This is a genomic window from Nonomuraea sp. NPDC049141, assembly GCF_040648415.1.
Taxonomy (GTDB): domain Bacteria; phylum Actinomycetota; class Actinomycetes; order Streptosporangiales; family Streptosporangiaceae; genus Nonomuraea.
Genome location: NZ_JBEZDR010000003.1, coordinates 1 through 56,774, shown reverse-complemented (window position 1 = coordinate 56,774; position 56,774 = coordinate 1). Strand labels below are relative to the sequence as shown.

Annotated in this window: 53 protein-coding genes and 1 pseudogene (1 of these 54 running past the window's edge); 32 read left to right on the top strand and 22 right to left on the bottom strand. The window is 69.5% G+C overall.

Translation table 11 applies throughout. The features are described 5' to 3' along the window. Both AB0B91_RS08880 and AB0B91_RS08875 read right to left on the bottom strand, forming a co-directional pair. Positions 1-1,278, bottom strand: the start of a protein-coding gene (locus tag AB0B91_RS08880) for a poly(A) polymerase (RefSeq protein WP_358317635.1). 1,593 nt of this gene lie to the left of the window's left edge; the window shows 1,278 of its 2,871 coding nt (coding positions 1-1,278); it begins with the start codon at positions 1,276-1,278; the stop codon falls past the left edge of the window. Next, complete coding sequence (locus AB0B91_RS08875) at positions 1,278-3,059, bottom strand: RNA ligase family protein (RefSeq protein WP_358317633.1); 1,782 nt, start codon at positions 3,057-3,059, stop codon at positions 1,278-1,280. Before AB0B91_RS08875 ends, AB0B91_RS08880 begins: the two co-directional genes overlap by 1 nt. Positions 3,060-3,243: 184 nt before the next feature. On the opposite strand from AB0B91_RS08875, the gene AB0B91_RS08870 reads away from it, so the two are divergent. Continuing rightward, the gene (locus AB0B91_RS08870; RefSeq protein ID WP_358317631.1) at positions 3,244-3,474 is read left to right on the top strand and encodes a hypothetical protein; all 231 of its coding nucleotides are present in this window, start codon (positions 3,244-3,246) and stop codon (positions 3,472-3,474) included. Here AB0B91_RS08870 and AB0B91_RS08865 read toward each other — a convergent pair. Both AB0B91_RS08865 and AB0B91_RS08860 read right to left on the bottom strand, forming a co-directional pair. Further along, the gene (locus AB0B91_RS08865) at positions 3,464-4,006 is read right to left on the bottom strand and encodes a hypothetical protein (protein ID WP_358317629.1); all 543 of its coding nucleotides are present in this window, start codon (positions 4,004-4,006) and stop codon (positions 3,464-3,466) included. The two genes, AB0B91_RS08870 and AB0B91_RS08865, sit on opposite strands and share 11 nt — an antisense overlap. A gap of 9 nt (positions 4,007-4,015) precedes the next feature. After that, complete coding sequence (locus AB0B91_RS08860; protein WP_358317627.1) at positions 4,016-4,795, bottom strand: hypothetical protein; 780 nt, start codon at positions 4,793-4,795, stop codon at positions 4,016-4,018. Between the two features lie 28 nt (positions 4,796-4,823). On the opposite strand from AB0B91_RS08860, the gene AB0B91_RS08855 reads away from it, so the two are divergent. Beyond that, positions 4,824-5,474 (top strand): TetR/AcrR family transcriptional regulator, encoded by a 651-nt coding sequence (locus tag AB0B91_RS08855; RefSeq protein WP_358317625.1) that lies wholly within the window; start codon positions 4,824-4,826, stop codon positions 5,472-5,474. Here the strand turns inward: AB0B91_RS08855 and AB0B91_RS08850 are convergent. After that, a complete protein-coding gene (locus AB0B91_RS08850) occupies positions 5,398-5,880 on the bottom strand; it encodes an Lrp/AsnC family transcriptional regulator (RefSeq protein ID WP_358317623.1) in 483 nt (160 codons plus the stop codon). The genes AB0B91_RS08855 and AB0B91_RS08850 overlap by 77 nt on opposite strands. Positions 5,881-5,914: 34 nt before the next feature. Here AB0B91_RS08850 and AB0B91_RS08845 point away from each other — a divergent pair, with 34 nt between their 5' ends. From AB0B91_RS08845 to AB0B91_RS08835, 3 genes are all read left to right on the top strand, one after another. Then, positions 5,915-6,832, top strand: coding sequence for an EamA family transporter (locus tag AB0B91_RS08845; protein WP_358317621.1), 918 nt, complete (start codon positions 5,915-5,917; stop codon positions 6,830-6,832). Continuing rightward, positions 6,820-7,797: an aldo/keto reductase gene (locus tag AB0B91_RS08840; RefSeq protein WP_358317619.1), complete on the top strand. Its 978-nt coding sequence runs from the start codon at positions 6,820-6,822 to the stop codon at positions 7,795-7,797. Before AB0B91_RS08845 ends, AB0B91_RS08840 begins: the two co-directional genes overlap by 13 nt. 152 nt (positions 7,798-7,949) lie before the next feature. Next, positions 7,950-8,552 (top strand): hypothetical protein, encoded by a 603-nt coding sequence (locus AB0B91_RS08835; RefSeq protein WP_358317617.1) that lies wholly within the window; start codon positions 7,950-7,952, stop codon positions 8,550-8,552. 86 nt (positions 8,553-8,638) lie between these two features. Here AB0B91_RS08835 and AB0B91_RS08830 read toward each other — a convergent pair whose 3' ends face one another. The 4 genes from AB0B91_RS08830 to AB0B91_RS08815 form a co-directional block, all read right to left on the bottom strand. Then, positions 8,639-8,941, bottom strand: a complete 303-nt coding sequence (locus AB0B91_RS08830; RefSeq protein WP_358318328.1) for an ester cyclase — start codon at positions 8,939-8,941, stop codon at positions 8,639-8,641. Positions 8,942-9,003: 62 nt separating this feature from the next. Further along, positions 9,004-9,978 (bottom strand): hypothetical protein, encoded by a 975-nt coding sequence (locus tag AB0B91_RS08825; RefSeq protein ID WP_358317615.1) that lies wholly within the window; start codon positions 9,976-9,978, stop codon positions 9,004-9,006. Further along, positions 9,975-10,520, bottom strand: coding sequence for an RNA polymerase sigma factor (locus AB0B91_RS08820; protein WP_358317613.1), 546 nt, complete (start codon positions 10,518-10,520; stop codon positions 9,975-9,977). The genes AB0B91_RS08825 and AB0B91_RS08820 overlap by 4 nt, the downstream gene beginning before the upstream one ends. A gap of 123 nt (positions 10,521-10,643) precedes the next feature. Continuing rightward, positions 10,644-11,108 (bottom strand): nuclear transport factor 2 family protein, encoded by a 465-nt coding sequence (locus AB0B91_RS08815; RefSeq protein ID WP_358317611.1) that lies wholly within the window; start codon positions 11,106-11,108, stop codon positions 10,644-10,646. 208 nt (positions 11,109-11,316) lie between these two features. Between AB0B91_RS08815 and AB0B91_RS08810 the strand changes: the two genes are divergently transcribed. From AB0B91_RS08810 to AB0B91_RS08760, 11 genes are all read left to right on the top strand, one after another. Further along, positions 11,317-12,051, top strand: a complete 735-nt coding sequence (locus AB0B91_RS08810; RefSeq protein WP_358317609.1) for a GntR family transcriptional regulator — start codon at positions 11,317-11,319, stop codon at positions 12,049-12,051. A gap of 170 nt (positions 12,052-12,221) precedes the next feature. Continuing rightward, entirely contained in the window at positions 12,222-14,576 is a 2,355-nt protein-coding gene (locus AB0B91_RS08805) for an aldehyde dehydrogenase family protein (RefSeq protein WP_358317607.1), read from the top strand. 112 nt (positions 14,577-14,688) lie between these two features. Continuing rightward, entirely contained in the window at positions 14,689-15,588 is a 900-nt protein-coding gene (locus AB0B91_RS08800) for an L-lactate permease (RefSeq protein WP_358317605.1), read from the top strand. Between the two features lie 13 nt (positions 15,589-15,601). Then, positions 15,602-15,673 carry a hypothetical protein gene (locus tag AB0B91_RS08795; RefSeq protein ID WP_358318327.1) on the top strand — a complete coding sequence of 24 codons (72 nt, stop codon included), beginning with the start codon at positions 15,602-15,604 and terminating at the stop codon, positions 15,671-15,673. 53 nt (positions 15,674-15,726) lie between these two features. Then, on the top strand, positions 15,727-16,587 hold the full coding sequence (locus tag AB0B91_RS08790) for an alpha/beta hydrolase (RefSeq protein ID WP_358317603.1): 861 nt from the start codon (positions 15,727-15,729) through the stop codon (positions 16,585-16,587). Positions 16,588-16,674: 87 nt separating this feature from the next. Further along, on the top strand, positions 16,675-19,332 hold the full coding sequence (gene lanL / locus AB0B91_RS08785) for a class IV lanthionine synthetase LanL (RefSeq protein WP_358317601.1): 2,658 nt from the start codon (positions 16,675-16,677) through the stop codon (positions 19,330-19,332). 250 nt (positions 19,333-19,582) lie between these two features. Beyond that, positions 19,583-21,346, top strand: coding sequence for an ABC transporter ATP-binding protein (locus AB0B91_RS08780; RefSeq protein WP_358317599.1), 1,764 nt, complete (start codon positions 19,583-19,585; stop codon positions 21,344-21,346). A gap of 16 nt (positions 21,347-21,362) precedes the next feature. Then, complete coding sequence (pip, locus tag AB0B91_RS08775) at positions 21,363-22,049, top strand: prolyl aminopeptidase (RefSeq protein WP_358317597.1); 687 nt, start codon at positions 21,363-21,365, stop codon at positions 22,047-22,049. Positions 22,050-22,059: 10 nt separating this feature from the next. Next, positions 22,060-22,266: a hypothetical protein gene (locus AB0B91_RS08770; protein ID WP_358317595.1), complete on the top strand. Its 207-nt coding sequence runs from the start codon at positions 22,060-22,062 to the stop codon at positions 22,264-22,266. Positions 22,267-22,324: 58 nt separating this feature from the next. Beyond that, positions 22,325-22,777, top strand: coding sequence for a hypothetical protein (locus AB0B91_RS08765; protein WP_358317593.1), 453 nt, complete (start codon positions 22,325-22,327; stop codon positions 22,775-22,777). 79 nt (positions 22,778-22,856) lie between these two features. Further along, positions 22,857-23,507 (top strand): DNRLRE domain-containing protein, encoded by a 651-nt coding sequence (locus tag AB0B91_RS08760; RefSeq protein ID WP_358317591.1) that lies wholly within the window; start codon positions 22,857-22,859, stop codon positions 23,505-23,507. 42 nt (positions 23,508-23,549) lie between these two features. On the opposite strand, the gene AB0B91_RS08755 is transcribed toward AB0B91_RS08760, so the two are convergent. From AB0B91_RS08755 to recO, 3 genes are all read right to left on the bottom strand, one after another. Further along, positions 23,550-27,050: a S8 family serine peptidase gene (locus AB0B91_RS08755; RefSeq protein ID WP_358317589.1), complete on the bottom strand. Its 3,501-nt coding sequence runs from the start codon at positions 27,048-27,050 to the stop codon at positions 23,550-23,552. 150 nt (positions 27,051-27,200) lie between these two features. Further along, entirely contained in the window at positions 27,201-28,028 is an 828-nt protein-coding gene (locus AB0B91_RS08750) for an isoprenyl transferase (protein ID WP_358317587.1), read from the bottom strand. Beyond that, positions 27,971-28,705 carry a DNA repair protein RecO gene (gene recO, locus AB0B91_RS08745; protein WP_358317585.1) on the bottom strand — a complete coding sequence of 245 codons (735 nt, stop codon included), beginning with the start codon at positions 28,703-28,705 and terminating at the stop codon, positions 27,971-27,973. The genes AB0B91_RS08750 and recO overlap by 58 nt, the downstream gene beginning before the upstream one ends. A 153-nt stretch (positions 28,706-28,858) precedes the next feature. Here recO and AB0B91_RS08740 point away from each other — a divergent pair, with 153 nt between their 5' ends. Further along, complete coding sequence (locus AB0B91_RS08740) at positions 28,859-30,367, top strand: CDP-alcohol phosphatidyltransferase family protein (protein WP_358317583.1); 1,509 nt, start codon at positions 28,859-28,861, stop codon at positions 30,365-30,367. Beyond that, positions 30,364-31,086: a DUF5941 domain-containing protein gene (locus AB0B91_RS08735; RefSeq protein WP_358317581.1), complete on the top strand. Its 723-nt coding sequence runs from the start codon at positions 30,364-30,366 to the stop codon at positions 31,084-31,086. The genes AB0B91_RS08740 and AB0B91_RS08735 overlap by 4 nt, the downstream gene beginning before the upstream one ends. 134 nt (positions 31,087-31,220) lie before the next feature. On the opposite strand, the gene AB0B91_RS08730 is transcribed toward AB0B91_RS08735, so the two are convergent. Both AB0B91_RS08730 and AB0B91_RS08725 read right to left on the bottom strand, forming a co-directional pair. Continuing rightward, a complete protein-coding gene (locus AB0B91_RS08730; protein ID WP_358317579.1) occupies positions 31,221-31,454 on the bottom strand; it encodes a helix-turn-helix transcriptional regulator in 234 nt (77 codons plus the stop codon). After that, positions 31,454-32,152: a DUF2975 domain-containing protein gene (locus AB0B91_RS08725; RefSeq protein ID WP_358317577.1), complete on the bottom strand. Its 699-nt coding sequence runs from the start codon at positions 32,150-32,152 to the stop codon at positions 31,454-31,456. Before AB0B91_RS08725 ends, AB0B91_RS08730 begins: the two co-directional genes overlap by 1 nt. A gap of 499 nt (positions 32,153-32,651) precedes the next feature. On the opposite strand from AB0B91_RS08725, the gene AB0B91_RS08720 reads away from it, so the two are divergent. From AB0B91_RS08720 to AB0B91_RS08710, 3 genes are all read left to right on the top strand, one after another. Next, complete coding sequence (locus tag AB0B91_RS08720; protein WP_358317575.1) at positions 32,652-33,989, top strand: hypothetical protein; 1,338 nt, start codon at positions 32,652-32,654, stop codon at positions 33,987-33,989. Further along, positions 33,986-34,786 carry a hypothetical protein gene (locus AB0B91_RS08715; protein WP_358317573.1) on the top strand — a complete coding sequence of 267 codons (801 nt, stop codon included), beginning with the start codon at positions 33,986-33,988 and terminating at the stop codon, positions 34,784-34,786. Before AB0B91_RS08720 ends, AB0B91_RS08715 begins: the two co-directional genes overlap by 4 nt. Positions 34,787-34,969: 183 nt before the next feature. After that, the gene (locus tag AB0B91_RS08710) at positions 34,970-36,370 is read left to right on the top strand and encodes a glycoside hydrolase family 16 protein (protein ID WP_358317571.1); all 1,401 of its coding nucleotides are present in this window, start codon (positions 34,970-34,972) and stop codon (positions 36,368-36,370) included. A gap of 9 nt (positions 36,371-36,379) precedes the next feature. Here AB0B91_RS08710 and AB0B91_RS08705 read toward each other — a convergent pair whose 3' ends face one another. Continuing rightward, on the bottom strand, positions 36,380-37,576 hold the full coding sequence (locus AB0B91_RS08705) for a hypothetical protein (protein ID WP_358317569.1): 1,197 nt from the start codon (positions 37,574-37,576) through the stop codon (positions 36,380-36,382). Positions 37,577-37,638: 62 nt separating this feature from the next. On the opposite strand from AB0B91_RS08705, the gene AB0B91_RS08700 reads away from it, so the two are divergent. Beyond that, positions 37,639-38,595: a 2-oxoglutarate and iron-dependent oxygenase domain-containing protein gene (locus tag AB0B91_RS08700; RefSeq protein WP_358317567.1), complete on the top strand. Its 957-nt coding sequence runs from the start codon at positions 37,639-37,641 to the stop codon at positions 38,593-38,595. A gap of 141 nt (positions 38,596-38,736) precedes the next feature. Here the strand turns inward: AB0B91_RS08700 and AB0B91_RS08695 are convergent, their stop codons facing one another. Continuing rightward, positions 38,737-39,357, bottom strand: coding sequence for a hypothetical protein (locus AB0B91_RS08695; protein ID WP_358317565.1), 621 nt, complete (start codon positions 39,355-39,357; stop codon positions 38,737-38,739). 380 nt (positions 39,358-39,737) lie between these two features. Next, positions 39,738-42,089 carry a GH1 family beta-glucosidase gene (locus tag AB0B91_RS08690; protein ID WP_358317563.1) on the bottom strand — a complete coding sequence of 784 codons (2,352 nt, stop codon included), beginning with the start codon at positions 42,087-42,089 and terminating at the stop codon, positions 39,738-39,740. Between the two features lie 91 nt (positions 42,090-42,180). Here AB0B91_RS08690 and AB0B91_RS08685 point away from each other — a divergent pair. The 5 genes and pseudogenes from AB0B91_RS08685 to AB0B91_RS08665 form a co-directional block, all read left to right on the top strand. Next, a pseudogene (locus AB0B91_RS08685) lies at positions 42,181-42,615 on the top strand (Lrp/AsnC family transcriptional regulator); the annotation flags it as partial. Positions 42,616-42,691: 76 nt separating this feature from the next. Beyond that, entirely contained in the window at positions 42,692-43,642 is a 951-nt protein-coding gene (gene ddaH, locus AB0B91_RS08680; RefSeq protein WP_358317561.1) for a dimethylargininase, read from the top strand. A gap of 1 nt (position 43,643) precedes the next feature. After that, positions 43,644-44,852, top strand: a complete 1,209-nt coding sequence (rocD, locus tag AB0B91_RS08675; RefSeq protein WP_358317559.1) for an ornithine--oxo-acid transaminase — start codon at positions 43,644-43,646, stop codon at positions 44,850-44,852. Between the two features lie 177 nt (positions 44,853-45,029). Next, complete coding sequence (locus tag AB0B91_RS08670; RefSeq protein WP_358317557.1) at positions 45,030-45,398, top strand: hypothetical protein; 369 nt, start codon at positions 45,030-45,032, stop codon at positions 45,396-45,398. Positions 45,399-45,433: 35 nt separating this feature from the next. After that, entirely contained in the window at positions 45,434-46,240 is an 807-nt protein-coding gene (locus tag AB0B91_RS08665; RefSeq protein ID WP_358317555.1) for a hypothetical protein, read from the top strand. Here the strand turns inward: AB0B91_RS08665 and AB0B91_RS08660 are convergent. Genes AB0B91_RS08660 through AB0B91_RS08645 form a run of 4 tightly spaced genes read right to left on the bottom strand, consistent with a single transcriptional unit; the run spans position 46,237 to position 50,405 of the window. Continuing rightward, positions 46,237-47,460, bottom strand: a complete 1,224-nt coding sequence (locus AB0B91_RS08660) for a CU044_5270 family protein (protein ID WP_358317553.1) — start codon at positions 47,458-47,460, stop codon at positions 46,237-46,239. The two genes, AB0B91_RS08665 and AB0B91_RS08660, sit on opposite strands and share 4 nt — an antisense overlap. Then, on the bottom strand, positions 47,453-48,064 hold the full coding sequence (locus tag AB0B91_RS08655) for an RNA polymerase sigma factor (protein WP_358317551.1): 612 nt from the start codon (positions 48,062-48,064) through the stop codon (positions 47,453-47,455). Before AB0B91_RS08655 ends, AB0B91_RS08660 begins: the two co-directional genes overlap by 8 nt. Positions 48,065-48,107: 43 nt before the next feature. Continuing rightward, positions 48,108-48,836, bottom strand: a complete 729-nt coding sequence (locus AB0B91_RS08650; protein ID WP_358317549.1) for a class I SAM-dependent methyltransferase — start codon at positions 48,834-48,836, stop codon at positions 48,108-48,110. 21 nt (positions 48,837-48,857) lie between these two features. Beyond that, positions 48,858-50,405 carry an alkaline phosphatase D family protein gene (locus tag AB0B91_RS08645; protein ID WP_358317547.1) on the bottom strand — a complete coding sequence of 516 codons (1,548 nt, stop codon included), beginning with the start codon at positions 50,403-50,405 and terminating at the stop codon, positions 48,858-48,860. A gap of 245 nt (positions 50,406-50,650) precedes the next feature. Between AB0B91_RS08645 and AB0B91_RS08640 the strand changes: the two genes are divergently transcribed. Next, positions 50,651-51,928, top strand: a complete 1,278-nt coding sequence (locus tag AB0B91_RS08640; protein WP_358317545.1) for a Glu/Leu/Phe/Val dehydrogenase — start codon at positions 50,651-50,653, stop codon at positions 51,926-51,928. Between the two features lie 65 nt (positions 51,929-51,993). Here the strand turns inward: AB0B91_RS08640 and AB0B91_RS08635 are convergent, their stop codons facing one another. Further along, positions 51,994-53,148 (bottom strand): transposase, encoded by a 1,155-nt coding sequence (locus tag AB0B91_RS08635; RefSeq protein WP_358317543.1) that lies wholly within the window; start codon positions 53,146-53,148, stop codon positions 51,994-51,996. Between the two features lie 24 nt (positions 53,149-53,172). Here AB0B91_RS08635 and tnpA point away from each other — a divergent pair, with 24 nt between their 5' ends. The 4 genes from tnpA to AB0B91_RS08615 all read left to right on the top strand — a co-directional run bounded on the left by tnpA (position 53,173) and on the right by AB0B91_RS08615 (position 56,600). Beyond that, positions 53,173-53,601: an IS200/IS605 family transposase gene (tnpA, locus tag AB0B91_RS08630; protein ID WP_358317541.1), complete on the top strand. Its 429-nt coding sequence runs from the start codon at positions 53,173-53,175 to the stop codon at positions 53,599-53,601. A 184-nt stretch (positions 53,602-53,785) separates the two neighbouring features. Next, positions 53,786-53,980: a hypothetical protein gene (locus tag AB0B91_RS08625; protein WP_358317539.1), complete on the top strand. Its 195-nt coding sequence runs from the start codon at positions 53,786-53,788 to the stop codon at positions 53,978-53,980. Between the two features lie 251 nt (positions 53,981-54,231). Continuing rightward, positions 54,232-55,599, top strand: coding sequence for an APC family permease (locus tag AB0B91_RS08620; protein ID WP_358317537.1), 1,368 nt, complete (start codon positions 54,232-54,234; stop codon positions 55,597-55,599). A 5-nt stretch (positions 55,600-55,604) separates the two neighbouring features. Further along, positions 55,605-56,600: an acetamidase/formamidase family protein gene (locus AB0B91_RS08615; RefSeq protein ID WP_358317535.1), complete on the top strand. Its 996-nt coding sequence runs from the start codon at positions 55,605-55,607 to the stop codon at positions 56,598-56,600. Positions 56,601-56,774 lie beyond the last annotated feature (174 nt).

Below are 56,774 nucleotides of genomic sequence, written 5' to 3'. Positions count from 1 at the left end.
GAACGCCGACTCCGGCACGAACCCGAAGAGCAGGTTGACGTGCGGCGGCCAGCGGTCAACCTGCGGATCGTGCGTCCGGCGGAGCGCCTGGATGGGTGGCCACAGCTCCTCCGGCGGAATCCACGCCACCGCCGTGCGCGCGGTCGGCGGCAGGTCCAGCACCCTGGCGGGCGCGCTGTCCATGACGTCGAGCACGGTCTCCACCCCGTAGTGGTCGGAAACGTACAGCCCGCCGGGATCGGGCGTGTCGCCGCGCAGGGCGGCCGCGACGGTCCGGGGACGGCCGCGCATCAGCACGCGGTCCAGCCGGGCGGCCCGCCCGGACAGTGAGGACAGCGCCGCCAGCGGGTTGGCACGCGGGTCGAACGTGGGCGTGTCGTCGCCGGACCCGTACGCCTCCGTCCAGGCGTCGCGGAGCCCGAGGGCCGACGCGGGGACGTCCGTGCCGTCGTTGAAGTCGCCCATCAGGACCAGGTCACCCTCGACGCCGGCCAGCCCTTCGGCGATCCGGGCGAGTTCGGCCCGCCGCCGCGCCGCGCCGTCGGCGGTGTGGTCGCTGGTCAGGTGGGTGGTGGCGACGACGAGCGGACCGGCGGCGGTCTCGGCGGCGAGCGCGGCGACCGCCTTGTGCGGGCCGAGCCGCTGCCAGGCCGCCTCCCGGACGGGCAGCCGGCTGAGCAGCAGCAGCCCGCTGTCGGCGACGTCCTCGCCATCCGGGTCGCTGCCGACGGTGTAGCGGGCCCGCACCCAAGGGGCCGCCAGCAGGAGCGACAGCAGCGCGGGCTCGACCTCCTGCAGCGCGATGACGTCGGCGTCGGCCGCTTCCAGGGTCGCCAGCAGCAGGGGCCGGCGCCGCGCGGTGTCGATACGGTCGCTGTCGTAGCGGTCCCAGAGGGTGTTCCAGGTCAGGAGGCGGACGGCCCCTACGGTGGACGACTCCACCGTGGACCCCGTGCTCGGCCGCCAGCCGACGGCCGGGTCCCAAGTGTGCGGGGTTCTGGCGCTGAAGACGGGCGCGCGCAGGCGGCGCGGGGCGCGTACCCGGCCCGCGTCGCAGGTGTCGATCCGATCCAGTCCGGTGGCGCGGTCCCATACCAGCTCGCCGTCCGCCTCGACGAACAGCACCCGGTGCCACGGAACGTCGCCGCCGGGCACGAAGATCGGCAGCGGGATGCGCTTGGGGTCGGCGCCCCGCTGGCCGACACCGAGCACGAAACGCGACGGGTCGAAGCGCGGATCCCAGCGGACCCAGTGGTAGAGCTCCTCGCTGGTACGCATCAAGCCTCACCCCCGTCCAGGTCTTCGATGGTTCCGGACGCGCCGACGTACCAGGTGCGATGGGCCTGACCCGGATAAGGCGGGACGAACCGCCGCACCTGAGCGGCCAGCACGTGCGGCGGCACCGGATGGGTACGACGGGCGTTGCGCCGGTGCAGTTCGTCCTCCTCCACCAGCGCGACGGCGTGCGTCGTCAGCGCGTCGCGGCGGCGCGCGACGGCGTGGACCAGGGAACGCTGGTGCTGGTTGAGCGAGGTGGCGTCCCAGACCACGGTGCCACCGGCCGCCAGGGCGGCATCGAGCCGAGCCAGTCCCTCGCCGAGCACGTCCCGGTTGGCCCGCTGGTCCGCCCGCGAGCCCCTGGCATCGCGCAGATCGTCCAGTGACAGATACGCGTCGATCTCCGGCAGGCCGGCCGCGAACGTGCTCTTCCCGCTGCCCGACGGTCCGACCAGATGCACCAGCCGGGGGAACCGCCTCGACCGCCACCGCCAGGTTGCCGCCACGGCCTCCTCGACCGTGGTGACCCTCCCCCTGGCCCAGGCGTCACGCGCCTCCGCCCAGCACCGCTCGGCCGCCTCCTCACCGAGGCCGGCCAGTGCCTCGCGCATACCGGCCCGCAACGGCTCCAGCGGCCCCAGCCCGAGCAGCCCGGCCTCCTCGGCATGCAGGACCGACCATTCGACCTGCTCACGCTCCTGTTCGGCCTCATCGTCCACGCGCCCCGCCAGCACGGCCGCCGCCACGGCGTGCAGCACACCCAGGTCAGCGGCCAACGCCATGCGCCCCAGCCCGGCACGCCGCCCCTCGTCCGGGTACGGCCGGCGCAGCGCGCCGTGCAGCCCGGCCAGGTCCGCGACCCGCCGCGCCAGCCGCATGCCCAGCGGCCTCGCCAGCCGGGCCGCCAACCGGGCCCGGGGTATGGACCGCAGCGCCACGGCCAGCACGCCCGCCAGCCGGGCGTCCCCGCACCGGCCGAGCACGTTCAGCCGAGCCGACACCTCGGCCACCGCCTCCGGGAGGACGTCCTTCGCTTCGGCTCGGGCGAGATCCTCTGCTTCGGCTCGGGCGAGGTCCCCTGGTCCGGCTCGGGTGAGTTCCACCGCGGCCAGCAGGGCGTTCACCTCGCAGTCCGCGCCCGAGCGCACCGACCACAGCGCCGCCCCCGGGCCGAGCGCGTTCGGCACGACGCTCGCGTGCATCCAGTGCGTGCCGGTCCGCACGTGCTCGCGACGCACCCACTTGGCCACCCGCCCCGCGAACTCCCCCCGCCCGAACCCCTCGACGGCCCGTACCACGTAACCCTCTTGCCGCTCCGCGTTCAGCCGCAATCCCCGCAGCGCCCGCTCGTCGAAGACGCCGCGCCACAGCACCGGCGGGACGGGAATGCCCAGCCCACGCAGGAAGGTGACCGTGCGGTCCCAGTCCAGGCACCGATCGCCGTCCCAAACCGAGAAGCCGTAGAACCAGCTCTCCAGCCCCTGGTACGCGATGGAGTGCCGGGCGTACATGTTCTCCCCGCACACCCGCCACCCCGCCGGGATCCGTTCACCGATCCGTCCTTGCAGACCCTTGACCCACGCCCGGGAGGGATGGTGAGCCGAGTCCAGCGACCGGGCATGCATCCCGTCCGCGTACAGGGTGGTGTTCTCTCCGTCGAGCTTCTCCGTGACCACGACCTCGCGCCCGCGCAGCCCGGACAGATCTCCCGCGCGGACGTCGTCCGGTGTCACGCCAGGTGACCAGGGCAGGTGAGGGGTACGCGGATAGTGCACGCGCATGATCTCTCCCCTGCCGCCCCTTGAAGCTGGAGCCAGCCACTGTACAAGCGGCAAGAAAGCGCCTCCATCGAATAAGCTGCCGCTCCCCCGCGCTCGACCTTTACAAAGTAGACGAAAACCGACAGGCTGCCGGCGTCTGGAGCATCGGCCGCGAGTTCTGGCGATGCCACACGACGGACCAGGGATGCAACGGCGTCGGATCGACGATCGATTGTGGGGAGACGTCACCGGGGACACCGTGGCGCACGTGGGAGGGCAGGTCATGCCCGGGGTGTTCAACCTTGACCGCGAGGAGATGCTGCGCTCGTTCCGCAAGCTCGCGGATGTCGACGCGGAGTTGGCCTGCGTCGGCCACGGCGAGCCCATCAAGAACGCCCACATCGCCCTCCCCGCGACCGTCGGCCTCATCCCCTGATCTCGGGCCCTGTGCCCTCGGCCGCCCAGTGCGGGGTATGCGATTCGATCGCCTCCGGCAGGTGAATCCGCCCGTTCGAGAGAACAAGCGGTTCGATCTCCACGCTCTCGCAGAAGCGCAGGTAACCCACGAAGAACTCGCTACCGTCGGTCTGCGCGTTGGCCGAGCACCGGCCGAGCCATTCCAGCAGCGTCCGGAGCTGATAGAACGCGTCGGGATGCACTTCTTGGCGTACCGTCAGCGCCCAGCCATCAGAACGCTCCCGCCCGGCCAGCTCGGCGACGAGCACGCCGCCCACCAACAGTGCGGCGCCGCGCTGCGTGAACGCGGGCTCTGGTTCCGCCGTCTCCCATTCGCAATCGGGGTCGTCGGGATCACCGAGCGGGTAGGCCTCCAGATAGTTGTCGGTGCCGATCGGCAGCCGCTCGGGTCGCGGCCCCTGCCCCACATGCCACCGCAGCTCGGCGAGCTCGTCATCGGTGATGTCAGGGCGAAGGTCCACCGTCAGCGCGAGTTCGTAGATGTCCGCCATCGGCCCACCTTATTGAGCCGAACCGATCTCACAGTGGCGGGCGAGGGCGTGGAAGGCCTCCTTCGGCTCCCAGGGCATGCCGGGGTAGGTGTGGCCCTGGGTGCCGTCGAGCATCTTGACGATGCCGTACGAGCCGAGGTCGAGGTCGTCGCGGGGGTTGTCGCGGTGCGGGAGTTCGAACCCGGCGAAGCTGAACCAGAAGACGGTGTCCATGCCCACCTCGTCGAAGACGGTCAGCAACTCGTCCATGTAGCGGACCTGCTCGCCCTCGTCGCGTACGGTGCCGGGCTTGACGCGGCCGTCTTCGACGACGGTCCACCCGCCGGCGCCCCAGTCGCCCGCGCCCTGGAAGGTGCAGCAGCCGGCTTCGGTGACGGCGACGGGCTTGCCGTGGGTGAAGTGCTCCTCCAGGTCCGCGCGGTAGGTGGCGGCGTTGTGCTGGTTGCGGTAGGCGTCCACGCCGACGATGTCGAAGGGTGTCCAGTCGACGTACTCGATGGGGATGGACGCGTAGCTGATCGGGCCGCCGAAGCGGGGGCGTACGGAGGCGGCGACGCGGGCGAGGAAGGCGTTGACGGGATCGGGTATCGAGGCCAGCGCCGCGGCGCGCTCCTCCGGCGAGGCGCGCAGGACCTGCATGCGCTCGGTGAAGGTGTCGCCGGGCAGGTAGCCGCGGGCGAACAGACTCAGCTCGCACCCGGTCACGAACACAACGTCGGCGCCCTGGCGGCGGAGCGCTTCGGCGCGGTCGGCGCAGTCGTCGAAGTAGGGCAGCATCTCCCGCGCCACTGTCGCAGGGTCGAAGACGCTGCGGGTGGTGTCGCCGTTGGGGAAGGTGCCGGCGGCTCTGCTGGAGGCGGCCTGGCAGGAGCTGCGCGCCGTCGGCTACCACGAGCTCACCTACGACGCCGTGGCCGCGCGCGCTCGGACCAGCAGGACGGTGCTCTATCGCCGCTGGCCGCACCGACGTGACCTGGTCCTGGCCGCCCTACGCCACCAGGCGCCGCCCATGCCGCCGCCCGTTCCCGACACCGGCTCTCTGCGTACCGACCTGCTGACCCAGTTCCGCATGGTCAGCACACGCATGATCGAACTTTCTCCGATCCTCCAGGCGATCGGCGACGGCAGGGCAGACGGCAGCGAGCTCACCGACTACCTTCACGAGCGCGTCGGCCAGGCCGGCAAGCGTGAGATGGACCTCCTGCTTCAACGCGCCGTGCTGCGCGGCGAGATCGACCGGGTCCGGATTCCGGCCAGAGCCGCCGTGGCACCCTTCACACTCGTCGCCGTCGAGACGCTGCTCAACCACCGCCCGTTGCCTGAAGACGCGCTCGCCGAGATCGTCGACGACATCGTCCTGCCGTTGATCGCGCACCACACGGGCCCGAGTCTCACTCCAGGGGCAGAGGACGGCGCGGCACGGGAGCGGTGTGAATCAGCGACGTGGTCGTCTGACCGTAGGGCGTGAACAGGTCGAGGATCGGTTCGAGTTCGTCGACCGCCCGCAGGTGCATCGTGAAGTAGAAGCAGTCGTCGCCGGTCATCCGGTAGCACTCGACGATCTGCGGAACCTCCTGGGCGATCTTGGAGATGCGGTGCAGTTCCCGGATCGCCGGGCGGATCCGGACCATCACCGTGACCGGAAAACCCAGCGCCCGCGGGTCGACCTCGGCGTGATAACCGGTGATCACTCCCGTCTCCTCCAGCCGCTGCACCCTCTCGGCCACCGCGGGGGCCGACAGGGCGACCCGCCGGCCCAGCTCGGCGAAGCTCAGTCTGGCGTCGACCTGCAGCTCGGCGAGAATACGAAGGTCGAGGGCGTCCATTCCCTTGGGTTCGTACGCCCGCTCGGGTCTGATCCTTCGATTCGCCATTCTCCTAAATTACGGGCTGGCCAACGATGGGGGCATGTCGCCCACCGGCCCTCGTGCCGTACTCTCCGCGGCGCCTCCATGGACCTACTTCCTGGGAAGCGCCGTCTTCCACTACCTCGGCCCGGCTTTCGCCGTGCTCCTGTTCAGCAGGCTCGCCCCGCTCGGGGTCGCGGGGCTGAGGATCTGGAGCGCCGCGCTCGTCTTCGCGCTCTGGCGCCGCCCCTGGCGGACCCTCGCCCGGCTCGACGCCGCGGGCCGTCGTTCGATCCTCGCCTGGGCCGCGGTGCTCGCGGCCATGAACGTCTGTTTCTACCTGGCGATCGCCCGCGTGCCCCTGGGAACCGTCGCCGCGATCGAGTTTCTGCCGGTCATCGTGCTGGCCGCGCTCGGTGCCCGTACCGTCCGTAACCTCGTGGCACTCGTCGCGGCCGTCGGCGGTGTCTACGTGCTGACCGGCATCCGGCCGGCCGGGGACCCGCTGGGGCTGGGGTTCGCCTTCGCCAACGCGGCGCTGTTCGCCGCCTACATCGTGCTGGCCCACCGTACGGCTCGGCGGCCGAGCGGCGTCAGCGGCATCGACGGGCTGGCCGCCGCCATGCTCGTCGCCTGCGTGTTCGTCGCGCCGGTGGGTGTTGGGCAGGCCGCTCCCGCGGTGCTCGACCCGGTCACGCTCGCCGCCGGGATCGGGGTGGGGATCTGTTCGTCGGTCATCCCGTACGTGTGCGATCAGCTCGCCATGGCACGCATCGCCCGCTCCACGTACGCGCTGCTGGTGGCGCTGCTTCCGGCCACGGCGACGGTGATCGGCGTCGTGGTGCTCCGGCAGCTTCCCTCACTGGCCGAGCTCGCCGGAGTCGCCCTCGTGGTGTTCTCGGTCGCCCTGCACCGCGAGCTTCGGACTCCGCCTGCCAAGGAGATCCTTCAGGAAGGTAAGACGGAATGCGCTATGTGAAGCTGGGCTCGTCGGGGCTGCGGGTGTCCCGGATCTGCCTGGGCATGATGAGCTACGGCGATCCCCGTTCCTGGGAGTGGATCCTGCGCGAGGACGCGGCCGAGCCGATCGTGCGGCGCGCGGTCGAGGCGGGTGTGACGTTCTTCGACACCGCCGACATGTACTCGGACGGCGTGAGCGAGGAGATCACCGGGCGGCTGCTCGCCAAGCTCTTCGCCCGTCGCGACGACTACGTACTCGCCACGAAGGTCTACTTCCCGACGGGACCGGGCCCGAACGACCGAGGGCTGTCCCGCAAGCACGTACTGGCCGCCATCGACGCCTCGCTGACCAGGCTCGGAACCGACTATGTCGATCTGTACCAGATCCACCGCTGGGACCACGAGACCCCGATCGAGGAGACCATGGAGGCCCTGCACGACGTGGTACGGGCCGGCAAGGCACGTTACATCGGGGCCTCCAGCATGTACGCCTGGCAGTTCGCCAAAGCGCAGCACACCGCTCAGACGGCCGGCTGGACCCGGTTCGTGTCGATGCAGAACCACTACAACCTGGTGTACCGGGAGGAGGAGCGAGAGATGATCCCGCTCTGCCTGGACCAGGGAGTGGGCGTCATCCCGTGGAGCCCGCTGGCGCGCGGACTGCTCACCGGGAGCCGCTGGCGCGACGGCCGGCGGCGTACTGTCCGATCCGGCAGCGATCTGCTGGCCGACAGCATGTACGAGGACGCCGACTTCGACGTCGTCGACGTGGTGCGGGCGATCGCCGACGAACGAGGACTGCCCCCGGCACAACTCGCGCTCGCCTGGCTGCTCGGGAGGTCTGGGGTGACCGCGCCGATCGTCGGGGCGAGCAAGGTGCGTCAGCTGGATGACGCGATCGCGGCGGTGGATGTGTCCCTGAGCGGCGAGGAGACGGCCCGCCTGGAGGCTCCCTACCTACCCCACCGGATCATCGGGCACTAGCCACGTTCCGTCTCGATCTCGAACGACCCATGGACGGGGAAAGTTATCGGCTCGGCCGCAGGGGGCTGACGCGTGTCGTTCTTCATGAGATCACGCACGCACTAAAAACAGGGGCGTGAATGATCGGACTCCCCTATGAGAAGGAAGCGCCTATGAGGACCGGGACGAGGAAAGCTCGGGCCGCTCTGTTCGCCGCCGCAGCGGCCATACCGTTGGCCATCGTGCCCGGGGCGGCGACCGCCGCTGGACACGGCAAGGGCTCCGGGGACTGCGTCACGTCCGGATTCAGACGCTCGACCGACCAGATCGAGGTCATCAGCGGCCATCAGACGCAGACGATAACCGGCAGGGGGTGGACCGACCTGACCTGCGGCTCAATGTACGTGCAGGTGCCAAGAGGCACACACGGACACCTCACCGTCTGGGTGAACGCCGAGATCCGATGCAAGGGGCCGAGCGTGATCGGCAACTGGTGCGGGGGCCGCATCATCGTCGACGGAGTGGCGCTGCCGCCGAGCAACAATGCCGACAATGACCGCTTCGACTGGGACACCGCCAACCCCGATGACCGGCGCTGGCGCGACGGTTCGATGCTCGCCGCCGGGTACGTGACGTGTCCCGCGAACAACTCCAGGATGTACTGCAACAAGAAGATCCAGGTGCAGGCGACCAACAACACCAGCTCCACCACGTTCTGGATCGACGACACCATCGTGCGCGCCGAGCTGCTGAGGAGACAGCTGTTCCCGCGATGATGGTCAAGCCCACGGCCTGGAGGAGCGGAGACGCGGAACGGCCGATCCCGGGCGGACAGGCCGTTCCGCGTGTCTGACGGGCGAGTTCAGACGATACCGAGCTGGGCGAGCATGCCGAGCTGGTCGCTGCTGCCCCACCGCTCCACCAGCTTGCCGCCGGCGAAACGGCTGATCTGCATGCCGCGGTAGCTGACCTTCCTGCCTGTGGCGGAGTGGCCCATGAGGTCGCCCAGGTGGGTGCCGCTGATGGTGCAGGCGAAGGCCAGCTCGTCCTCGGTGGCGATCAGGTGCTCGACCTCGACGTGCAGGTCCGGGAACGCGGTGCGCAGCTCGGTGAAGAGGGCCTTGTAGCCCTCAGGGCCACGTCCACGGACGTCCTGCGCATGGATCGTCGTGTGAGCCTGTTTCCGCAGGTTAAGCGGTACGTACCCGCGGGAGCGAGTGCCGCCTGCTAGTCCTTGATGACGTTGTCGCGTGGACCTCCGTAAACGGGGTTCTTGTCGTAGCGCTTGTCCGTGACGAGCAGGCGGACCACTCCTGGTTTGCCCATGGATTCCTCCGCCTCCCAGACGATCCAGTCGTCGCCGACGGGAGCGGTCTGCGTGCGGAGTACGCCGTAGCCGCCTGGATTTCCCTCTGGGATTGCCATGACGACGTAGGTGACCTTCAGTCCGCGTTTCCTGATCTCGGGCAGAACCTCGCCGACGGTCTTCTCATCCACCCGGAACCCGGCGAGCGAGCGGCCCTTCTCGGTCGCCCGCCGGGTGTCGGACTTGTCCTCCTTCGGTTTGTGGCTTTCGTCGGGCACGAGGACGCACGGCGCGACCGGATTGTTCATGAGGATGGTGCTGGTGCTCTCCTCGCCGATCGTCCAGACGAAGGTCTGGCCGGGCTTGAAAAGCTTGGTGTTGATCCGCATCTGCCAGCCGCCGGAGGTCTCTTCTCCGGGAATGTTCTCCGGCACGGAGTACAGGCCGCGGGGAATGTCCTTGACGTACGTCCCGCGCGGTTCCCGGCACCACTTGCCCGCAGGCGCGTAGTCGACGATGGCGGGGACGTTGAGCTCCTTCAGCTGTCTCGTCAGTCCCGCGGCGTCGTGGAAGTCCCTGACCTTGACGTACACGACGCCGTCGGCGTCCTTGGTGACCGCGTAGGAAGGGGGTACGCCGTTCTGCAGCAGGCTCTGCGCCATCACCAGGCCCACGGCGAGCGCCCCCGCGCCCGCCAGCCCCAGGACCAACCGCCGGGGACGGCGCCGGCGTGGGCGGACCACGGACGGGCCGCCGCCAACGGCGCCGGGCTCCTCGGCGATGATCGAGTCCAGCAACGTCCGCGCCCCCGCGTCGGACGGGCGGCCACCAAGGGCTCCGGGCTCGACCCGGGCCAGCGCGCGAGTGATCTCGTCGACGTCGTCGATGTTCTTCACAGCTGCCTCTCCGCCGGGATCAACCGGCTCTTCGACGTGAAGCGCACGTCCGCCTCGGCGAGGGCGCGGGCGAATCGCCTGCGGGCCCGGTGGAGCCTGATGCGTACGGCGTTGCGTGACAGGCCGAGCACAGCGGCGATCTCCTGCCGGTCCAGGCACTCCCAGGCGACCAGGGACAGCAGCTCGCGATCATCATCGGACAAGGTCCGGAAGATCTCCGTGATCGCCTTCAGCTCGACCCCGCTGTCGGGCGCGGCCTGGTACAGGTCGGCCAGCTCGGCGTCGAGCTCCACGCTGAGGGCCTGGCGGCGAACCTCGCCTCGGTAGTGGTTGGCCAGCACTTTTCGCGCCACGCCGTACAGCCACAGCGTGGCTTCCGCTCCGCCGGGCAGCTCATCGATGCGCCGCCAGGCGATGGCGAAGGTCTCCGCCACCACGTCGGCCGCGTCTTGCGGCGACGCGCAGCGGCGGGCCGCGTACGCCGTGATCTGGCCGTACGTCTCCCGGTAGACGGCCTCGAGCCTGGCTCGCTGGTCACCCACTGGCCGTTCCCGTGCTCGGTCTCCTCGGCATTCCCATGCCCGGCTCCTTCATAGTGCGACTTGCGGACATCTGTGCCTATGTAAGGAGTCGGGCCATCATTTCTCGTCAGAGCGGAGAAATTTTCAGAAGCCGAGATCGGTCAGACCCGGGTGGTCGTCCGGGCGGCGCCCCAGGGGCCAGTGGTACTTCCGGTCCGACTCCTGGATCGGCAGGTCGTTGATGCTCGCATGCCTCACCCGCATCAGGCCCTGCTCGTCGAACTCCCAGTTTTCGTTCCCGTACGAGCGGAACCAGTTGCCCGCGTCGTCATGCCACTCGTAGGCGAAGCGGACCGCGATCCGGTCCCCGGTGAAGGCCCACAGCTCCTTGATCAGCCGGTAGTCGAGCTCTCTGGCCCACTTCCGCCGGAGGAACGCCACGATCTCATCGTGTCCCGTCGCGAACTCCGCCCGGTTCCGCCAGCGTGAATCCTTGGTGTAGGCCAGCACCACCTTCTCGGGGTCCCTGGTGTTCCAGCCGTCTTCCGCCAGCCGGACTTTCTCTATGGCGGTCTCCCGGGTGAACGGGGGCAAAGGGGGTCGCGTCATCTCTTCTCCTCAGTCGTCGCAGTTCCGAAACCGCGCGACCGATCCCCGACCTCCGTCTCCCCGGCTGCCGGCTCCACGGTTGCGACGGTAATTGCAGGATACTTCTCCGGTACGAGGCACTTTGGGATGGCCTACCCAGGCCGTGCAGGGATTTCTGGATCTCACCGCATACTGGAAGAATCTCCATGAGCGACGGACCGGAGGACTGATGGCCGAACGACCCGGCGGGGCACGTACGGAGGAGCCTGCGGCCAAGCGCAGGAGGCCTCGTGCGGGTAGCGGGCAGTCGCTCGGTGACCAGGCGTACGAGCACATACGGGCCGCGATCCTCCAGGGCAGATACCGCCCCAACCAGCGGCTGCCGGAAGACGAGGTGGCGGCGCAGCTCAACAGCAGCCGCACTCCTGTACGCGTCGCCCTGATGCGCCTGGTCGACCAGGGGCTGGTCGTCCGGGAGCGGCAGGGCTGGGTCGTGCGCGAGCACACGCCGGACGAGATCCGCGAGATCTACGAGGTGCGGTGCGCCCTTGAGGCGATGGCCACCGGATTGGCCGCCGTACGCGCGTCCGAGGAGCAACTGGGCACGATCGCCGCGTTCTACGACGGGCCGATCGAGGAGTACGTGCAGCGGCCACGCGCCGAGCTGGGCCGGATGAACCGCGAATTCCACCAGACCATCGTGCGAGCCTCGGGCAACGGCCGGCTGCTGGACGAATGGCTGCGCAACCGCGACTTCGGCATCACGTACAACATGGCCGTCCTGTTCACCCGGGAAGAGGTCGTCACCTGCGTGGAAGGCCATCAGCGCATCGTCGAGGCGCTGACGCGCCGCGACCGTGAGGGCGCGGAGAAGCAGGCGCGGATCCATGTCGAGGACGTCCAGGCCGCGGCCAGCCGCCGGCTCGACGCCCTGCAGACGTCCGTCGGGCTGTACCTGTCCTGAACTGACTTCGCCCTAGCACTTCCACCAGGCCGACGTGACCACCCCGTCGGCCTGGTTTCCGGCGTCCGCGTCCGGCTTCTTCACCGGTCAGATCGACCATGGCTACAGATGCGAAACGGTGATGAAACAGACTCTTGAGACATTGGATCCAAGTTTGTACCCTACGTTGCATGCAATCTGCCAAGAGCTTCCCGTCGATCGACCCGCGGACAGGAGCCGAGCGGCGCCGGTTCGCCGACGCGACGCACGCCGAGCTCGACAAGGCCCTCGCGGGCGCGGCCGAGGCGTTTCCCGTCTGGGGCGGCTTCGACCCGGCGCCGCGGGTCGCCCTGCTGCGGCGGATCGCCGATGAGCTGACGGCGCGCCGAGCCGAGCTCGTCGCGGTGGCCGGCGCGGAGACCGGGCTGCCGGAGCAGCGTCTCGACGGCGAGGTGGAGCGGACCGTGCTCCAGCTCACCCAGTTCGCGCGGATGATCGAGAAAGGCGGTCACTTCGACGCGGTGATCGACCCGGCGACTGGCGCCGCCGCGGACATCCGCCGCGTCAACGTGCCCCTCGGCCCGGTCGCCGTGTTCGCGGCCAGTAACTTCCCGTTCGCGTTCGGCGTGGCGGGCACCGACACCGCCGCGGCGCTGGCCGCCGGGTGTCCGGTGATCGTGAAGGGGCATCCCTCGCATCCCGAGACCGCCGAGCTCGTCGCCGCGGCGGTGCACGCGGCGGTGGCCGCGACCGGGGCGCCGAGCGGGGTGTTCCAGTTGCTCCAGGAGAGCGGGCTGGAGGTCGCGCGGCGGCTGGTCACCGCGCCCGAGATCGCGGCCGTCGCCTTCACCGGTTCGCTCGCCGGCGGCCGGGCGATCTTCGACCTGGCCGCCGCGCGCCCGCGCCCCATTCCCGTGTACGCGGAGATGGGCAGCCTCAACCCGGTGTTCGTCCTCCCCGGAGCACTCACCGAATCCCTGGCGGACGGCTTCGCGACCTCGCTGACCACGTCGAACGGCCAGCTCTGCATCAAGCCCGGCGTGATCTTCGTGCCGAGCGGCGAGGCCGGCGACAGCTTCGTGGCGCGAGCCGTGCACCAAGTCCAGGAGCAGCCGCCCGGCGTCATGCTCAACGCCGCCATGCGGCAGCGCCTGGCGGCGGGGGCGGCGGAGGTGGCGGAGCGGGCCGGGGTGCGCGTGCTCACCGGAGCCGTCCTGCCGGACGACGCCGGTTTCTCCTTCCCCGCGAGCTTGGTGGAGGCCGATCTGACCACGTTCCTGGCGGACCCGGCGCTCGGCGAGGAGCGGTTCGGGCCGTTCGGCGTCATCGTCCGGTACGGCGAGCCCGATGAGCTGATCGGCGCGGCTAGGTCCTTCGACGGGCACCTCACCGGAACGATCCAGCTCGGCGCCGGGGACAGTGAGGACGGGCGGCGACTGGCCGCCGAGCTGGCGGCCCGGGTCGGGCGCATCGTCTGGAACGGCTGGCCGACCGGGGTCGCCGTCACCGACGCGATGCACCACGGCGGTCCGTACCCCGCGACCACGAACGCCGCCGCCACCTCGGTCGGCACGAACGGGATCTTCCGCTTCCTGCGCCCGGTGGCCTACCAGAACAGCCCGCAGAACCAGCTTCCCGCCCCGCTGAGGGACGCCAACCCGCTGCGGATCGGCCGGAAGGTGGCCGGCGAGACGACCGCCGAGACGATCATCACCACGGGGCCCGGCGATGCCGCCCGTGGCGCGGTGCTGCTGCCGTCACTGCCCGCCAAGCCCGAGCTGACGCCCGAGGCCGCCCAAGTGATCAAGGAAGTGCCGGGCTATCTGGGCGTACCGTTCGTCAGCCCCATCTTCCAGGCGCTGGCCAACTATCCCGACTACCTCGTCCCGGCCTGGAACCAGTTCAAGCCCGTCATCGGGTCAGCGGAGTTCCAGCAGGCGGCGGCCGGGCTGGGCGTACCGGCCGGGTTGCTGCCCGCGCCGGAGGAGTCCCTGATGGCCGTCGGCACCGACATCGCGCGCTACACGATCACCTTCCACCGGCTGCTGCCCAAGATCCTCCTGCTGGCCTCGTGCTGGTACCGAGGGCTCACCGTCGGCGCCGATCCGGGCCTCGCGCTCGACGGGAACACCTGCCCCGGACCGCGTGGTGTTTCCCCGGCCGCGGTCAACATCGTGCCGGACGGGACTCCGCCCGGCGAGGAACTGGCGCGGGTGTACGAGGAGATCCGCGCCGTGCACGATCATCCCCGAGTGCTGAGCTACTACCGCGCGATCGGCGGCCGGCCCGGCCTCATGCCGCAGGTGTGGAAGCGGCTGGAGCCGATCGCCCGCAGCGCGGAGTACGCCGCGGCGCGCGAACAGGTGCTGGCCGACGCCGACGCCGCTGCCGCCCGCCTGCCCGTCCCGGTGATCGACACGTCTCACGCGGACGACGTGGCGGCCATTCTCGCGCTGTTCCGGCTCCGGCTGATCCCGTCGCTCCTGTTCGACACGGCGGTCGTTCTCGCGCTTCTGGGGGAGAACGCGGCGGTCGTCACCGCCTGACCGTCAAGGAACCCGGCTCCACGCGGCATCGGGGGATCGCCGCATCACCCCATCCCTCCGGCCCCGGTGACCTCATGTCCAGGGCCATTCCGATCCCGCTGAGGGGTTGCTCATGTACCAGCAGATCTTCGACCCAGTCCTCGGACAGCTCGGGCTGTCCGCCCTCGTCGCCGCGATCCCGTTGCTCGTCCTGTTCGTCCTGCTCGGCGTCTTCCGATGGAAGGCCCAATGGGCGGGTCTGTCGGCGCTGGCGGTGGCCGCCCTGATCGCGGTCGCCGTCTACGGCATGCCGATCGCCCAGACCTTGAGCGCCGGCGGTTATGGCGCGGCGTCGAGCTTCCTCACCGTCATCTGGATCCTCGTCAACGCACTATGGATCTTCAAACTGACGGAGTCCACCGGGCACTTCGGCGTACTCCGCAGATCGTTCGCCGGCGCCGGCACGCCGGTCGCGATCAGCGCGGTCATGCTGATCGCGCTGGGGTTGCCGCCCTTCCGGGCCGCGGTGGCCTCCCTGGTGGCCAACACCGCTCCGGTCGCGTTCGGCGCGCTGTCCGTGCCGATCACCACCCTGTCCAAGGTGACCGGGCTGGACTTCGAGGCGCTGGGCGCGATCGCCGGTCGGCAGACCTCGGTCGTCGCGACGATCGTCCCCTTGGTGCTGGTCTTCCTGGTGGACGGCCGCCGGGGCGTGCGGGCCGTCTGGCCCGCCGCGGTCGTCGCCGGACTGGCCTTCGGCGCCGGGCAGTTCATCTTTTCCAACTACATCTCGGTCGAACTCGCCGACATCGGCGCCGCGCTCTCCTGCGCGATCTTCCTGGTGGCGTTCCTGCGGGTGTGGCGTCCCCGGGAGCCGCTGACCGTGGCAGCCGTGCCCGTGGTGGCGGGCGGCTCGGGCACCGGCAGCGTCGAGGAGGAAGCGGCCCTGCTGGAGCGCGCGGGCCAGGACTCCCGCAAGAACGTGATCCTGGCCTACCTGCCGTACGCCGTGGTGGGCCTTCCTCGCCAGTGACGCGGCCTCGTACATCACCGGGACCAACCTCGTCGTCGACGCGGGCTGGACCGTCATCGACGGCCGCTTCGACCCGGGACGCTGACCGGCGGGAAATCCGATTGCCCTGGTCGCGACGCCGCTGACAGGATCGCCGCCATGCCTACCTTCTCCGCACATGATGGGACCGACCTCGCCTACCACGTGTTCGGAGAAGGCAGCCCGGTGATCTGCCTGCCGGGCGGCCCGATGCAGGACACCGACTACCTCGGCGAACTCGGCGGCCTGTCGGCGCACCGGCAGTTGATCATGATGGACCTCCGGGGCACCGGCCGGTCCGCGACACCGCAGGACCCCGCCTCCTACCGCTGCGACCGGCTGGTCGATGATGTCGAGGCACTGCGCGAGCATCTCGGCCTTGACAGCTTCGATCTGCTCGCGCACTGCGCCGGCGCGAACCTCGCGGCGCTGTACGCGGCCCGGCACCCGGACCGCGTCGGCAAGCTCGCCCTGATCACGCCGAGCACCTTCGCCGTCGGCATCGCGCCCAGCGGGGAGTCCCGGATCGAGATCGCGCGGCTGCGTAAGGACGAGCCCTGGTTCCCGGCGGCCTTCGCGGCTCTTGAGGCCATCGTGACCGGCAAAGCCACCGATGACAGCTGGCAGGCCATCGACCCCTTCTTCTACGGCCGCTGGGACGCTGCGGCGCAAGCCCACCATGCCGCCCAGAACGGCCATCGCAACAACAAGGCCGCGGCCGCCTTCGGCGCTGAGGGCGCGTACGACCCGGATGCCACCCGCGCGGCCCTCGCCGCGTTCAGCGCGCCGGTGCTGCTGCTCGCCGGAGAGGTCGACCTGAACTCGATTCCGAGCGCCGTGGCCGCATTCGCCGAGTTGTTCCCGAACGCCGAGTTCGTCGTCCAGCCAGCGGCAGGCCACTTCCCCTGGACCGACAATGCCGACCGGTTCGTAGCGACGACCGCCGCGTTCCTCGATCGGTCCTGCGACAAGAATCGTTGATTCGACTGTCAGCGAATTGCAAGACCCGTCGGCGACCTTCGTATCGAGCGCCTCCACGAGGCGGCGCCGAAATCGGGAGGCAGTGCCGTGGGGGCAGACGCGACCATCCTGCGCGACCTCGTGACCGCCGAGCTGGCGCGGTCCGGCGAGGCGGGCTGGTCGGTCGAGGCGTCCGATTTCTGGTGCCGGGTCACTCCTGACGGCTATCCGATGCCTGATCAGGGATGGAAACTGCATGTCTCCGCGACGATGCTGTCGGCCCCTCTCGTACTCGCCCAGGTCGCCCGTGTGCTCATCGAGGCGGGGTGCGCCTTCAAGTTCCCCGCCGAGCTCGGCACCTACTGGGAACTGCTCTCGCCGCACTGCGCGCGGGCGCAGGCGGGCAAGTTCGTCACCGCCTACCCGGCCGACGACGCCGAGTCGGTACGGCTGGCGGCCCTCCTCGACGAGGCGACCAGGGGGCTGCCGGGGCCGGTGATCCTCTCCGACCGGCCCTTCCGCGCGGGCGGCATCGTCCACTATCGCTACGGTGCCTTCTCCGGGCACCGGACGCTGGGCAACGACGGGTTCTACGAGGTACGGCTGCGCGCTCCGGGCGGAGAGCTGGTCCGTGACCAGCGGACGGCCGCCTTCACCCCGCCGAGCTTCGCCGACTCCCCCTTTCAGCCGCTCGCCCGCCCGCCGAAGGCGTCGGCGGTCATGCTCAACGACCGGTTCGTGGTGCGGGAGGCGATCAGGCACGCCAACAGGGGCGGCGTGTACCTCGCCGAAGACACGAAGACCGGACGCGAGGTCATCGTCAAGGAGGGTCGCCCGCACGCCTCCTCCGACCTCGGCGGCCGGGACGCCAGAGAACGGCTGGCCGCGGAACGCGCCGCTCTTGACGACCTCGCCGCCACCGATGGCGTGCCCGCCGTCGTCGACTACTTCGAGCAGGGCGGCCACGTGTTCCTCGCGGAGGAGTTGGTCCCGGGCCGCACCGCGCATCGCTGGTCGGAGGCGCGCGCGACGCCTCTCGGCCCGGACGGCTTCGGGTGCGCGGTCGAGGAGGTCGTACCGGTCGTCTCGCACCTGGTCGCCCTGCTGCGGGAGGTGCATCGCCTCGGCTACGTCTTCCGCGATCTGTCGCCCGGCAACGTGATGATCCTGCCCGACGGCCAGGTCCGGCTCGTCGACCTCGAGTACGCGGCCAAGCAGGGCACCACCGTCATGGTCGGTGGCACCCCCGGCTATCTGGCTCCGGAGCTGGCCCCGCACACCGGCGCCTTCCGCCAGGCTCCCCCGGCGACGGCGGATCTCTACAGCCTCGGAGCGCTGGCGTACTTCCTCGCGGTCGGCGCCGACCTCGGCCTCGCGGAGGACGAGGCGGCGGGCCCGGCGTGGGGCACGCGCGCCACCGACCACCTGGCCAGGGTCGCCGAGAGCAACCCCACCCTGGCGGCGCTGCGGCCGATGGTGGCGGGCCTGCTCGCCGAGCCGGACGACCGCTGGACGCTCGACGCGTGCACCCGCTTTCTAGCCGAGCTCGCCCAACCCGAGCTCGCACAACCCGAGCTCGACCAGCCGGGCGGGCGACGAGCGCCGCAGCCTCGGGTGAGCGCGGACGACCTCATCTCCGACGGGCTCGCCTGGCTGGCCGAGACCATGGACGATCGCCCCGACAGCCCGTCACCGTGGCCCAACATCACCTATGGGCTCGAAGCCGATCCCTGCTCGGTGAGCGCCGGCGCGGCGGGCATCCTCACGGTCCTGCCGCCCGAACAGGCCGGTGCGGTCTCGCGCTGGCTCCACCAGCGCCTCGCCGAGGAGGATGTCTGGCCTCCCGGCCTGTACGCCGGGCGATCCGGCGCCCTCTGGGCGTTGTACGAGGCTGCTCCGGACGACGAGTCGAGAGACTTCGCGGTACGGGCCGCGCACCGGCTGCCGACCGACCACCCCAGCCCCGACGTCACCCACGGCCTGGCCGGATGCGCGATGGCCACCCTGCGCCTGGCCATCCGCGCGGATGACCCCGGGCTGCGCGAGCGGGCCACGGAGCTGCTCCAGAACCTGCACGACGCGCGGACCTCGTACGAGGGGCGCCCCCAATGGCCGACACAGGCGGCCTTCGACTCCAGCCTCGCCGGCACCAACCACTTCGGCTTCGCCCACGGCCTGGCCGGAGTCGGCACCGCGTTGCTCTATGGAGGCGTCGCCCTCGGCAGGGCGGACTGGATGGAGACCGTACGCGAGGTGGCCCACACCTTCTACGAGCACGCCGACGTCGAAGGGGACACGGCCTGGTGGCCGTTCAGGCGCGACGAGCGCGAGTCCGTACGGCCCCGCCGCCCCCACTGGTGCAGCGGTTCGTCGGGCGTCGGCTCCTTCTTGATCCGCTATTGGAACGTGACAAACGATCCGGCCGCGCTGGAACTCGCCGAAAAGGCGGCGATCGCCGTACACCGGACCCGGTGGCAGTCGGGCTCGGTGCTCTGCCACGGCCTGCCCGGCGAGGGCGACTTCCTCCTCGACATGGCCCGGTTCACCAGGGACGAGCGCTACCACCGATGGGCGGAGGACCTGGCCGGGTGCCTGTGCGCGCGGGCCGTCAGGCACGCGGGCCGGCTGCACGTACCCGATCGCCTGGGCCGGACCGTGCCGACCTACCTCGGCGGCACCGCGGGCGTCCTCGCCTTCCTGCTGCGTCTGCGTCACGGTCATCCGCGCCTGTGGATGCTCGACGACGTCATCGGGCGCTCCCCATGATCTCGCCGTGCCCCGAGCACGGCGACGCCAGAAGGAACGGAAATTAGAGAGGGGGGAGAAAAATGTCTTTCGACGTTCAGGACCTGCAGAACCTGCAGGAGCGTGAGCCGAGCACCACGGAGTCGGCGCTGCTGAGCAACTGCATCAAGCACCCGGGTTGCACCGACACCAACTGATGACGGAACGGCGTGCGGCAGGCATGGCCGCACGCCGTTTCAGATCCCCGAGAGCCTCCGAGAGGGCGGCAGACGTGACGACCCGCAGGATCATCCGGCTGTTCATGCCGTATCGCCGCGCCGTCCTGCTCGTCGTGCTACTGGTCGCGATCTTCTCCGCGCTGAACGCCGCCATCCCACTGCTGACCCAGGTCGTCTTCGACCGCGCCCTGTTCGGCAAGGACGGCCCGCGGCCCGACCTGCTGGCGCTGATCGCCGGTCTGGCGGCCGTCACGGCGGTAGGGGCGGCGGGCGTCGATCTGGCCCAGACGTGGATCGCGGGCCGCATGGCCCAGCGGGTCATCCACTCTCTGCGTACGCGGCTGTTCGGCCACCTGCAGCGGATGCCGCTCGGCTTCTTCGCCGCCGCCAGGAGCGGCGAGATCCAGTCGCGGCTGGCCAACGACACGAACCAGATCGAGGACGCGATCAAGGACACGCTGCCCAGCCTGCTCGGCAGCCTCCTCGCGTTCCTGTTCGCCCTGGGGGCGATGTTCTCGCTGTCCTGGCCGCTCGCGAGCGTCACCCTGTGCCTGGCGCCGGCCATCCTGTGGGTCTCCGCCCGCTCGGGGCGCGCGCTCAAGATCCTGTCTGCCGCCGGCCAGCGCGCCCGCGCGGAGATCGCCTCCATCGCCGCCGAACGCCTCTCGCTGGGCGGCATCACCCTCGCCCGGGTGCACGGACGCGACAGCCATGAGGCCGCGGTGTTCGGTGCGGAGAGCGAGCGGCTGGCCCGGCTGGGGGTCCGCGCCGGCCTGGCCGCTCAGTCGGTGCTGAGCGCGGGCCACATCTTCTTCGTCCTGACGCCTTACATCGTGTTCGTCGCGGCCGGGCTCATGGACGGGATCACGCCCGGCACGCTCATCGCGTTCGTGGTGCTGCAGTCGCGGCTCTACCAGCCGCTCTGGCAGATCCTGCACATCTCCACCGAGTTCCGTACCGCCCAGGCGGCCTTCGAGCGGGTCTTCGAGTACCTGGACCTGCCACCGGGACCGCCGCACGCCGTGCGCGGCGATGGAGCGGGTGAAGTGCGCGTCGCGCGGGCCTCCTACGCCTACGCGGGACCGGACGGCGAGGCCCGCTGGGCGCTCCGCGAGGTGACCCTCGACCTGCCCGCCGCCTCCGCGACACTGATCGTCGGCCCGAACGGATCGGGCAAGACGACTCTCGGCTACCTGCTCGCCGGGCTGTACGAGCCGGCGGAGGGGACGGTGCGGATCGACGGCCGCGTCTGCCTGGCTCCGCAGGAGGCCCTGCTCTTCCAGGGCTCCATCGCCGAGAACCTCCGCTACGCCGCGCCCGACGCCGGCCTGGACGACCTGGTCGCGGCCTGCGTGACGACCAGGATGCACGACCGGATCATGGCTCTGCCCGACGGCTACGACTCCGTGGTCGGTGAGCGGGGTGCGCTGTTCTCCGGTGGTGAACGCCAGCGCATCGCCCTGGCCCGCGCGCTCCTGAGCGACGCGCCCGTCCTGGTCCTGGACGAGGCGACCTCCGCGCTCGACCCGCTGACCGAACGCGAGGTCATCCACGCGGTGCTGCGACGGCGCAGGGGAATGACGACGGTGATGATCACCCACCGGTTCGGCGGCCTGGACACCTTCGACACCGTCGTCGTACTGGACGGGGGCCGCATCGTCGAATGGGGCGCCCATCCCGAACTGCTGAGCAACCGGCACGGCCTGTACGCCCGGATGGTCCGCGCCCAAGCCGTCCAACCGCAGGGTGCGCGCCGGGCGGCGGTGGCGAGTATGTCTGATAGCTATGGGACAAAAGACGTTTTATCCGCCGATTGAGCCGTACGAGACCGGGATGCTCGAGGTGGGCGACGGGAACGAGATCTACTGGGAGGTCAGCGGCAATCCCGACGGCAAACCTGTCGTCTTTCTCCACGGCGGTCCCGGCGGCGGGGTGCTGCCGGCGCAACGGCGGTTCTTCGACCCCGAGGCGTACAAGATCGTCCTGTTCGACCAGCGCAACTGCGGGCGCAGCCGGCCACATGCGGCAGATCCCGGGGTCTCGCTGAAGGCCAATACCACCTGGCACCTCGTGGCGGACATCGAGCTGCTCAGGCAGCGGCTCGGCATCGAGCGCTGGCAGGTGTTCGGCGGCTCGTGGGGGTCGACGCTGGCGCTGGCCTACGCGCGGCGGCACCCGGAGCGGGTGAGCGAGCTGGTGCTGCGGGGCGTCTACTTGGCGACCGAGGCCGACAACGCGTGGGCGTTCACCGGCACCGGGGCGGCCCGGCTGTTCCCGCGGGAGTGGGCGGCCTTTCGTGGCTTCGTCCCGGAGGCGGAGCGGGACGACCTGGTCGCCGCCTACCATCGCAGGTTGTTCGACCCGGACCCGGAGGCGCACGTCCCGGCCGCGCGGGCGTGGGCGGCCTGGGAGCTGTCGGCGAACACGCTGCTCCCCGCCCCACCACCGCCCCTCGACGACCGGGAGCTGGTGAGCCGAGGCGCACTACTTCAGCCAGGGCTGTTTCCTGAAGGAGGGTGAGCTGCTCGACGTGGCCGCGATCCGGCACATCCCGTGCGTGATCGTGAACGGCCGCTACGACATGAAGACACCGCCGGACGCGGCGTGGGACCTGCACGCGGCCTGGCCGGAGGCGGAGCTGCGGATCGTCGAGGACGCCGGCCACGCGGGCGCCGAGCCCGGCACACTGCACGAGCTCATCACGGCCACCGACGGTTACCGGCACGTTCGGCTATAGACGATCGCTGTTCGTGACAGGAGAATTACTGCCAGCACGCACGTACGAGGAGGGCCCCGTGGCGTTCCCCATCATGAAGCTGGCAGCCGCTCTGATGTTCGCCTGTCCGAGCCCCGTCCCCGTCGCCCCCGCCGGCACCGCGCTGCTCCAGTCGGGTGAGATCCGCTTCCACACCATCGACGAGGCCAAGGACGGCGACACCGTCGTCACGGTGACCGTCCGCGACCGTAGGGGGCAGACCATCGCCCTCCTGACCGGCGTCCTCGGCCGATGGGCCGAGGACGCCTGGTCGGCTCTCATCCCGCTGAACGTCACCAGCCCGCCCGGGGACCTGGCACGGCTGTGGGGCGGGACGATCAATGTCCGGATCGACCCGGAAGGTGATGACACCTGGGCCTTCACCTTCCACACGTATCTGCACTTCTCCGACGGGCAGACTGCCGACGTCCACCAGCGGCAGCTCGCGGTCGTGAACGAGGACCGCCGCGACTGGACCACGATCATCCGATGACGAGTGACTTGTCGAAAATGCGGACAGGCGGCCGGATATACGTCACTCTTGATCGATGAACGGCGGCGGTGGAGGTGGCATGCCCCACCGCCTCTGGGCGCCGCTGGCAGGCATGGCGATGCTCGCCGGAGTGGGGGTCGGCGGTGCCACCCCGGTGGCCGCCCGCACGACCCTCCCAGAGACAGCTCTCCCAGAGACGGCGAGCGTCTCGGTGACCGTCGACCAGGACACCTACCTCAGCGAGGCCAACCCGGACACGCCGCACGCCGCCTATACCTGGCTGGCGGCCTGCCCGCGCACATGTGACGCCACGGCCGGGTCGGAGCGGCAGTCGCTGGTGCGGTTCACGGTGGTGGGGGTGCCCGCGGGCGCGACCGGGGTCACCATGAGGCTGAGGCTGCGGGCCGCGCGGACCACGGACAGCTCGATCTCCGTGAGCAAGGTCGCAGCCACCTGGGCGGACGGCGTCACCTGGAAGAACCGGCCATCGCTCGGCACCGCGCTCGACACGGCCAAGGGGCTGACCGACGGGAGGGACGTCGAGCTCGACGTCTCCGACGCCTTCACCGGCAACGGGACCTACTCGTTCGGGATCAAGGCGACGGCGGGCGCCCAGGCCGTCTTCGACTCGGCCGAGGCCGCCGACGGCATGCCGCCCCGCCTCATCGCCACGTACACCGCTCAGCGCGTCGCAGGGCCCTTCCGCCGCACCGTACGAGACATACGGTAAAAAGAGCTCCCGGGCCCGCCCTAGAGGCGGGCCCGGGTCATTTCACGAGGCCTTGTCGGGCCGCTCCGAGATGCGGATGGCGTTGACGATCGTCTTGCCCTCCCGCGTCGCGAAGCGGACGTTGAGCTGGCCGTCGGTGACCTTCACCGTGTACTGCCTGCTGACGGCCGTGTACGTGCCCGCCTCCAGCGCCAGGTCGAGCGCCGGGATCGCGAGCTGCCCCTCGACGAGCACGTCGAAGACCCGGCGGCCGATCTGCGTCGACTTCACGTCGGCGAAGTCCAGCTCGACGGTGTACGTCCCGGCCGGCACGTTGTCGAAGCGGTACTCCAGCATCCCTTCGCGTGCCGTCTTGAACAGCGACTGGTCGTCGGTGCCCTTGATGGTCTTGGACGAGGTGCTCGTACTGGTCGAGGTGGCGATGTATCCGTAGCCGCCCGCGGTGTACTTCTTGTCGGGCGTCCAGGCGTCACCGGCGGTGTCGGTCACGGCCTTGGTGCCGCCGGCCTCCACGGCCACCTGAAGCTTGGGCACCACGACCGTCACCGCGATCTCGATGACCGGCTGCCGCCCGCTGGCCGACTTCACGATCAGCTTGCCCGAGCGGAGCGCGCCCGGCTGGACGCCGGCGCTGGACACGGTGACCTTCAGGGTCACCGCCTGCCCCTTGGCGAGGTCGCCCGCCGTCGGCGTGACACCGATCCAGCCCTGCGCCGGATCGGTGGTGACGGTGTACGCCGTGGGTGAGCCGAGGTTGGTCAGCTGCATCGTGCGGGTCCTGGTGGCGTTCGTGGGCAGCACCACGGTCAGCTCGCTCACCGAGGGGCTGACCCGGCCGGTGATCAACGCGGTGTCGATCCTGGTGACCGTCGTCGGGGCGATCGTCACGGCCTTCGTGAACGTGCCGTAATGCTCCTTCGACACCTGCACCTCGTAGTCGCCGGCCAGGACCTGCCCGTAGAACGTGCCGTCCTCGCCGGTGGTGTAGGTGGCCACGTCGCCCACCTTCACCGTCGCGCCCGCCAGCGGCTTGCCGTCGTTGGCGTCGGTGACGGTGCCCGTCACCAGGCCGTGCCTGCTCGCGATGAACGTCAGGCTCTGCCCGTTGGCCAGCGCGACCTCCTCGAAGGAGTACTGGAACGCGTCGGTGCCCGTCGCGTTCTCGACGCCGACCGTCGCGCTGGTGCCCTTGTCGCGCTCGCTCTCGATGTCCTTGTAGCGGTAGCTCATCGTCCCGTCCTCGCCCAGCAGGGCCGCGAACGAGACGCGCTGGTCGGTGGCCGAGTAGAACTTCACGTTGCGCCACTCGACCACGAACTGGCGGTGCGGCGCCGTACCCGTGACACCGGTGTAGATACCGCTGTCGGCGTCCACCACCAGGTCGTCCCAGTACGGGTAGACGGCGTTGTTCGGCGTGCCCGCGCTGGGCAGCCGGCCGTTGCTGCCGGTGACGATCTTGTCGGTGGCGAAGCTGGCGAACCCGTTGGTGCTGATCCACGCGCTGCTCTGCCCCGCGCCGTAGAACGGGACCGGGAACGGCAGCGTCACCTGCTGCGCCTCGTCGTCGCCCGTGAGCGCGAGCTTGTTGGTGCCCGCGACGTACGGCTCGGCGGCGCTCCGGCAGGTGTAGCCGAAGTTGTCGCCACGCAACGGCAGCTCGATGTCCTTGGTCACGTCCCCGGCCACCGTGACGGACGCCGTGGCGCCGCTGGAGCAGCGGGAGACTGGGGTGAGCTTGAGGTCGTAGGTGCCGTTCGGCAGTGAGAACCGGTAGCGGCCCGCGGCGTCGGTGACCGCGCTGACGGGCGTGCCGACGGCCTCGATCTTGGCGCCCGGCTCCGGCGTGCCCGCCGTGGTGACCGTGCCGGTCACCACGCCCGCGGCCCGCAGGGTCATCGCCACGTCGGCCGTGGTGCTCTGGTCGGCCGTGATCGTCGCCGTCGCGGTGCCCTTGTCGTAGCCGAACTTCTCCGCGCCGATCTGGTAGTCGCCCGGCAGCAGGCGCGGGATGGCGTACGTCCCGTCCGTCCCGGTGACCACCGTACGGCTCAGCGGCCCGGACAAGGTGACCGTGGCACCGGACACCGGGCTGCCGCCGGCGGTGACCGTACCCTTGAGCTCGCCCAGACCCTCGCGCGGCGCGGCCTGCACCGCGGCGAAGGCGTCCAGGCGGCCCTCGCCCCAGACGTTGTTGTCGGCGGCGGTGCCGCCGCAACTGGTGTCGTTGACGTCGATCGCGGTGCTGTCGAGCAGCGGCCGGGTGGCGGCCACGTCACCCTGCAGCCCCGGCGAGGCCGACCAGATCAGCGCCACCGTGGCCGCCAGGTGCGGCGAGGCCATCGAGGTGCCCGTGTAGCTGTCGTAGCCGTTGCCGGGCACCGACGAACGGACGTTCACGGCGGGGGCGGCGAGGTTCGGCTTGATCTCACCGTTCTCGCCCTCGCCCTTGCTGGAGCGGGCGTACAGGACGTTGTTGATGTCGAAGCCGCCCGCGCTGTAGCTGATCGCGTACTGGCCGGGCGACCCGCTGGTACGGCAGGCGGGCCCCTCGTTGCCGTTGGCGAAGGCCGGGAAGATGCCGGCGGCGATCCACGCCTCGACGGTCTCCTTGTACCAGGGGTCGAAGCCGACGCCGCCCCAGGAGTTGTTGACGATGTCGGGGGCCAGGTCGGGGCGCGGGTTGGCGCCGTTCAGGTCGGTCGGGGCGAGCATCCACTGGCCGGCGGCGAGCAGCGAGGCGTCGGTGCAGGTGTTGACCTCGCAGCCCTTGGCGGCGATCCACTTGGCGCCCGGCGCGACCCCGATGCCGCTGGCGCCGACCATGGTGCCCATGACGTGCGTGCCGTGCCCGAGGTTGTCACAGGGCGCCGCGCTCGGGCAGATGTGCGCGGGGTCGAACCAGTTGTAGTTGTGGTCGACGGAGCCGTCCGGGCTCCTGCCACGGTAGGCCGCGGCCAGCTCGGGGTGGTCGAACTGGGCGCCGCTGTCGATGGTGCCGACCACGATGCCTTCGCCGCGGTCGGCTAACTCGTTCCAGACGCGCGGGGCGTTGACGCGGTCGATGTTCCACTCGACGGCGTTGACCTTCGCCTCGGCCTTACCGGGGTCCGGCTTCGGCAGCGACACGGTACGCACCGGGTCGATGCGGTCCACGTCCGCCAGGGTGGCGATCTCGGCCGCCAGCTTGGCGTCGGCGGTCACTCTGACGGCGTTGACGATCCAGTACGGGGTGTAGTCGGCCTGGTGGGACTCCAGGAGCTTACGCAGGGCCGCCTGCGAGGTGTCGGCCTTGGCGGTCTTGGCCTCGAAAACCTGCTCGGCCTTGTCGTCCTTGGTCGCGGCCCGGCGGGCACCGCTGAGGTCGGCGGTGCCCTTCATGCGTACCCAGAAGGTGGCCTTTCCGTCCGCGGCCAGGTCGGCCTGGACGGATTTGTTGATCTTGCCCGGGTCGGGCGCGGCTTGGGCCACGCCCTGAGGGAGGATGAGGGTGACAACGGCGGCGACCGCGATCAAAATCGCACGCCAATGGGGGGTGGACGGCACACGCTCTCCTTCACGCCATGGGAGTAGAGCTGATCTTTACGCCTATGGGCAGAAGACTGAAGAGAACGTGTCAGCTTTGCAAGGGTCTGACCACAACAAGACATGACAAGTCATGAAATGTAATCTCGACGACTCACGGTCGGAGGTGCTCTAGACCTGGTTCGGCAGCGCCCCGCCGTAGCGCCTGTCGCGCTTGGCGTAGATCTCGCACGCCTCCCAGAGGTCGCGGCGATCGAAGTCCGGCCAGAGCCGGTCGAGGAACACCATCTCGGCGTACGCCGACTGCCACAGCAGGAAGTTGGAGAAGCGCTGCTCCCCCGACGACCGCACGAACAGGTCGACCTCCGGGATCTCCGGCTCGTCGAGATAGCGGGCGAACACCTTCTCGTTGACCTTCGACGGCTTGACCCGGCCCGATGCGATGTCGTCCGCCAGCCGCAGCGCGGCCTCGACGATCTCCGCCTGGCCGCCGTAGTTGACGCAGAACTGCAACGTCAGCTTGCGGTTGCGCTCGGTCAGCTCCTCGGCGCTCTGCAGCTCGGAGATCACGCTCTTCCAGAGACGGCCCGGCTTGCCCGCCCAGCGCACCCGTACGCCCATCGCATGCAACTCGTCGCGACGGCGGCGGATGACGTCGCGGTTGAAGCCCATGAGGAAGCGGACCTCGTCGGGCGAGCGCTTCCAGTTCTCCGTGGAGAAGGCGTACGCGGACAGGTAGGGAACGCCCAGCTCCAGCGCGCCCTCGATAACGTCGAACAACGACGCCTCGCCCGCCTTGTGCCCCTCGGTACGGGGCAGCCCCCGCGACTTGGCCCAGCGGCCGTTGCCGTCCATGACGATGGCCACATGCCTGGGCACCAGGTCACGCGGGATCGGCGGCGGAACCGCGCCGGACGGATGCGGGGTCGGCGGTCGAACGTTCACACAGGCTCCCTCTCTACGTGTCGGAGAGAGCGTATTCCGTGTTCGAGATGCCATTGCAGATATGCGGCGACCAGGCCGCTGCACTCGCCGCGATGCCGCGCCTGCGACGCGTCGGCCGCCGCCCAGTCGCCGCGCAGCAGCGCGGTCATGAGCCCGATCGTCTCCCCCGCGGGCACCACCGATCCGGACGGCTTGCACGCCCCGCACACCACGCCACCGGCCACGATGGCGAACGCCCTGATCGCCGGGGCCTGGCACCTGGCGCACGCGTCCAGCGCGGGGGCGTAGCCGGCGACCGCCAGCGAGCGCAGGAAGTAGGCGTCGAGCACCAGCCTGGCCTCGTGCTCGCCGTCGGCCAGTGTGCGCAGCCCGCCCACCAGCAGCAGGAACTGCCGCAGCGCCGGCTCCTTCTCGCCGTGCGTCAGCCGGTCGGCGGTCTCCAGCATCGCCGTGCCCGCGGTGTAGCGCGGGTAGTCGATCGCCAGGGCCTCGCCGTAGGGTCTGATGGTCTCCGCCTGCGTGACGACGTCGAGTGTGCGGCCGGTGTGAAGTTGCAGGTCGACGTGGGTGAACGGCTCCAGCCTGGCCCCGAAGCGCGAAGTGGTGCGGCGCACGCCCTTCGCGACCGCCCGGACCTTGCCGGTGCGCTTGGCCAGGATGGTGACGATGCGGTCGGCCTCGCCGAGCTTCTGCGTACGCAGAACGACGCCCTCGTCACGATAGAGACTCACCCACCCATCCTATGGCGCACCAAGGTCATGCTCGGGTGGAGCGGGCTTTGCGCACCTCGGATGGAGCGACTTTGCGGAACCCTCACTAGACTTTGACGTCCGTCCCCGCTCTACCCGTTGTTCAACCCCCCGCAACCGCCTCGAAAGGGAGTCATGACCCGCGTGGTCCTGCTGGGCTCTTCGCCCGGCCCTGACACCGCTCCGACCGGCCTGAGGCTGGCCGCGCTGCCTGGCAATCCCACCGTGGCCGAACGGCTGCGCAGCCAGATCCTCTCCCTGGATCCGCAGCCGGCCATGATCGAGCCCGGCGACCTGGCCGGCGCTCTGCGCGCGCTGGCCGATGTCGCCGAGTCCGCAACGGAGAACCTGTTCCTGATCCCGGACAACTCGATCGTCCACGACGAGCTGATCTACCAGATCACCAAGGCCAAGCGCGGTGCGCTGGCCCTCGTCGCCAAGGAGCCGCGTCCGGACACCATCGATCAGGCGCAGGAGGAACTCGTCCCGATCGACGAGGCGGAGCCGGAGATCGGGCTCAACACCCTCGAAGGGCTGCCCGTCCGCGCGCGCGCCGGGAAGTCCCGCGTCATCTCCGTCGGCACCGCCAACCACGCGGTGACCAGACCCAACACGGCACTGCTCGGCCCCCTGCACGTGAGCGCCAGGAACGCTCCCCTGCTGGCCGAGACCTGCCGTGAGCTCGCCGACATGGCCGACGCGTTCGGCGCCGACGACGACCTGATCCAGCTGATCGTCTTCGGCCTGGTCCGCAACGGCATGTCGGTCGGCATCCGCGGCCGCCGCGACCTGTTCTACCGCCGGGTCACCACCCAGGAGGAGACCAACGAGGCCGGCATCGAGATGTCCGGCATCGACGAGGACCGGGCCCGGCTCGACAACGCGGTCAAGGGCGCGGACGGTTTCTTCACCACCTACTTCGTCTCCACCTACTCCCGCTTCATCGCCCGCTGGGCCGCCCGGCGGGGCCTGACGCCCAACCAGGTCACGCTCATCTCGATCGCGCTCGGCGTGCTGGCCGCGGCCTGCTTCGCCACCGGCGATCGGCCGTGGATGGTGGCGGGCGGGGTGCTGATCTACTTCGCCTTCGTCTTCGACTGCGTCGACGGCCAGGTCGCCCGCTACGCCCGTAAGTTCGGCGTGCTCGGCGCGTGGCTTGACGCCACCTTCGACCGGTTCAAGGAGTACGTCGTCTTCGCCGGCCTCGCCGTCGGCTGGGTCGTGTCGGGCAACAGCGACGACATCTGGATCCTCGCACTGGCGGCGCTCGGCCTGCAGTCCACCCGCCACCTGCTCGACTTCTCCTTCGGCATCTCCAACCGCCGCAAGCCGCCCGCCCAGCTGCCCACGCTTCCCCTGAACGCCCCTGACGACCGCGCCCTGCGCAAGGCGCTGGAGCGTCGTAAGGTGGAGCGCAGCCAGGGCATCCGCGGCGTACTCAAGATGTGGAGCCGCGCCGGGCGGTTCAAAGCGGTGCACTGGGCGCGTAAGATGATCGTCTTCCCCATCGGCGAGCGGTTCGCGGCCATCGCGATCACCGCCGCCCTCTTCGACGCCCGCATCACCTTCCTCACGCTGGTGATCTGGGGCTCCGTCGCCGCCGCCTACACCCTCACCGGACGCCTCATGAGGTCGCTCGCATGATCACCGCACCACTGGCCGCAGGCACTCCCACGCCGGATCCCGACGAGGAACGCCGCCGCATCCAGACCGCCCGCCTACTCGCCTACCGCGACGACGGCCCCCTCGTCCACGCGCTGGCCGGCCGCATCGGCAAGGGCATCCCACCGGTGCCGGCCACGCTCATCGCCCTGCTGGCGGTCGTGGCCGTCACGGTCTCCGGGGTGCTGAAGTCTGGTGGCCCGATCCTGCTCGTGCCGCCGCTGCTCGTGCTCCTGCTGGTGCTGCCGACCGCGCCCCGCGACCACCTGGGCCGCCTCGACTGGCTCACCCCGCCACTGCTGCGCGGCGCCGAGTTCCTCACGATCATCGCGGTGGGGCTGGCGGCCGACGTGCCGAAGTGGCTGCTGTTCGTGCTCGTGTACGTGGTGGGTTATCACACGTACGACACCGTCTACCGGACGCGGCAGAGCATCTGGCCGCCCGCCTGGGTCTTCCACGCGGGGCTCGGCTGGGAGCTGCGGCTGCTGATCATCGGCGTGGGCGCCGCGCTGGGCTGGCTGACGCCGGTGCTGGCGGTGCTGACGGCCTACCTGTTCGTGCTGTTCGCGGTGGAGAGCGTGACCAGCTGGGTCCGCCTCGACAAGGCCTCCGCCCAGGCGGGCGCCGACGCCGAACAGGACCTGGAGGCGTCTCCCGAAGACGCTCTGGAGCAGGCCACCGGAGAAGCCGAAAAGGGCTGACTTCCTTTGCTTGTCGCACCACCCCCGTGACGGCTCAACTGCCGTCCGGGGGTGGTTTTTCATTTCTTGGTCGATCGCATCGCAAGCTGTTGCTCCTGGCCCCTGACGGGAGCAACAGCTCCTCCGTCATCCCGCTAGGAGCGGGGCCTGAAGGACAGCAGGTCGCCGGGCTGGCAGTCGAGGACCTCGCAGATCTTGCTCAGCGTGGAGAACCGGATCGCCTTGGCGCGGTTGTTCTTGAGGATCGACAGGTTCACGTTGGTGATCCCCACCCTGTCGGCCAGCTCGACGAGCGTCATGCCGCGCGCTTCGAGCAACTGGTCCAGATGCACCTCGACGGCGTGCTCGGGGTTTTCGGCGGGCGGCATCAGACTGTTCCTTCGAGTTCCTCGCGCATGTGCGCACCGGCGCGGACGACCTTCGACATCACCACGAGCCCGAGCCCGGCAACCAGGTACGCCCACGGGAACACCCAGCCGAACAGGGCCATGTCCCACACGCTTTTGACGGAGCTGTCCACCATCGACACGGCCAGGCTGGTCTCAACGATGGTCGTGTAGAGCGATGCCGCGAGCGTACTCACACCGAGGAACGCACCGAGGAACACCAGTCTGCGGACGATCCCCTCATCGAAACCGTTCTCCCGTCGCGCGTCTCTGATCAGCCGCTCGAGCAGGAAGAGCGCGATGAGCAGCATGAGGGGGGTGGCGAAGCGCGAGCTCTGATACAGCAGCTGGGTGCCGAGGCTGGAGTCGTCCTGGCAGATCTGAGGCGGCGGGTTCTGGAACTCGACCCCCTTCTTCACGGGGTACGGGTCGTCGTGGACGGTGCTCGTGAACGCGGCCTTCCGGCGTTGGGGATCCTCTAGAAAGTTGCCCTTTACGGCGGGTATGCCCGGCGCCGACACGCACACCAAGCTCTGGGCGCCGCGGGAACCGAAGGAGTTCTCTCCGCCGGTCAAGGCAGCGCCCCCGACCGTGTAGATCATCATTCCCGCGAACAGGACCAGGAGGACGCGGACGGTGATCGCCGTCCATTTCAGTGGGGTGGATCTGTTGAGAGGCATAGCACTGCTCCACATCGTTCATCGATATTATCGTTTGTCGATGGTATCGAAAAGCGATACGGAGTCAAGCGAGTACCCCGAACTGGGCCCATCGCCCCGATGACAGATCACGAGCAGCAAGCCATCGATTCGGCGACGTTGGCGGCGGGCCACCGATGCGCCAGCGAGCCATCGGCGTGACGGCGGGCCTCAGAGTGACGGCTTGCCTCGGCGTGACGGCGGGCCACCGATGCACCAGCGAGGCCTTAGGGCTTTTCTTCCTGTACGGCACGCATGGGGAACCCGCCACCCGCCGACCATGGCGGGGGGCCTCCAGGAGGACGGCCTCTGACCGGTACGGGGTCGGCCGCCGATACGGCGTGCTTGTTGGTCGGACGTCGCCTTGGCTGGTTGGGTGGGGGGTTGGCGTGGCTGGAGCCGCTTTGGGTGGGGACTGAGCGATTAGGGTGGGGGGTCAGGGCACTCTAGTCGGATAGCGGTTCTGTGCCGGGAGACGCGGATGGCGTTCTTGTCGCGGCTGTTCAAGTGGGGGGCGGGCGATCCGCCGGCCGAGCGGGAGGAAGCGCGTCGGCAGGGGATGCGGGATGCCCGGGAGCATCCGCTTGGGGAATTCACGGATCCGGAGTTCCAGCCTTCGTATGTGACCGAGGTACGGGCTCGGGCGCGTGAGAGCATCACCGAGGTTGATCGGCGGCTGGCGGCCACCAGGACCGTGCTGCTTGAGCGGGCGGTGGGGGCTCGGGAGACGATCCTGCGCGAGCTCGGGCGGGCCGATCTGCGGCCGGTCGCCGAGCGCGCCAACGGTCACACGCCCGGTCACACGCCCGGCGCCAAGGGTGCCGGTCCGGCGGATGATCCTGGCGCTGCCGCTTCGGCCGGCGGCGAGGATGCCTTCATCTCCATCGCGGAGGCCAGGCGGCGGCGGGCCGAGGCGCGGCGTAAGGCCGTGGTGCAGGAGGCCGGTGACACGGTTCATCGGGCCAGGGCGCAGATCGAGCGACTCACGCAGGAGTGGGAGAGCGCGCTGATCGAACGCAACCATGCGGTGGAGACCGTACATGCCAAAGCCGAGCAGCTCATCGCGGCTTATCGGGGTGGGGTGATGCGGGCTCATCCGCGCAAGGAGGAGATCCCGTCGCTGTGGAAGGGCGAGGTCATCGCGATGGACTCCTCGGGGGACAGCGCGACCGCGGTCTCCGGGCGGGAGGAGATCGGGCGGATCATGGAGGAGGTCGAGGCGCGGATCGAAGTGTGGCACGCCGAGGTCGTCGCACCTCGGGCACTGCCCGGCGAGGCACGGCGCGCACTCCCCTGGGACGCGGCCCCAGAGGCCGACCTCGTTTTCGACACCGACTTAGAGTCCGACGCCGACCTTGAATCGGATGCCGGCCTCAATCCAGATGCCGACACCGGCCCCGGCTCGGGCTCGGGCTCCAGCTCCGGCCCCGGCTCGGGCTCGGGCTCGGGCTCGGGCTCGGGTGCCGACCCGGACTCCGATGCGGACGCCTACCTGGGCTTCGACGCCGGTCCCGCCCCAGGCCGGGGCTCAGACCTGTCCTCCGACACCGCACCGGATCCAGGCCACCGCCCCGCTCCCACCCCGCGCACCAACACGGCTCCCGCCCCTGGTCCGGGCCTTGTTGCCGAAGCCGGGCCTGATTGGGAGGCCACCGACGATCACGGGATCGGCCGTGATCGCGAGGCTGGACCGGACCAGATGGCCGGACCCGACCGTGGGGCTCGACCCAACCGGATGGCCGGACCCAACCGCGAGGCCGGGCCCAACCGCGAGGCCGGGCCCGAGCGTGATGACACCGGGGCTGGAGGAAGGCGATGACGGACGGAGGTGGCGGCGAGGCCGGGTCTCGGGGGGAGGCTCTGACGCGGACGCCCGCGCGTCCGGTCGCCAGGCCAAGGGGGCGCAGGGTGCGGCGCGGGGTGGCGGCCGTGGGGGTCGTGGTGCTGGTGGGCGCGGGGGTCAGTGGGTGCGGAACCGAGGCGAAGGCCGTGTGCGGAGTGGTCGTCGACTCCACGAGCTATGCCGACCCGGCGACCTCCCGCAGTGACGTCACCTCCAAGCTGCCCCCCTTCGCCCAGGGCTGCGACTGGATCGCGTTCGCCGCCGTGACCGGGAGCTCCGAGAGCAGTGCGTGCCGCCAGGACCCGGTGTCCATCGCGGCCACCAAGGCCGAGAACCCCAACGCGAACCCCGTCGTCGAGGACCGCATCCGGACCCATCGCATCACCGAGGTGCTCCCCCGGGCGGTCGCGCTGTTCGACTGCCCGACCGAGGGCGAGGGGTCGGACGTGCTGGGTGCGTTCCGGTACCTGGTCAAGCAGATGAGCGCCCAGCGGCAGCCGGACAAGGCGCATCAGATCATCGTGTTCAGCGATCTCATCAACAACCGGGGCGAGCTGAACATCAACAAGCTGGACCTGAGCGAGGCCGCCCGCGCGCAGAAGGCCAAGCAGTTGCGGGCGTCGCAGCTGATGCCGGACCTGGCCGGCTACGGGGTGGTCGTGCACGGGTTCCTGCGGGAGAAGACGGCGAGCCCCGACCGGTTCCCGCTGCTGGAGGACTTCTGGAAGGAGACGTTCGAGGCGGCGGGGGCGAGCCCGGTCGACCTGCTGTAGTACGCGACCGCGCAGCGCCACAAGACACCGGAGCCCGAGAGCGCTCTCTCCAGGCGGGCATGGGCCTTTTCGCCAAGCCGTCAAGCCTGTGGTGCCGTTTGTTGACACGGCATTACACCTGTGTTTACGTCTCGTGAGAGAGCGCTCTCTGCAACAGCCTCCGCATCCCCCCAGGAGCAAGGAATGGCACCACAAAACCCGAGTCGCAGGCGCTTGGCGGCGGTGGCCGTGGCGCTGGCGGTGCTCGCCGCCCTCCTCGTGCACGTGGCCGTGAGCGCTTCCGCGGCCGTGCCCCCAACCCCTTCCGGCTGGTCACTGGTCTGGTCGGACGACTTCAACGGCACCTCGGGCGCGCCGCCCTCGTCGGCGAACTGGATCGTGGACACCGGGCACGGCTACCCGGGCGGCCCGGGCAACTGGGGCACCGGTGAGATCCAGAACTACACGGCCGCGTCCTCGAACCTCGGTCTCGACGGCGCCGGGAACCTGCGGATCACGCCGCAGCGCAGCAGCTCCGGAGAATGGACGTCGGCGCGCGTCGAGACCACACGGGCCGACTTCAAGCCGGCCGACGGGCGGGTGCTGCGCATCGAGGGCCGCATCCAGATGCCGAACGTGACGGGTCAGCCCGCCCTCGGCTACTGGCCGGCGTTCTGGGCGCTCGGCTCGCCGTACCGGGGCAACTACTGGAACTGGCCGGGCATCGGCGAGTTCGACATCATGGAGAACGTCAACGGCATCAACTCCGTCTGGGGCGTACTCCACTGCGGCGTGAACCCCGGCGGCCCGTGCAACGAGACCACCGGCCTGGGCGCCAGCCGCGCCTGCCCCGGCTCGACGTGCCAGGAAGCCTTCCACACGTACCGCTTCGAATGGGACCGCAGCGTGAGTCCCAACCAGTTGCGCTGGTACGTGGACGGCCAGCAGTTCCACAGCGTGAGCCAGAGCCAGCTCGACGCCGGGACCTGGGCCAACATGACCGGGCACGCCGGCTACTTCCTGCTGCTCAACGTGGCCATGGGCGGGGCGTTCCCGGACGCGCTGGCCGGCAGCACGACGCCGACCGCGGCCACCGTGCCGGGGCGGCCGATGGTCGTCGACTACGTGGCGGTATGGCAGAGCGGCAGCACGGGACCGACGCCGACCGTCACGCCCACCCCGCCCGGTGGGGTCGACGCCCGCTCGACCATTCAGGCCGAGAGCTACCAGGCCCAGTCGGGCACCATCGTCGAGACCACCACGGACACGGGTGGCGGGCAGAACGTCGGCGCCATCGCCAACGGCGACTGGCTCCGCTTCGACGGGGTGAACTTCGGCTCCGAGGCCGCCAGGCAGTTCAAGGCCAGGGTGGCGTCGGGGGCGGCGGGCGGTGTGAGCGGGCTGGTCCAGGTGCGGCTCGACAGTCCCACGGCGACGCCGATCGGCGACTTCGCGCTGGCCAACACGGGAGGCTGGCAGAGCTGGCGGACGGTTCCCGCGAACATCTCCGGGGTGACCGGAACGCACACGGTCTACCTGACGTTCAGCAGCGGCCAACCGGCTGATTTCGTCAACGTCAACTGGTTCACCTTCTCGACCACGTGACCACCCCGGTCAGGCGCCGCGGGTGTCGGCGGCGCGGCGTCTGGCCACGATGCGTTCGGCCCAGCTGGCCGCCTCCGGGTCGTGCAGCCCCTCGACCACGCCGCCCAGGTACGCGGTGCCGAGGCTGTCGAAGCCGCTGTCGAGCTGCCGCGTCCTGCTGGCCAGCCGCCGGTCGACCGCCTGCAGGTACTGGGCGATGCTTTCGGCGTAACCGGCGTCTCGCTGGTAGTCGGCCTGGGCGGCGGCGCAGGCCACGGCCTCGGCGTCACGCTTGGCGCGTAGCTCGCGCAGCCGGCGGTCGTTGGGGTTGTGCATCCTGCGCCCCAGGTCGGCGGCGATCAGCGCGGTGGCGACCAGCAGGGCGAGCAGCAGGATCATGGTGGGCAGGAGGCCGACGCCGGAGGAGGTGGGGCCGATCTCCTGGCCGTCGACGACCAGCGGCCTGACCAGGGCCTCCCGGCGGAGCACGGCCACGGCGACGATCAGGCCGAGCCAGACGAGCGCGACGGCGATCAGCAGCCAGCGCCCCTTGGCGGGGCTGCCGTTCTCCTGCCATGCCCGGAACGTCCTCCCGTACATGTGCGGGGCGACCAGCATGATCAACGCGGCGCCCGCCGCGAGCAGGGCGGTCATCGCCACGCTGTCGCCCCAGTTCAGGATCACCTGGTACAGGATGGGCACCTCGACGATCAGCAGAAGCAGCAGGAGCAGCGCGGCGGGCAGCCAGCGGCGTACGACGGGCCAGCGGCTGCCGGACAGCGCGATAGAGCTCGGGCGGCCGTCGCCGGGGCGCCTGCTCGGCTGTTCCAGCTCCCGGACCCGGCGCTGGCTGTCGTCGAGCGCCTTGCGGATCTCGCCGAACGCGCGCTGCGACTCGGTCAGCTTGATCTTCTGCGCCTCGAACTCGGCGCGAGCCTGCTGGATCTCCCGCTCGGTGAGGTTCTCGATCTGAGCCAGTTCGGCCAGGCGCTCGTCCTCCAGTTCGTGGAAGCGCGGCACGCTGCCGGTTTCGAGGGTGAGCGTGTCGATCTGGCCGTCGGTGGCGTGGGCACGGCCAAGCTCGCGTTCCTCGCGGCGGCGCTGCGCCCAGTCGGGCAGGTGGTAGAGGTCTCCGTCATAGGCGACGGCGGGGGCGATGCGAGTGACCTGTCCTGGTTCGTCGGATTCGTGCCCGTGGTTATGCTCGTGCCGGCGAGTGAAGCGCATACAGCCTCCAGCGCGGTCCTGTCTTTCGATGTTAATCGCCGGATATGCGGAACAATGGCGTGGTGAGTGAATTGCCGGTGATCGACATCTCGCCGCTCCTCTCCGGCTCTCGGGAGACGGCCGCCGTCGCTGAGCGGATCGGCGCCGCCTGCCGGGACAGCGGCTTCTTCTACGTCTCGGGCCACGGGGTCGCGCCCGAGCTCGTCGGCCGCCTCGACGCGGCCGCCAGGAGGTTCTTCGAGCTGCCGGTCGAGGTGAAGAACGAGATCTCGATGGAGCGCGGCGGCCGGGCCTGGCGCGGCTTCTTCCCGGTCGGCGGCGAGCTGACCTCGGGCCGCCCGGACCAGAAGGAAGGCGTCTACTTCGGCGCCGAGGAACCGGCGGGCGACCTCCCGCTGCGCGGCCCGAACCTGTTCCCCGAGCAGGTGCCGGAGCTGCGCGCGGCCGTACTGGAGTATCTCGGCACGATGACCGGCGTCGCCCAGGCGGTGATGTCGGGGATCGCGCTCAGCCTGGATTTGCGCGAGGACTATTTCCGCGCCGGCTATACCGCCGATCCGACCATTCTTTTCCGGATATTTCATTACCCGCCCGCAGAGCCGGACGAGACCGACGCGTGGGGTGTCGGGGAGCATACCGACTACGGCCTGCTCACCCTCCTCCTCCAGGACGGCAACGGCGGCCTCCAGGTCCACACGACGCGCGGCTGGATCGACGCGCCGCCGCTGCCTGGCACGTTCGTGTGCAACATCGGCGACATGCTGGACAAGCTGACCGGGGGCCTCTATCGATCCACTCCGCACCGGGTGCGCAATCTGAGTGGGAATGAGCGCCTCAGCTATCCGTTCTTCTTCGATCCCGGGTGGGACTGCGAGGTGCCGCCGCTTCCGTACACACCGGGCGGGCGGGCGCGCTGGGACGGGCAGGATCTACGGGCGTTCAGCGGCACCTATGGGGACTATCTCCTCGCGAAGGTGTCCAAAGTCTTTCCCCATCTCGCCGAGGCGCTTGGGGAGTAGCAAGCGAGAACCCCGGCACGATGGCCGGGGTTCTCGGGTGCCCGTACCGGCCCCCGACCGCTGGCGCACGCCATTGTGCACCTGCCGGTACAGCCGATCAGACGGCCGGAACACGCATTCTTGGTTCTTCTCCGACCCGGGTCAGGCCACGACCGAGATGACCCTGCCGATCGCCTGGCCGGCGGCGACCACCTTGATGATGGCGTCCAGGAAGACCCCGAAATCGGCGTTGACCCTGGCCTCCCAGCGCCAGGCCCAACGCCGGCTCAGGTCGGCCCAGCCGTCGTGCAGAGCGGGCAGGATCTCGGACTTCCCCCAGTCGTCGTCCCGCGAACCGGGTTCGAAGGTGCCGTGCACCCGCCCGGTGTGCGCGAAGGTGTAGACGTTGGGGTTGGGCTCGAGAAAGTCCCTGATCGCCCAGATGAACGATGTGTCGTAGCTGATCGCGCCGGACACATGGAAATGCCCACTGAAGTTGTACGAGCCGGTGTCGTGCAGGGCCAGGTTGGCCCAGCCGCCCACGGCGACACCATCCCTGAACCCGATCCGCGCATCAAAGGGACCGATGATCGATCCATCGGCCGCCAGCGGCGGTAGCCCGATCCCGGCGGCACTGGCGACACGCTGGCCGAGGCCGCCCGGACCGGGCGACGACGGCATTTCCAGCGAGGCACCGACAGACGCCTGCAGGTTCGGCGCGGAATCGAGGTCATGGAGGAAGGCGGCCAGTTGATTCTGCTCTTCGGTGGTGAATTGCGACATTGGTGGGGCTCCTTTTCCGTCGCGGAATCTCCTGGGCCCATCTTTCGGGAGGGCCGTGTCTTGCCTTCTCAGAATGGGAGAACCGGCGATGGAGAGAAATACCTAACGTTGGGGATTACCGGAAACCGTTTACCGCATTTGTCCGCACGGTTCGTGCCGGCCTGAGCCTGCCCGGCCCGCCGCGGCTCTGGCCGCCCCGAACACCTGCGTTCTCAAGACGCTCAACAGCGGGAACTACGTCACGGCTGTCGGTGCCGGTGGGCGTACGACGGATGTGATCCACACCGATGCGACAAGGATCGGATCATGGGAGAGGTTCGTGATCACTTGCGGGTTCTGAGCCCGGGCAGGCGTCGCTTTCACCGCCCGGGCATGGTGAGCTACGTGGATTCCCGCACCACGAGGCGGGTCGGGACGATGACCGAGGTGGTGTGCCTGCCTTCCAGTCTCGACAGGAGCAGCCTGGCCAGGGCCATGGCCTGGTCGGCGACCGGGGCCTGGACCGTGGTGAGGGACGGGGTGGTGCAGGAGGCGGCGTCTATGTCGTCGAAGCCGGCGATCGCCAGATCGTCCGGCACCCGGCGGCCCGCCTCACGCGCCGCCCGCAGCGCGCCGATCGCCAGGTGGTCGGTGGTGGCGAAGATCGCGTCCAGGCGCGGGTTGTCCGCGAGGAGCTGCCGGGCCGCCGCCGCGCCCGCGTGCATCGTGAGGTTCGCGGTGGCGATCAACGGGTGGCGGCCGGCGCGTTCGAGGGCGGCCCGGTGACCTGTCAGGCGGTCCTGGGTCGCGACGAGGTCCAGAGGGCCGCAGATGATGCCCAGGTGGCGGCGGCCGGCCGACAGGAGGTGGTCGGTCACCGCCGCCGCGCCGCCCGAATTGTCGACGTCCACGTAGGGGACGAGGGAGGCGATGGCGGGCTTGCCCAGCAGGACTGTGGGCAGGCCGGTGCGGATCAGCCGTTCGGTCAGCGTGTCCGTCCTGTCCGTGGACGGCGGAAGGAGGATCACGGCGTCCACCAGGCGGGCCTCGGCGTGCTGGACGATGCGGCGGTGGCTCTCCGCCGTGTCGGCGACCATGAGCGTGATCCGCTTGCCCGCCCCTTCCAGGACACTGGTGACGTACTGGACGACGGCCGCCGTCAGGGCCTCGCCGCCCGGTCTGGGGACGGACAGGACGAGTGCGATCGAGTCCGTACGCCGGGTGACCAGGCTACGGGCCGCCGCGTTGGGGACGTAGCCCAGCTCCTGGACGGCCCGCATCACGGCCGTGCGGACCTCCGAGCTGACGGCAGCCTCTCCGTTGACCACCCGGGACACCGTGGCCCTGGAGACCCCGGCACGGGCGGCCACGGTCTCCAGCGTGGGCCGTTTCGGGCGGCTCTCGCCCAGGCCGTTGCGCTTGATGACGTCGCGGTACCAGTATGCGCTGTCCTTCGGCCGCCGCCGCTGGGTGGCGAAGTCCACGTGGTAGAGGCCGAACTTGCGCTGATAACCGTCGGCCCATTCCATGCAGTCGAGCAGCGACCAGAGCAGATATCCGCTGACCCGCGCGCCCTCCTCGATGGAGACCCGGAGGGCTCGCAGGTGTTCCTCGATGAAATTGATTCTGTCGACGTCGTGAATCCCGTCCCCGGTGATCACGTCCACGAAGTCGGCGCCATTCTCGGTGATCATGAGCTGGGTTTCGGGATATTCGCGGGAAAGGCGGCGGAGAAGCAGCGGGAGGGCGTTCGGGACAATGGGCCAGCCCATGGCCGTCACCGCCGTGGGCACCGTGCAGAAGAGGATTCCGGCGCTTCCCGGATACGCCGGATCGGCCGGTTGACTGGGCTGGGCCTGCACCACGGTCGGCGCGTAGTAATTGACGCCGATCAGGTCGATGGGCCGGGAGATGTCGGCCAGGTCGCCTTCGTGGATATGGTCGAGGCCGGCGGTGCGCTCGACGAGCGGGAGCAGATCGGCGGGATACGCGCCACGCAGCACCGGCTCCAGGAACTGCCGGTGTATCAGCGTGTCGATCCTGGCCACCGCCTCGGTGTCCTCCTCAGGCAGCTCCATCGACAGGTCGCCGACCTGGCCGGGTGTCATGACGGGCGAGAAGTTGAGGATCAGGCCCACCTTCGAGGCGCCCGCGGCGCGCAGCTCGCCGGTCGCCAGTCCGTGGGCGAGCAGCAGGTGGTGCGCGCTTCTGAAGGCGTCGGCCGGCGAGCTGCGGCCCGGCGCGTGAATGCCGGAGCCGTAACCGAGAAAGGCCGACACCCACGGCTCGTTGACCGTGAACCAGGTGTCGACGCGGTCACCCAGCCGGTCGTGCACGGCCCGCGCGTAGTCGGCGAAATGGCCGGCCGTGTCGCGGACGGCCCAGCCGCCCTTGTCCTCCAGCGCCTGCGGCAGATCCCAGTGGTAAAGCGTCGCGTAAGGCGTTATGCCCGCGCCGAGCAGCTCGTCGACGAGCTGCTCGTAGAAATCGAGTCCGGCGGCGTTGACCCGTCCCGAGCCGCCGGGAACCACCCTCGGCCAGCTGACCGAGAAACGGTAGGCGGTCACGCCCAGGTCTTTCAGCAGGCCGACGTCTTCGGCATATCGATGATAATGATCGCAGGCGGTCTGCGAATCCAGAAAGGTGTCCCAGATGGACGGGCCGCGGCCGTCGGCCACGTTCGCGCCCTCAATTTGGTAGGCGGACGTCGAGACTCCCCAGACGAAATTCTCGGGAAAAGCTGCTCTGCTCACGGGTCCAGCATCCTCCGGTCAAAGATCGAACGCTCAGTCTCCCCTGGCGTGCTCGTCGCGCGCCAGCCTGGCCAGGCTGTATACAGGGCGCGTGGAACTGGACCGGCTGGATCGTGACATCATCGCGGCGCTCGTCGACGACGCCCGCCAGACCTATGCGGAGATCGGGCACCGGGTCGGGCTGAGCGCGTCGGCCGTGAAACGCCGGGTCGACCGGCTGCGCGAGGCCGGTGCGATCACCGGGTTCAGCGCCCGGGTGGCGCCGCAGGCGCTCGGCTGGACCACCGAGGCGTACGTCGAGCTGTTCTGCCAGGGCAAGACGAAGCCCTCGGACATCGCGCTGGCCGTGGCCAAGTGCCCGGAGGTCGTCGCGGCGGCCACGATCACCGGTGAGGCCGACGCGCTGGTGCACATCCGGGCCACCGATGTGCGCCATGTGGAGCGGGTGATCGAGCGACTTGCCGCGGAGGCGTTCGTGGTGCGGACCAAGAGCTCGATCGTGCTGTCCCGGCTCGTCGACCTGCCGCCGGGAGCCGTGCCCGACGCGCCTCTCCCCGGCCGCGCCGAGCCCGGATCTGACCCGTTCGCGGGTCCCGTACCGGATGAGCGCAACAGAACGCAGGTCGTCGGCTGAAAGTCGCAACAGACCCGCGCGTACATGCAATGTCAACCCCTTGGCCTGCGCAAACATAAATTCTTATGCTGTCTTCGTCCCCTTCGGGGACACTCCCCCGACGACCCCGACGGAGACCTGCATGCCCAAGCACTTCCTCATGTGCCGCCCGGAATACTTCACGGTCGAGTACGCGATCAACCCGTGGATGCATCCCGAGACCGGCACCGACCGCGATCTCGCGATCCGGCAGTGGGAGGGCCTCAGATCGGTTTACCAGAGCCTCGGGCACCAGGTCAGCCTCATCGATCCCGTCGAGGGACTGCCTGACATGGTGTTCGCCGCGAACGGCGCCCTGGTCGTCGGCGGGCGGGTCTACGGCGCCAGGTTCGCCTACCCGCAGCGCGCCGCCGAGGGCCCGGCCTACCTGCGCTGGTTCACCGAGAACGGTTTCCCGGTCAAGGAGCCGTCCCACGTCAACGAGGGCGAGGGCGACTTCCTCACGCTCGACGACGTCATCCTGGCCGGCACCGGCTTCCGTACGAACCTGTCGGCGCACCAGGAGGCGCAGGAGTTCACCGGTCGCCCGGTGATCTCGCTGACGCTGGTGGACCCGCGTTTCTACCACCTCGACACGGCGCTGTTCCCGATCGACGGCCGCAACGTCGCCTACTACCCGGCCGCCTTCTCCGAGGGCAGCCGCGCGGTGCTGGCCCGGCTGTTCCCGGACGCCGTGCTGGCGACCGACGCCGACGCCGAGGTGCTCGGGCTGAACGCGGTCAGCGACGGCACCCACGTGGTGATCAACGCCGAGGCGGGCGACCTCCAACTGGAGCTCAAGCGGCGCGGCTACGAGCCGATTCCCGTCGACCTGTCGGAGTTGCGCAAGGCAGGTGGCGGCCCCAAGTGCTGCACACTGGAGATCCGGGGGGAGAACTGAGATGAGCACCACCACCGACCTGATCGAAGTGAGTGAGCGCCGCAGCGCGCACAACTACCACCCGCTGCCTGTGGTGATCCACGAGGCCCACGGCGCGTGGGTGACCGACGTCGAGGGCAAGCGATACCTCGACTGCCTGGCCGGCTACTCCTCGCTCAACTTCGGGCACGGCAACCCGAAGATCATCGAGGCGGCGCAGGAGCAGCTCAAGAACCTGACGCTGACCAGCCGTGCGTTCTACCACGACCAGTTCGCCACGTTCTGCGCCGGGCTCGGCGACCTCACCGGCAAGGACATGATCCTGCCGATGAACACCGGCGCCGAGGCCGTCGAGACCGCCATCAAGGTGGCTCGCAAGTGGGGCTACGAGGTCAAGGGCGTCCAGCCGGAGCAGGCCAACATCATCGTGATGGAGGACAACTTCCACGGCCGGACGACCACGATCGTCAGCTTCTCCACCGACCCCGACGCCCGCGAGGGTTTCGGCCCCTACACGCCGGGCTTCCGGATCGTGAAGTACGGCTCGGTCGAGGCGATCAGGGAGGCCGTCGACGCCAACACGGTGGCGGTGCTGTTCGAGCCCATCCAGGGCGAGGCCGGGGTGCTGGTGCCACCGGACGGCTACCTCACGCAGGTGCGAGAGCTGTGCACCGCCGAGGGGATCCTGATGATCGCCGACGAGATCCAGTCGGGTCTCGGGCGCACCGGCAAGACGTTCGCCTGCGACCACGAGGGCGTCGTACCCGACATGTACGTCCTGGGCAAGGCCCTCGGCGGCGGCGTCGTACCGGTCTCGGCGATCGCCGCGAACGAGGACGTGCTCGGCGTGATCAAGCCGGGCCAGCACGGCTCCACCTTCGGCGGCAACCCGCTGGCCTGCGCGGTCGGCAACGCGGTGATCGAGATCCTGAACACCGGCGAGTACCAGTCCAGGGCCGCCGAGCTCGGCGAGGTGCTGCACGCGCGGCTGCGCGAGCTGATCGGCCACGGCGTGATCACGGTGCGCGGGCGCGGGCTGTGGGCGGGCGTGGACATCGACCCGTCGCTGGCGACCGGGCGCGAGGTGTCGAAGGGGCTGATGGCCCGCGGCGTGCTGGCCAAGGACACCCACGGCTCCACGATCCGGCTGGCGCCGCCGATCGTGATCTCCGAGGAGGATCTCCTCTGGGCGGTCGACCAGCTCGCCGACACCATCGCCTCCTTCCGCTAGAGACGCGGTACAACCGGCCGCTTCCCGTACGGCCCGCGCAACGGATCCGCATCCGTGGCGCGGGCCGTACTTGATCGCCCCGAAAGGCACGTCCACTTCGTCCTGGATATGTATGATCCCTTGCCAAGATCAGCGACTCTTGGCGGGCCGGCTCCGCCTATCCATAGAAGAGGGCACATGAAGAAACTCGCGGCTGCGGGGATCGCGCTCGTCACGTCGTTCTCCGTGCTCACCGTCAGCCCGGCCGAAGCGACGATGGCCAGCAGGAACCTCATCACGTTCTGGGAGCACGACGACTATCAGGGCGCGCGTAAGGACATCACGTGTTCCACCCAGCTACGGGACGACCTGGGCGCTCTCGAGAACGAGGCGAGCTCGATGGCGAACGCGTCCTACTCGGGTATCGACCTCTACAGCGGTGACAACCGGACCGGTGTCAGGTACTACGCGGCGCCGCGCAGCAACGACAGCGACTTCACCAACAACGGCTTCGACAACACCGTCGAATCCCTCTGGTTCAGGAAAGTCCCCTGCGACGTAGGCTGATCGCCGGTCGGTGGGCGTGGGGCTGCCTGGCGCTGGTGCTGGTATCCACCGCCGCGTGCGCGGCTCCCGCCCCCTCGACCGCCCCCGAGCGGCCCGTCATCGACCCGTCCGCCGAAGCGCAGGCGCTGCGCCTGCCGTTCGACGCCTACAAGCGGACCGAGACGGACATCGAACGCGTCGAGCGGGCAACGGACGTTCTCGCCGGCCAGTGCCTCCAGAAGAAGGGGTACAGCCGCCCGGCTCTGCCCGCGCTCACTGTGCTCGAGGCACCCAACCGCCGCCGGTACGGGGTCATAGAGCCCTTGGTCGCCACGCGGATGGGCTATCACGCCCCGCTCACCTCCGTCGAGAAAGAACGAGACCGGGCGGACCGGGCGCGCGGTGGCTACCGCGACGCGGTCGAACGATCGGCGGCGAACAACTGCCTTGATGACAGCATGCGCCGGGTCTACGTCGACGGCACCGAGTCGCCCCTGCTGACGCGCCTGGAGCGGGAGATCTTCGAACAGACCCGGACGAAGGACCTCCACGTCCGGGCAGCTTTCGACAAGTGGCGGTCGTGTATGCGCGCCCGCGGCCAGAAAGAGTATGCCGACCCCTTGGCCGCCGCCGCCGACGACCGGTGGAAGGACCCGGGTTCGGCGAAAGCCGAAACGGCCACCGCGGTCGCCGACGTCGCATGCAAGAAAGAGTCGGACCTCGTCGAGGTCTGGCGCGGCGCGGAGGAGAAACTCCAGAATGCCGCCATGAAACAGCACCCCGCCGACTTCGACCAGGTCCGCCAGACACTCGACAAGGAACGCGCCGAAGCCACCCGCATCGTCCAGAGCGCCAAGCCCTAGGATCCAGGGCCGCTGCCGATCGGTGCCGGTTGCGCGGTGGCGGTGATGTCGGCGGGGCCCGTGGCCGGGTCCTCCGGCAGGTCGCTGGGCAACGCCGGAGGGTCGGTGAGCGACGGATCCTCCGCGGGGCCGCTATCGGTCGGCTGGTCCGTGGGCTGCTCGGTCGATGGATCGGCGGATTGGTCCGTGGGCGGGTCGGTCGGCTGATCGGTGGGCTCGAGGGTCGCGGTGGGCTGCGGAGCGCAGCCGGCGGACTCGATCACCGTGCCCGTCGGCTCCGGCAGCCGGTCCACGACGCTCACCTTCACCTGAGCCGTCGTGGTGAGCATACTGTCCGCCGGCGCGCCGCCGGCTTCGGCGTCCACGACCGTGCGGTGTTCCCCGAGCAGCACGTGTGTGTCCCGATCGAAGACCAACTGCTCCAGGATCCCCGCGGACACCCTGCCCAGCGCCACCCCCTCGCGCCCGACGAAGTCCTTGACCCCCTCGGCCACCTGTACCCCCGGGATCGACTTGGCGGCCTCGAACAGCGCGTCACGCTGCGCCCTGGGCATGTACGTCTCCCTGATCAGGTCACCCACCGCGGTGAACGCCACCTCGTCGGCGCCCCTCTTGCCACCGGACTCCCGTTTGTAGAGCAGGTCGCGCATCCTCGCCGGGTCAGGGGGCAGCGTGCTCAGGTAGGCGTAGTCGACCCGGAAGCGCCCGAGCTGGTCGGGGCAGGAGGGGAGCCGCGCCCATTGTGCGGGCGTCCGCTCGGGCCTCTCCTTGGGCAGCGGCGGATCCTGCCCTTCCATCAGCAGCAGGCCGTCCGCGCGGGCGTCGACCGATTGCCAGATCTTCCGGTGCGTCCCGGACAGGAAACGGACCGCGCCACTGCTGCCCGCCGAGGTCGAGCTGATCATGCCCTTGGTCTCGACCAGGATGAACTGGCCGGGCCTGGGCCGCAGCTCATCCGCCGACACGGCCGCCGACTGGGTGGCCGAGGCGGCCACCCCCAGGTTCGGCTGCCGCGCCGACAGGGCCACGGCCACGCCCCCGACGAGAGCGACCGTCACCCCGAACGCGGTTACGGCCTGCCAGCCCAGCTTCGGAAAGCGGAACCCACGTCCCTCGCGGGCCTCGCGCAGCAACCGTTCGCGCGCCTTGGCGCGGGCCTCTTCCGGATACGGCGGAGCGGCCGGCCGCCCGTCCGCGAACGTCCGAATCTCGTCATCCATCCTGGGGCTCCTCTGCGAAGGGATCGATGCCGCCGAGAGCCCTGCGTACCTTGACGCGGAGCCGGTGCAGCCTGGACCGGACCGTGCCCACCGGCACGCCGAGCGCGAGCGCCGCGTCCTCGTATGTCAGGTCCGCCCACGCCACCAGGAGCAGCAGGTCGCGCTCCGCCGCGCTGAGCCGGGTCAGCGCCCGCGCCAGCCTGGGCTGGAGCTGCTCGGCGGTGACCCGGTCCGCGCTGCGGTCGTCGAACGAGCCCGGCCGCTCCACGCTCACCTTGGACATCGCGTGGATGCGCCGCCGCTCCGCCCGGCGATGCTGGGCGACGACCTTGGTGGCGATGCCGTACAGCCAGGGCCTGGCGTCCGGCCACGAGCGGTCGTAGCGCGCGCGGGCGCGGAAGGCGACGAGGAACACCTCGCCTGTCACGTCTTCGGCCGGCTCCGGGCCGAGGCGCCTGGCGGCGTACCGGTGGATCTCTTCGGCATGCCGGTCGAACAGCGCCGCGAAACGTTCCGGATCACTCACCGATTGCGCGATCAGCGCCGAGTCGTCCAGCGTTTCAGGTAACTCCTGAACACCCACCACGTGCCGGTCCTCTCTCATGCGGTCACCCTGTTGTTGACCGCACGCGGGACACCGGTTCCACCTATTTCACGCTATTTCCCACCAGCCGCCACGCCAGGAGGCCGTCCGCATCCCGCTCGGCCGTGAAGCCGGCCGCGTCGAGCTCGGCGTCCAGCCGCCCCCTGCCGGGCCGATGACTGACGCTGACGACCTCGTCCTCGCTGATCAGCACCCCACGCTGCCTGATCTGGTAGAGGAAGCGCGCCCTGACGGTCTCGCCCGCCGCCTCCAGCACCTGTCCCCAGATCTCGTACGTGTGCCTGCCGACCTGGTACAAGCCCATCCGCTCAAGCTCACCCGGGATTCGAGGGGGCGGTTCGCGATGGTTGAACACCAGCAGCCCGCCGGGTTCGAGCTGCCTGGCCAGGACCGCCCACAGCCGCTCCCGCTCGGCCGTGTCGAAGGCGTGCAGGACCGAGATCATCACGATGGCCTCGACCGGCTCGTCCACGTCCACGTCGAGCGCGCCGCAGGGCAGGACGGTCACCCGGGACAGCAGATCGGCGCGCTCGGCCAGGCGGGAGACCAGGACCGACCGCATGCCGAGCGACGGTTCGACGGCGTAGATCTCCGCCGGGGTCTCCCACGCGATCAGCTCGGTGATCAGGCCGGTGCCGGCGCCGATCTCCATGACGCTCCGGCGGACGTCCTTGAGCAGCGGTGGGAGGAGCCGGCGGATCTCCGGGACATGCCCATCCTCATGCCAAAGGTCATAGAAGGGGACGGCAACAGAGTAGTGGTCATGGTACACAAAAGCCAACGATAACCGTTTTCACGGAAGTCGTACAGAATCGATGCGCTTGACGGTGCTGCCAGAGGATTCGTACCAGTCCAGTTCGCCGGGCAGGGTCAGCGTGGCCACGGCGTTCTGGAACCACGGCCCGGCGATGACCTCCCAGCGGAACGGCGGGCGCGGAATGCGGGCCAGCCGCGCCAGCAGGCCGCCGACCAGCGTGGCCAGGCCGAACTGGCTGAACACGTTGGCCCAGCGCAGCACCGGGCTGAGCGGGTTGCGGATCGGCGAGCAGACGACCTGGTAGATCGGCCGGCCGTCGACCTTGGCCAGGTAGGAGTAGTGCACGTCGCCGGAGAGCATCAGCACCGGCTTGCCGATCTGGACCAGCAGCCGGGCCAGGTCCTCGAAGGAGCGGCGGAAGGCCGCCCAGTGCTCGAGGTCGATCGCCTGCCGGAACCGCTCCGAGAGCCGCGCGACGGTCTTGCCCCACTTGCCGGCGCAGAGCGCCTCGTTCCAGTTCTGGACGAAGTGGACACCCTCTGGCAGCAGGAACGGGATCGACGAGCCGATGACCAGCCGTTCGGCGGGCTTGGCGACCTCCTCCTCCAGCCAGGCCCACTCGACCGGGTCGAGCATCCGCCGGTCGGCCGGGGTGAGCTGCCTGGCGCACCGGGTATCGATCATGATCAGGCGGGTGCCGCCGAGCTCGCGGGAGTAGCTCCACCGGTTGCTGCTGGGCTCGGCGTCGGCCCGTTCGGCGAAGGCGTCGAGCGCCTCGCCGTCCCCGCCCTTCAGCAGGGTCGCCAGCAGCGCGTCGTCCGCCCGCTCGGCCGGCGACAGGTTGCCGAGGTGCTGGTAGACCCAGTAGGCGCCGAGCCCGGAGATCACCCGGCGCTTCCACCAGGAGGTCGCGGCCATCTGCTCGCGCCAGGTCTGGGAGGTGTTCCAGTCATCGCGCAGGTCGTGGTCATCGAAGATCATCGCGGTGGGCACGGTGGAGAGCACCCAGCGGATCTCCGGCTCGGTCCAGGCCAGCCGGTAGAGCTCGGCGTACTCCTCGAAGTCGGCGATCTCCTTCTGCGGCTCGCTGTCCCTGCGCGCGGCGATGAACTCCAGCATCTCGGGTGACGGGCTGTCGGCGTAGACCTGGTCGCCGAGGAGCAGCAGCAGGTCCGGCCACTCCCCGGCGTCCGCGTCCTTGAGGTGTGAGCCGTAGGAGCGCAGCACGTCCTCGCCGTGAGTCAGGACGTATGTGGTGTCGTGGGGCACGCTGGTGCGGCAGGAGCCGAACGCCACCCGGCTCGGCCCCTCCGCCGGGAACAGTCTGATGCGGCTGGGGGGCCAACCTTCGAGCGGCCAGACCTGCTCTTCCCCTATCTTGACCACGTACGAGTCGACGCTCTCCGTCAGCTCGAGCAGATCGACGATCGCGTAGTGGTGTCCATGGACGGTGAAGGTGGACGAGGAGAAGACCCGGCCCGCGGCCTCCACGGTGACCAGGCCTGGCGTGCCGGTCTCCACCCAGATCGAGGCGCTGGCGGAATCGACGTAGCGCAGCATGGGCCCGACGACCAGAGCGGGCATCAGTCCCCCAAATTCGACAGTTCGGCACACATGTAGTGGCAAGCCTGCCAGAGTGGCACGTTTGCAGCACCACGATCAACGCATGTAATTGATGACAGCAGATCACCTGGGATACGGCAAACCCGAAAACCTAGGCAGCAATAAACGCCGCGCTCTAGGATGATCACGACACGAACGCCCAAACAAGGCAGGCAATGGCGCCTCGCCCCACGTTCCGGGCGTAGACAACAGGAGGAATCCCTTCCATGACCGTCATGGTGCCGTCAAGGACGCCGGCCCTGATCACACCCGGCCGCCAGGCCCTCGATTCGGCCCTCCACCAACTGGACCAGGCCGCCGAACATCTCCGGCTCGACGCCGGGCTCCGCACGATGCTCGCCACGCCGCGCCGCTCGCTGACCGTCTCGGTCCCCGTGCGCCGCGAGGACGGGGGCATGGACGTCGTGCAGGGCTTCCGGGTTCAGCACAACGTCTCACGCGGCCCCGCCAAGGGCGGCCTCCGCTTTCATCCCCATACCGACATCCACGAGGTCACCGCGCTCGCGATGTGGATGACGTGGAAGTGCGCGCTGGTCGGCATCCCGTACGGCGGCGCCAAGGGCGGCGTGGCCGTGGACCCGGCCGTGCTCACCCAGCGTGAGCTGGAGCGGGTGACCCGGCGCTACGTCAACGAGATCCTGCCGATGATCGGCCCGGAGAAGGACATCCCGGCGCCCGACGTCGGCACCGACGAGCAGACCATGGCCTGGGTCATGGACACCTACAGCGTCAACACCGGCTACGCGGTGCCCGGTGTGGTCACCGGCAAGCCGCTGATGCTGGGCGGCTCACTCGGCCGGTCCGGCGCGACCTCGCGCGGCGTCCAGATCGCCGCCATGTGCGCGCTCGGCCGCTCGCCCGAAGGCGTGACGGTGGCCGTGCAGGGCTTCGGCAAGGTGGGTGCCCCGGCCGCCCAGTACCTCTCCGACGCGGGCTGCACGGTGGTCGCCGTGTCCGACGCGACGGGCGCGGTGTACGCGGCCGGCGGGCTCGACATCGCCGACCTGCGCGCCTGGGCCGCCGAGTCGGGCGGTGTGGCCGGCTACCGCCACGCCGACGCGCTGGACCACACCGAACTGTTCGAGCTGGACGTGGACGTGCTGGTGCCCGCGGCCCTGGAGGGCGCGATCACCGGTGAGAACGCGCCGCGGATCCGCGCCCGCCTGATCGTGGAGGGCGCCAACGGGCCCACCACGCCGGAGGCGGACGAGATCCTGGCCGCCAACGGCACGATCGTGGTGCCCGACATCCTGGCCAACGCCGGCGGGGTGATCGTGTCGTACCTGGAGTGGGTGCAGAACATGCAGGCCTACTCGTGGAGCGGCGACGAGGTGGAGCTGAAGCTGCGCGACCTGATGGAGGGCGCCTACGCCGAGGTGCGCTCGCTGGCCACGGCCCGCGACCTCACGCTGCGGCAGGCGGCGCACGTCATCGGCGTCGGCCGGGTCGCGGAGGCCCACCAGATGCGCGGCCTCTACCCATGACGGCGTCAGCTTCTCGGCCGTAACGACCAAGCTTGCAGTTCCTCGCCGTCGATGGATTCGACGGTTCAGGCCGCGTCGTCGGCAGCGTGACTCACTGCCCAGCCCGCAACACCGCGCGAGGCGATGTTGCGGGCTGCGTTGACGTCGGCGTGCTCAGCGAAGCCGCACGACGTGCAGAGGAAGGTTTCCTGGTCGGGCCGGTTCTTCTTGTCCACATGCCCGCAGCGCGAGCACTGCTGTGAGGTAAAAGCCGGATCAACATAAACGAGTGCGATCCCGGCGCGGGCCGCTTTGTAAGCGACGAACCCGCCGAGCTGATGAAAACTCCACGAGTGCAGCGTGACCCGCTGGGGCTTACGGAGCCGTACCCGGTCGCGAATCCCGCTCAGATCTTCGAGCGCGATGCCTTGTCCGGTGCGTTCTGCCTCGGTCACGATCTGCTTGGCAATGGTGTGGTTGGTGTTCGCGGCGAACCGCGCCTCTTTACGGCGGCGTCTCTTCAACAGCCGCTTGGCGGACTTGGTCTTCTTGGCCTGCAACCGGCGGCGCAACTCCCGGTGGCGGTGCCGGACCGCGTTCAGCCCCTTGCCCGAGTGGTGGACCCCATCGCTGGTCGTGGCGATGTCGGCGATCCCCAGGTCCACACCCACGAAACCATCCGGGGTGCGCACGGGCCGGTCCGGGAGATCGCAGGTGGCCATCAGGAACCACATGCCGTCGCGGTGCACGAGGTCGGATTCGCCCTTGCGCCAGGCGGCCAGTGTCTTGAGCTGATCGGCAGAGGCGGTGAACGCGATGCTCTTCATTCGCCCCGTCACGGTCCAGATGGACACCGTCTGGGCGCCCATCTGCCACGACAGGCACCGGTCATCGAACGGTTGCGCCGCCTGGGGGCGGAACGCGATCGGTTTGCCTTCGGCTCGCTCGCGCCGCCGGGAGCCTTGCGCGCCCAGGTTCCCCGCACGGATGTTGGACTTCAGCGTCGTATAAGCGTCGGTGACCTTCTTGATGACATGCTGCGCGGCCTGAGCCGCCAGCCCGTACTCGTCCTTGATCTGTCCGTAGACATGCTTACGCAGGTCATAGTTGCCGAACACGCGTTGCTCGTGAGCGAGCGTCGAGACCCACATGGCGGCATCGTTACAAGCGCGCAGGGTCGCCTCCAGCGCCGCCTCCTGCTCAGGCGTCGGCAGGAGTTTCACCTGCACCACCAGCCTCACATCGAACACATTATCATTTGGCGTATGTCACCGCGCTGGGAACCGAATCCCGATATCAGACGGGGCCGTAGCGTCGTATATAGCCTGCATGCGCATTTGGTCTTCATGCCGAAGGACCGGCGTGGTGTGTTCACCGACGAGATCCTCGCCCGCTGCGCAGACATCATGATCGAGGTCTGTGACAGCTTCGGGGCCGAGCTGGTCGAGTTCAACGGAGATTCCGATCACGTGCACCTGCTCGTTCACTACCCGCCGAAAGTGGCCCTGTCGACGCTGGTGAACAGCCTCAAGGGCGTCTCGACGCGGCTGCTGCGCAAGGAGCACCCAGCCCACATCGGCAAGTTTCTGCAGGGCGGGCGCTTCTGGTCCCCCTCCTACTTCGCCGCCTCCTGCGGAGGCGCACCACTCACGATCATCAAGGAGTACATCGACAACCAGAAACACCCAGACTGAGCCGCTCCCTGAACGTCGCCGCCACTGCACCGCCCTGCCCTTGACGGACCTCCCGCGCCGCCGCTTCCTCCCGGGCGTGAGTGAACGCCCGGGATTCCACAACAGACCACGCTGAACTTTAGTAGGCCCTGCCGTCGTCCTAGGTTCGATGCCCGTGCCTCCACCGACTCGCCATGGTGGAGGCATGAGGGGATTTCTGGGAGTGGTCATGGCCATCCAGGGTTTGGGTGGCTTTGTGGGGCGGGTCTTCTTCGACACCGACTGGGGCATCCTGAGCAGGCGGTTCGACGTCCCGACCCCCGTCTACCTGGCGATCGCGGCGGCCGGAGTCGCCCTGCTGATCTGGAGTGACAACGACCGCCAGAAGAAGGAGAACTAGCGGCCCTCATAGAGGCGCTAGGTGGCCAGGATGTTCAGCCGGTGCAGGTCACGGCAGAGCTGGAGCATGCTGGCCTGGGCCAGTTCCTGAGGCACCTGGTAGGTCGCGAGCGCCGCCGACAGGGCCGGCTCCAGCTTCTCCGCCCACGGGTTCGAGCAGGGCCGTCACCTGCCGCCTGATGGCGAAGCCTGGTCAGTAACGGGCTTTGAATCTAGTGTGCGAATCGCCCCCCATGCAGCGAGGAGCCGTCCATGAGCAGCATCGAGCAGTTCGGCTACCGTCAAGAGCTCCAGCGTTCTCTCGGCTTCACCGACCTGATGATCTACGGGTTGATCTTCATGGTGCCGATCGCGCCGTTCGGCATCTTCGGCAACGTCTTCGCACTCTCCGGCGGGATGGTGGCCCTCGCCTACGTGATCGGGCTGGTCGCGATGGCGTTCAGCGGGCTGTCGTACGCGCAGATGGCCAGGGCCTTTCCGATGGCCGGATCGGTCTACACCTACGCGGGCCGGGGCATAGCACCGCCGGTCGGGTTCATCGCCGGGTGGGCGATCCTGCTCGACTATCTGCTGGTCCCGGCGCTGCTCTACCTGGTGGCGAGCACGGCCATGAACTCTTTCGTGCCCGCGGTGCCGGTGTGGCTGTGGCTCGTCGCCTTCGTGCTGCTCAACACCGTGGTGAACTACCTCGGCATCCAGATGACGGCCCGGATCACCCGGATCATGCTGGTGGCCGAGCTGCTCGTGCTCGCGATCTTCCTGGTCGTCGCCGGGATCGCGCTGGCGCAGGGCAAGGGCACGGCGGGCGTGCTGACCCCCATCTACGACTCCGCCACCTTCTCCTGGACGCTGGTGTTCGGGGCGGCGTCGGTTGCGGTGCTGTCGTTCCTGGGCTTCGACGGCATCTCCACGCTGGCCGAGGAGAACCGTGAGGACGCGCGGCGCCTCGGCAGGTCCATGGTGGCCGCGCTGGCGCTGGCCGCCGTGCTGTTCGTGGTGCAGACCTGGGTCGCGGCGCTGCTGGTGCCCGACAGAGCCGCCCTGCTGGCCCCGGGGGCGCAGCTGGGCAACGCCTTCTACGACCTGGCCTCGTACGCCGGCGGCGCCTGGTTGGGCGTGCTGTGCGCGGTGGCGACGGCCATCGCCTGGGGCTTCGCCAACTCGCTGGTCGCGCAGGCGGCCACCTCGCGACTGCTGTTCGCGATGGCGCGTGACCGGCAGTTGCCCTCGTTCCTGGCCCGCGTCGACCCCAGGCACAAGGTGCCGGCGAACGCCACGCTCGCCGTCGCGGCCGTCTCGCTGCTGCTCGGCGTCGGCATGAGCCTCTACGACAAGGGCATCGATCTGCTCAGCTCCTTGGTCAACTTCGGCGCGATGACCGCGTTCCTGCTGCTGCACGTGGCCGTCGTCGTGCACTACGTGGTGCGGCAGCGCAGCCGCGACTGGCTCGCGCACCTGGTCGTACCGGTGATCGGATTCGCCGTGCTGGTGCTCGTCGTCATCAACGCGAGCCTCGCGGCGCAGTTGCTCGGCTTCATCTGGCTCGGTCTCGGGCTGCTCGCCGTCGTCGTGCTCTATCTCATGGGCCGCAGGCCCGCCCTGCCCTCGGAGGTCTCGTGAACGTCGTGTCCTATCGTCCCTCGCCTGAGGAGTTCGGCTACACCTTCGGCGGGCGCGCCCCGGTCGGCAAGGTAGCGCCGGGCACGATCGTCGAGTTGTTCACCGAGGACTGCTTCGGCGGCCGGGTCCGCACGGTCGACGACCTGCCGTCACAGGTGTGCGAGTTCCCCTACCTGAACCCGGTCACCGGGCCGTTCCACGTGACGGGGGCCGAGCCCGGCGACACGCTGGCGCTGCACTTCATCTCGATCACCCCGGCCAGGGACTGGGCGGTCTCCACCACGTTCCCGCATTTCGGGGCGCTGACCGGCACGCACACCACCGCCATGCTGCAGCCACCGCTGGAGGAACGGGTCTGGCGCTACGACCTCGACACCGCCAAAGGCGTCGCCGTCTACCACGCCCGCAGCAGTGACTACAGCGTGGAACTACCGCTCGACCCGATGCACGGCACGGTCGGCGTCGCACCCGCCGCGAACGAGGCGCGGATGACGATCACGCCCGACGCTCACGGCGGCAACATGGACACTCCCGAACTACGCGCGGGCGTCACCGTCTATCTGGGCGTCAACGTGGCGGGCGGGCTGTTCTCCATCGGCGACGGCCACGGCCGGCAGGGCCACGGCGAGGTGTGCGGCACCGCGGTCGAGGCCGCCATGAACACGGTCGTGGCGGTCGAGCTGATCAAGGGTGTGGCGACGCCCTGGCCGCGGATGGAGGACGACCTGCACCTGATGTCCACCGGCTCGGCCAGACCGCTGGAGGACGCCTACCGCATCAGCCAGCACGACCTGGTCACCTGGACGTCGGCCCTGACCGGGCTCGACACGCTCGACGCCTACCAACTGGTCAGCCAGGGCGGGCAGGCGCCGGTGGGAAACGTGTGCGACACCAACTACACGATGGTCGCCAAACTCCCCAAGTCCTACCTCGGCACCCCGGCCCCGTACGAGTCCGCGCATTCGCGGCTGCGCGCTCTCGGAGCCCAATACACAGGCTAAGAGCTGTTTCTTAGATCAAGTTCGGAGCCAGATGGCCAGGGCGGCCAGGGTGACGGTGCCGAGGAAGATGTAGGCGCGTTTGATGCCCCTATGGATGTCAAGCAGTTCAAGGGGCGGCCTTGGAGTCCTGTGGGTGGCGGATGATCCGGTAGATGTCGCGGGCGATGTAACGCT

What these genes read in the sequence shown, in the direction of transcription:
- AB0B91_RS08645 (WP_358317547.1), bottom strand. Translation starts at nt 50,405, where the DNA reads ATGCCCGCTCTGGTCGTCGGGCCCATGCTGCGCTACGTCGATTCCGCC.
- AB0B91_RS08870 (WP_358317631.1), top strand. Translation starts at nt 3,244, where the DNA reads ATGCAACGGCGTCGGATCGACGATCGATTGTGGGGAGACGTCACCGGG.
- AB0B91_RS08660 (WP_358317553.1), bottom strand. Translation starts at nt 47,460, where the DNA reads ATGGATGACGAGATTCGGACGTTCGCGGACGGGCGGCCGGCCGCTCCG.
- AB0B91_RS08865 (WP_358317629.1), bottom strand. Translation starts at nt 4,006, where the DNA reads ATGGCGGACATCTACGAACTCGCGCTGACGGTGGACCTTCGCCCTGAC.
- AB0B91_RS08800 (WP_358317605.1), top strand. Translation starts at nt 14,689, where the DNA reads ATGTACCAGCAGATCTTCGACCCAGTCCTCGGACAGCTCGGGCTGTCC.
- AB0B91_RS08815 (WP_358317611.1), bottom strand. Translation starts at nt 11,108, where the DNA reads ATGACGCGACCCCCTTTGCCCCCGTTCACCCGGGAGACCGCCATAGAG.
- AB0B91_RS08750 (WP_358317587.1), bottom strand. Translation starts at nt 28,028, where the DNA reads ATGGCATCTCGAACACGGAATACGCTCTCTCCGACACGTAGAGAGGGA.
- AB0B91_RS08845 (WP_358317621.1), top strand. Translation starts at nt 5,915, where the DNA reads ATGTCGCCCACCGGCCCTCGTGCCGTACTCTCCGCGGCGCCTCCATGG.
- AB0B91_RS08810 (WP_358317609.1), top strand. Translation starts at nt 11,317, where the DNA reads ATGGCCGAACGACCCGGCGGGGCACGTACGGAGGAGCCTGCGGCCAAG.
- ddaH (WP_358317561.1), top strand. Translation starts at nt 42,692, where the DNA reads ATGAGCGCAACAGAACGCAGGTCGTCGGCTGAAAGTCGCAACAGACCC.
- rocD (WP_358317559.1), top strand. Translation starts at nt 43,644, where the DNA reads ATGAGCACCACCACCGACCTGATCGAAGTGAGTGAGCGCCGCAGCGCG.
- AB0B91_RS08760 (WP_358317591.1), top strand. Translation starts at nt 22,857, where the DNA reads ATGCCCCACCGCCTCTGGGCGCCGCTGGCAGGCATGGCGATGCTCGCC.
- AB0B91_RS08735 (WP_358317581.1), top strand. Translation starts at nt 30,364, where the DNA reads ATGATCACCGCACCACTGGCCGCAGGCACTCCCACGCCGGATCCCGAC.
- AB0B91_RS08790 (WP_358317603.1), top strand. Translation starts at nt 15,727, where the DNA reads ATGCCTACCTTCTCCGCACATGATGGGACCGACCTCGCCTACCACGTG.
- AB0B91_RS08850 (WP_358317623.1), bottom strand. Translation starts at nt 5,880, where the DNA reads ATGGCGAATCGAAGGATCAGACCCGAGCGGGCGTACGAACCCAAGGGA.
- AB0B91_RS08695 (WP_358317565.1), bottom strand. Translation starts at nt 39,357, where the DNA reads ATGTCGCAATTCACCACCGAAGAGCAGAATCAACTGGCCGCCTTCCTC.
- AB0B91_RS08840 (WP_358317619.1), top strand. Translation starts at nt 6,820, where the DNA reads ATGCGCTATGTGAAGCTGGGCTCGTCGGGGCTGCGGGTGTCCCGGATC.
- AB0B91_RS08715 (WP_358317573.1), top strand. Translation starts at nt 33,986, where the DNA reads ATGACGGACGGAGGTGGCGGCGAGGCCGGGTCTCGGGGGGAGGCTCTG.
- AB0B91_RS08655 (WP_358317551.1), bottom strand. Translation starts at nt 48,064, where the DNA reads ATGAGAGAGGACCGGCACGTGGTGGGTGTTCAGGAGTTACCTGAAACG.
- AB0B91_RS08805 (WP_358317607.1), top strand. Translation starts at nt 12,222, where the DNA reads ATGCAATCTGCCAAGAGCTTCCCGTCGATCGACCCGCGGACAGGAGCC.
- AB0B91_RS08835 (WP_358317617.1), top strand. Translation starts at nt 7,950, where the DNA reads ATGAGGACCGGGACGAGGAAAGCTCGGGCCGCTCTGTTCGCCGCCGCA.
- AB0B91_RS08705 (WP_358317569.1), bottom strand. Translation starts at nt 37,576, where the DNA reads ATGCGCTTCACTCGCCGGCACGAGCATAACCACGGGCACGAATCCGAC.
- AB0B91_RS08710 (WP_358317571.1), top strand. Translation starts at nt 34,970, where the DNA reads ATGGCACCACAAAACCCGAGTCGCAGGCGCTTGGCGGCGGTGGCCGTG.
- AB0B91_RS08730 (WP_358317579.1), bottom strand. Translation starts at nt 31,454, where the DNA reads ATGCCGCCCGCCGAAAACCCCGAGCACGCCGTCGAGGTGCATCTGGAC.
- pip (WP_358317597.1), top strand. Translation starts at nt 21,363, where the DNA reads ATGCTCGAGGTGGGCGACGGGAACGAGATCTACTGGGAGGTCAGCGGC.
- AB0B91_RS08670 (WP_358317557.1), top strand. Translation starts at nt 45,030, where the DNA reads ATGAAGAAACTCGCGGCTGCGGGGATCGCGCTCGTCACGTCGTTCTCC.
- AB0B91_RS08640 (WP_358317545.1), top strand. Translation starts at nt 50,651, where the DNA reads ATGACCGTCATGGTGCCGTCAAGGACGCCGGCCCTGATCACACCCGGC.
- AB0B91_RS08725 (WP_358317577.1), bottom strand. Translation starts at nt 32,152, where the DNA reads ATGCCTCTCAACAGATCCACCCCACTGAAATGGACGGCGATCACCGTC.
- AB0B91_RS08720 (WP_358317575.1), top strand. Translation starts at nt 32,652, where the DNA reads ATGGCGTTCTTGTCGCGGCTGTTCAAGTGGGGGGCGGGCGATCCGCCG.
- tnpA (WP_358317541.1), top strand. Translation starts at nt 53,173, where the DNA reads ATGTCACCGCGCTGGGAACCGAATCCCGATATCAGACGGGGCCGTAGC.
- AB0B91_RS08740 (WP_358317583.1), top strand. Translation starts at nt 28,859, where the DNA reads ATGACCCGCGTGGTCCTGCTGGGCTCTTCGCCCGGCCCTGACACCGCT.
- AB0B91_RS08620 (WP_358317537.1), top strand. Translation starts at nt 54,232, where the DNA reads ATGAGCAGCATCGAGCAGTTCGGCTACCGTCAAGAGCTCCAGCGTTCT.
- AB0B91_RS08625 (WP_358317539.1), top strand. Translation starts at nt 53,786, where the DNA reads ATGAGGGGATTTCTGGGAGTGGTCATGGCCATCCAGGGTTTGGGTGGC.
- AB0B91_RS08875 (WP_358317633.1), bottom strand. Translation starts at nt 3,059, where the DNA reads ATGCGCGTGCACTATCCGCGTACCCCTCACCTGCCCTGGTCACCTGGC.